The following is a 57,671-nucleotide window of genomic DNA, read 5'->3' on the forward strand; positions in this document are numbered from 1 at the left end:
GATTAACGTAAGAACATGCTAATAAAGCAGGGATAGGAGCGAACTCTTGATTAACACCTCTATCTGAAAGAATTATGATATTTGTTTTTCTCTCAAGTGCTTTTTCAACTTGTCTGATAATATCTTCTAAAGCATCTTCAAGACCATTGAGACCTTTTGCTTTAGGGTATAAAATCTCAATTGTTTCAGCTTTAAAGCTTTCAATTGAGATACTTCTTATTTTTTCTAAATCGGCATTAGAAATAACAGGGTTTTGAATTCTAAGTTTTCTACACTGTCTTTCTGTAATACTAAAAATATTCCTGTCTTTACCAAGATTTAAACTAATATCGGTTACGATTTCTTCACGAATACCATCCAATGGTGGATTGGTAACCTGTGCAAATAATTGTTTGAAATAGTTTGAGATTAGCTGAGGTCTGTCTGATAAAACGGCTAAAGGCGTATCAATTCCCATGGATCCCAAAGCCTCTTTACCTACAACAGCCATAGGGGTAATCACCTCTTGGATATCTTCGAATGTATAATTAAATAAACGTTGCCTGGTTTTTATATCAATGGTTTCAATAGAGCATGTTTCGTTATTGTAAGGCACATCTTTTAAATGTAATCTCGTTTTGTCTAACCATTCTTTATAAGGTCTCTCTAAAACAATTTTACTCTTAATTTCTTCATCTTCAATAATACGTCCTTTATTCATGTCTACCAAGAACATTTTTCCAGGCTCTAAACGACCGTGTCTTTCTACGTCTTCAGCATCAATTTCTACAACGCCAATTTCAGACGACATAATTAATTTACCACTTTTGGTAACTGTATACCTAGAGGGTCTTAGACCATTTCTGTCTAATAAAGCGCCTATGTAATCACCATCTGTAAAAGGCACAGATGCAGGGCCATCCCATGGTTCCATAAGGCAAGCATTGTACTCGTAAAATGCTTTTCTCTCTTCAGACATGGTTTTGTGTTTCTCCCATGCTTCAGGAATCATCATCATCATAATTTCTGGTAATGATCTTCCTGTATGTGTTAATAATTCAACGACCATATCCATAGAAGCAGAATCCGACTTACCTGGTAATATGATCGGGAATAATTTATCTATTTGAGGTCCGAAAACATCACTTTTCATGATCTCTTCACGAATACGCATTCTACTTACGTTACCACGAAGCGTGTTAATCTCACCATTTTGACACATAAAACGAAATGGTTGCGCTAATTCCCATGTTGGCATCGTGTTGGTAGAGAAACGTTGATGTACTAATGCTAAACGTGTTACTAAATCTTGCTGTTGCAAATCGGTATAATAAGGCCCTATATCTTCAGGCATTATTATTCCTTTATATATTAAGGTTGTAGTTGATAAACTTGGTACATAAAAATACGAGCTTTCAGAAATTTTTGATTTTCTAATGGTATGCTCCGTAATTTTACGTGCTGCGTATAATTTAGCTTTAAAATCGGCTTCGGTAATAGCTTCTGTTTTTCCAACAAAAAGCTGTTCAATATTAGGTTCTGACGCTAAAGCTATTTGACCTAACTGTGTAGAATCTACAGGAACTTCTCTCCATCCTAGGGTAGACAGCCCTTGTGCTTTTATTTCATTTTCAAATGTATCTTTACAGAATTGATATTGGTTTGATGTTTTCGGTAAAAATACCATACCCACAGCATATTCTCTTTGAGCAGGGATATTAAAATTGCAAACGCGTTTAAAATAATCATGAGGGATATCAATTAATAAACCAGCTCCATCACCGGTTTTTCCATCGGCACTTACACCACCACGGTGTTCTAGCTTTACGAGAATTTCTAAGGCGTCATGAATGATTTGATTTGTTTTATCTCCATTAAGATTACAAATAAAACCTGCGCCACAATTTTCGTGTTCAAATTCGGGTAAATACAGTCCTTGTTTCTTCAGCATAATCAACAAACTTTGGTTTAAAAATCGAGTTGAAGAGCTAAGATATGCACTAAGATTCGAATTACAATAGGGCCTATTTCATTATTCCGATTATAGAAACGAAGTTGAGATAAAAATAATTATATATCAATATTAAACGTGTTTTTTAATAAATATTCAATCTATAAATTTTTAGGAATAAATAAGGATATGTGAATTAATGATAATAAATAATCAGATTAATATAAATAATATCATAAAAAATTAGAAAATACTGACAATCATTCAAATAAACTGGTTGTTAAAAACTCAAAAAACTCCATTATAAACTTAATACCTATAAAAAAATAGGGTAAAAAATGAAATATTGATAAAATTAACTCAATTACCCCTATTTTTTATGGGGTGTATGTGTTTTTTATATAGTTTAGCGTCATTAATTAGAAAACAAACACTAAAAAGTCAATAACTTAAACGAAAACAATTATGAAAAAATTAATGACTCTTTCAATGCTTTTTATGGCAACAGTTTTATTAGCACAAGAAGAAGAGGTTTCTAAGAAGAAAGTATCTATAAGTGGTACAGTTGATGCTTATTATAAAACAAACTTAACATCTACCGATGCGGCTAACCCTGCATTTAATGGTGGTGATGGTGGTTCTCAAAATTTCGGAACATCATTTGCTAACGAAACAGGATTTGCTTTAGGTATGGCAAATATTATTGCTAGTTACGAAGGTGAAAAAACAGGAGTGGTTGCAGATGTGGTTTTTGGACCGAGAGGAAATGATGCCATTACAGGAAATAATATTAATCAGTTATATGCTTATTGGAATGTATCTGAAGGAACGACATTAACTTTAGGTCGATTCAATACATATTTAGGATATGAAGTTATTTCGCCAGCGGCAAACTTTAACTACAGTACGTCTTATTTATTCTCTAATGGGCCATTCTCTCATGTTGGTTTAAAAGCAGATTTTGCTCTATCTGATGATTTTAGCTTAATGTTAGCTATAATGAATGCTACAGATATTGATAGCAATACTACTGGCGATTATGCTTTAGGAGCTCAGTTAGGATATTCAGGTCAGTTTTTAAATTTCTATTATGATTCTGGAATTAAATTAGGATTTGAAATTGATTACACAGGTGGATTTGATTTATCTGATGATTTCTTCTTAGGAATTAATGGAGCTTATGCAGATAATGATGGGAATGGATTTTATGGAGCTGCTCTATATCCGCAACTTTCAACCTGTGATAATTTCTCAATTGGTTTAAGAGGGGAGTATTTTAACTGGATGTTTGATGGTCCTGTAGACGATACAAATGTATTCGCAGTGACTTTAACAGGAAGCTATACTCTAGAAAACTTGATTATAAAACCTGAATTACGTTTAGACAGTAATTCTGAAGAGGTTTATTTTGATTCAGATTTAGAGGCTACAAAAAGCTTAGCTGCTTTTACACTGGCTGCTATATATTCTTTCTAACTAAAACTAAATATATACAATCATGAAGAAAATTGAAGCAATTATTAGAAAATCAAAATATCGTGTTGTTAAAGAGGCATTGCACGATGTTGGCGTGAACTTTTTCTCTTACTGGGATGTTACTGGTTTAGGAAATGAAAAAGAAGGACATGTATATAGAGGCGTATCATATAGTACAAGTGATATTCAACGTAGACATATATCAATTGTCGTAAATGATGATTTTGAAGAAGTGACTATTCAAGCAATTCTTAATTCAGCTGGAACAGGTGAAGTAGGAGATGGAAAAATATTTGTATCAGATATTAATGAATGTTACAGAATACGAACAGGGGAAAAAGGTGGAGACACTTTAAAATAATTAATCATCATCTAAAAAATATATAACATGGAATTATTTACAGCTAACAATGTATGGATGATGGTCTGTACAGCACTGGTTTTCTTTATGCACACTGGTTTTGCATTTTTAGAAATCGGGTTAACAAGACAAAAGAACACTATCAATATTTTATTTAAAAACATTTTTATTATCACTGTTGGACTTTTATTATACTATATAATAGGGTTTAACTTAATGTATCCTGGTGAATTTAACGGATATATAGGATCTATAGTTCCTGGTATTTCGCCACCAGAAAACGGTATGACTCCAGAATATGCAGATGGCGGTTATACATGGTGGACAGACTTTTTATTCCAAGGGATGTTTGCTGCAACTGCTGCAACAATTGTTTCTGGAGCTGTCGCTGAACGTATGAAGATTGGACCTTTTATGATATTCACAGTCATATATGTAGGATTGGTTTACCCAATTGCCGGATCATGGAAATGGGGTGGTGGATTCTTAGATGAATTAGGATTTTATGATTTTGCTGGTTCTACCTTAGTGCACTCTGTAGGAGGTTGGGCTGCTTTAGTAGCCGTTTGGTTACTAGGTTCTAGAATAGGTAAGTTTAAAGACGGTAAGCCACAGGCGATTCCTGGACATAACATTCCTTTAGCAACTGCTGGTGTTTTAGTGCTTTGGTTAGGATGGTTTGGATTTAACGGTGGTTCTGTACTTTCTGCAGATCCAGAATTAACATCATTAACTTTAGTAACAACATGTTTAGCTGCTGCGGCAGGTGGTGTAGTAGCTGCTTTAGTGTCGTTTTTAAGATATAAGAATTTAGATTTAACAATGTTCTTAAATGGTATTTTAGGTGGTTTAGTAGGTATTACTGCTGGAGCAGATGTTATGACTCCGGAAAGTGCTATTATAATTGGTGCTATTGCTGGTGCTTTAATAGTATTTGCTGTAAGCTTTATTGACGCTATTAAATTAGATGATCCAGTTGGAGCTATAGCAGTTCACTTAATTTGTGGTATTTGGGGTACGCTTGCTGTAGGTATATTTTCAACCAACCCAGAGCATAGTTTCTTAATACAATTATTGGGTGTTGCATGCTATGCAGGATTTTGTTTGGTAACATCATTCATTATCATATTCACACTTAAGAAAACAGTTGGAATACGAGTTTCTGAAAAAGAAGAATTAGAAGGACTAGATGGCCATGAACATGGCATGAGTGCTTACTCAGATTTTAGAATGAATGAGCATTAATAAATTAGTTTAGTTAGTTTAGTCTAAAGTAAAGGGCATCTTAAATTTATTTAAGACGCCCTTTTTTATTAATAAAGTTACCCGAATAAAATAGTTTCATGTATTCAGTTTCAATAACCATGAAAGCATCTTTATATTTACGAACTTTACTCTTTTTTTGGAGATATTTTTAGCCCTAAATTTTATAACATGAAAAAACATTTAATTTTATTAGCCTTAATTAGTAGTTTTAGATAGACATAATAAGACGGTTGTAGCGCCAGATAAGAAATGGAAGGTGTTTATATGGAAAAGGCTGAACAAAAGAAGTTACGGAGAAGGTGTGTTCCGATTATATGATGAAGACTATAATAAAACATATATCTCTGCTACCAATGAGAAAGAAATTGTTGTTCCTGTAATAGAAGTGTGATGAGGAGGATATGATAATTGAATCAACAGAGAATGATTACATATCAGGAAATGGTCTTAGTTGTAAGCACGATGATGAGTTAATTAGCGAACATGGAAATCATCAAATTAAGTCTTGTAGTAAGAGTAAAATTATAAACCTGCCTGAAGGCTATGAATTACTAAGTTTATTAGGGGTTGAAAAAAATTTAAAGCCCGATTTTGTTTATGTTTCTCATAAAAAGAAAATTGGAGTATATAGTATTTTAAGTGAAAAGATAATTATAGAACCAATATATAATGACTTAGAAAAAATAGAGGACACAGACTATTTTTTAAGTACTAATGGGAAACACGTAGGTTTAGAATATCTTGGAAAAGATTATAATGGAACTATTGAACATCTGATGATTTCTAGTCCCAAATTTTCTAATATAGAAAAATTTAAAACGGCATATAGCATATTCTTAGTTAGCTTACCTAAAAACATAAGTGGTTATATGAAGTCAGGAAAAGATAAAGTTGTCTACTTGCCTAAAAAGATTAGGAGTAAATACAATTTAGATGAATAGGAATGCATGTTTGTTTATTGCATTGCTTCTATGTACTAAGGTTTTTAGCCAAACACCATATTATGATGGCGAAAAATAGGGCTTAGTAAGTAGAGACGGAGTTATTGTAACACAGCCAAGTTACGATAGTCTTCCTGTGTTGTTTTCGCTTAAAAACAATAGTGTCTTTAAGGTTGAAATAAATAACAAAGTACTACTTGTTGATAAAAATAATAATGTACTTCTTAATGAATATGATGATTATTCAAGGTTATATTTCCCAATACTTGGAGTTAAAAAAATGGTAAATATGGCGTATATAACCTCCTTAAAAAGGAACGCCTGGTAAAGCCGATATTTGATACCATAATATCAAATTATTCTCTTTCTGATGTTGTTTTTGAGGTTAGACTTGATGGAAAAAAGTCTATAATTAATGAAGAAGGTAAATTACTTATACCATGGGATAACTATAAAAAATAGAAATGGATACATTTAGTGAGGCGTCATATATAATAGCTCATTATTTAGGAGGTAAGTTTGTCGTGTTTGACATAGATTGAAACCCGAAAACTGATTCCTATAGGAGAGATATTAATATAGAATCTATCTCATTATTAGAAGATGATTTTGAGTATGTATTAAAAAATAGACGAGGATATAATATATTCAAGACGGAATTGTCGTCAGATGTAAGACCAGACCGTTTATTATTTACAAAAAATTATCAAGCACCATTAGAGCGTATGGTGTTAATTACAGTTTATAAAGATTCTGGTAAAGAAGGTTTATTCGATATGGCTTATGGGGAGACTATAGCAAAACCAGTATACGAGTCTATTTCTACTTTAGGAGGCTCAAGTAAAGTTATTGTTACAGATAATGGTTTGCAAGGTGTAATGTGGTTCGATTCTAAAGAGGATCCTGATTATGAAAAGAATCATATTATAACTAATGTAACTCCTATAGTTTTTTCTAACATTGAATTTGTAAATGAATATATGCTCCTATTTGAGTTATCGAATGGGTATAAATGTTTTCATTCTCATGATAATGATGAGGGTGAATATGAATTTTATCTACCCACAGCTATTAAAGAAAAATATGGTTTGTGATTTTTTTTTCATTAATGACTGACTGAATTATTCTTTTGTTTTAAAAACGGCTCATAATTAGTACAACTCAATTGGTAAATTATCTGGGTCAGTTAGAAAGGTGAATCTTTTTCTTGTGAATTCATCAATTCGAATTGATTCTGTTTCAATGTTTTTGTGCCGAGGAATTTTATCCACCCGTCAAGATCATTAACATCAAAAGCGATGTGTCTTAAGCCTGTAGCTTCAGGTTGGCTTAATCTGCTTTGAGGAGACGAAAATGAAAATAACTCAATTAAATATTCGCCATTTAAAGAAAGGTCAAGTTTGAAAGACTTGCGTTCTTCTCTGTAAATTTCATTATTAATATTAAACCCTAAAATCTCAGTATAAATTTTTTTGGATTTCTCATAGTCTGAACATATTATAGCAATATGGTGCAGTCGGTTAATTTTTTTCCATATAATGTTTTTTAAACCCCATCTACTTATATATTCGTCAGCTCTTTAAATTAGTTTTAAAATTTAAAATCTTTAATAGGGGAAGATATATCAACTAAAGTTCCATTAGGGTCTTTAAGTAATAATCGTCTTTGTCCGTAAAATGTGTCGGTAGGTTTGCTAATAATTTCAAATTTTTCCGATTCTGCTATTTGAAATATTTCGTCTGCATTATCAACTACGAACGTTACGTAAAATCCTTGCGGGTTATTTTGAAAGTCCTTCGGTACTATTTCGTTTGTTCGGTCAATTATTCCCAATTCCAGCTTTTTGTCATTTGAAATTAGATGGACAAACCAATCACTATCATAGTCTACGTTGAAGTCGAATAGTTTTATATAAAAATCGCTGCTTTCTTGTAAATTGTCCGAACAGATGTTCGTTATTATTCGATTTATTTTCTTCATTTCTGTAGCTTTATTCAAATATAGCGTGTTTTTATCCTATACTGAATGAAAATGAGGATATTTCAGTTGTAATGCTTGGCTTTAAAATAGCTGTCCTTGCTCGTCACAGCCTTAAATCCGTATATCTGTAAGAATCTGCAATTGATATTTCTAAGATTAGACTCAAAATCGTTTTGAGTCTAATAATTTGATAGTTATGCCCAGTGTTTTTGTATAATAAATGGTTACCTGGTCTATCAATAAGATTAGGCAACATTATCAAATCCCGAACAAAAATGTTCGGGATTTTTCTATTGTGAATAACTTAATTTAAGGTTGGTTTTTTTATTATCAATATTATTCTATTTTTATAACCATATATAAGGTTGTATAATATGGTTATAAAAGATTATTTTTCAGTCTCCGAAGCTGCTGAAATATTAGGTAAAAACTCAGAAACTCTCAGAAGGTGGGATAATGAAGACAAGTTAAAAGCTGTTAGGGAACCTATTAGTAATTATCGTGTATACAAAAAGGAACAACTAGAAGTTTTTCCCGAGTTTAAATTATACTTCAATAAACTTGATAAAGGAAATTTTGTTGAACCATTAAAAGAGTATCAAGTACTGGAACTTTTTGCTGGCGCAGGTGGATTAGCAATCGGATTAGAACAAGCTGGGATAAAATGCAAGGCTCTTAATGAAATCGACAAATGGGCATGTAAAACATTACGTACAAATCGCCCCAACTGGAATGTGATCGAAGATGACATCAAAAATATTAATTTTACAGGTTTTAAAAATAAAATTGACATTGTAACTGGCGGATTTCCTTGTCAAGCATTTAGCTACGCAGGTAAAAAATTAGGTTTACAAGATGCCCGAGGAACTTTATTTTATGAATTTGCTAGAACAGTAAAAGAAACTGAACCGAAAATATGTATTGGAGAAAATGTGCGTGGACTTATAAGTCACGATAATGGCAAAACCCTAGAAGGCATGATTTCAATTTTAGATGAAATCGGTTATAATGTAGTTTCTCCTGTTAAAGTTTTAAAGGCAATACATTATAATGTTCCTCAGAAACGTGAACGACTTATTTTGGTTGCTGTTAGAAAAGATATTGATATAGAATACAACTACCCTTTAGCATTTTCTGAAATATACACACTTAAAGATGCCCTTAAAAAAGGCTCATTATTCAATAGAAATGTTCCAAAATCCAAAGGAGCTAAATATCCAGAGCACAAAAAAAAGGTATTGGATCTAGTACCTCCAAAAGGTTATTGGAGAGATTTGCCATTGGATATCCAGAAAGAATATATGCAAAAAAGCTTTTACTTAGGTGGCGGAAAAACTGGAATGGCAAGACGCATTGGATGGGATGAACCTTGTTTAACACTAACCTGTAGCCCAGCACAAAAACAGACCGAAAGATGTCATCCAGATGAAACTAGACCATTTACAGTAAGAGAATATGCAAGAATTCAGACTTTCCCAGATGATTGGCATTTTGAAGGTTCTGTATCCCAACAATACAAACAAATAGGAAATGCAGTTCCTGTAAATCTAGCTAAAGAAATTGGATATTCTATAATTTCATTCTTGAACGAAGTACATAAAGAAGGGTTTAAAGCAAATGAACTAAAAACTCTAGCGGTTTAAGCTATCAAAACCATCATAATGACAAAAGTTTTCAAAAGTAATATCGTCTAATATATTTCTATTACACTTTTTTGCATTTTCCGAAATATCGCTTAAGATAGTGCTTTCTTTTTCTGATTTGCTTTTAATGGTTTTTAAGAAATCATCTATGGCTTTAGGTAAAATTTTATACAATTTAAAAAGCGCAGCTTCATCGCCTGTAAGCAACCCATAAAACTTATCACCAGAAATCATATAAACTCTACTATGGCTATATTCTTTACCATTAATTATTGCTTCCCACTTTTTCACAAAACTTTTCTTTGCTAAAATTTGTACCAAATAACATTTAGCTTGTTTGTTATCATCTGCAAACCTAGCTAATTTCTGAAAAGCACTCTCAGCAGAACTACTATTCATCGTATTATGCTTGTTCTTTATTTCGGCAAAAATGGAATCATCATTCGCCTTAATATCATAGCCACTTAATGTCCCATTATTGTATCCACTAATCCCTCCCAATACTTCTTCATGAAAAGTTCCAATGGCATTATTTACAGACTTATCAATTTGTCTAGCCATTTCTAATTTTATTAAATCTTTCTCAGAAATTTCATTGAATTTAGAATCAAATGTTAGTTTGAAAGTATCAACCTTATTCTTATAAAACTTTGCTTTTGTAAATTCTTTTTTTGCTTCTAAATATGATTGGTATAAATTTGAAATACAATGTAACAAATGTTCATCGAACACATAGCTCAAATATTTGTTTTTTGATTGATTCATTTTATTTGTATTTTAGAAATAATCATGTCCTACGAATATAAAAAAATAAAAGTTCCTAGATTCAATGAAGCGTCTGGGTTTTATACCTCAAAAAAACGCTCTAAAATGATGAGCAAAATTCGTGGTAAAAACACCAAACCAGAAATGCATTTTCGCAGAGCACTTTGGAAAAAAGGTATACGGTATAGGGTGGATAGCAAACAACTTCCTGGACGCCCAGATGTAAGTATAAAAAAATATAAGCTTGTTATTTTTATTGACGGCGAATATTGGCATGGCTATAATTGGGATGAACGGAAGGGGAAGTTAAAAACAAATCGTGATTTTTGGATACCCAAGATCGAGAGGAATATGCAACGTGACAGAGAAGTTAACCAACAATTAGAGAATATGGGTTATACCATATTTCGATTTTGGGCTCACGAAATAAAAACCAATCTAAAAACTTGTATTAACGATGTTATGGTATATTTAGATATTGAAAGGTTCAAAATTAATTAAAAAATAACGTTTTCATTTTGCTTATAAATAATTAGTCAACCTATTAGGCTCATCTAAAATTAACAGTCCAACCATTTTTTAAAATTACTAGTTCGTTCTCTGGACACTATAATTTGTTCTTCTTCACAAGGCTGTAACTTCAATAATAACCTGCTATTAAAATAGCTATGAATTTCGTTTACAGCATTAACAGAGACCATATACTTTCGGTTTATTCTAAAAAACTGAATAGGATCCAGAATATTTTCTAATTGATCTAAAGAATATTCAATAGGGAATTTTTTTCCATTAGTATTTCGCAAGTAAATCAATCCGTCATGGGATTTAAAATAAGCGATATCCTCTACATTAAAACTATTAAACTGATTTCCGATTTTCACCATAAAACGTCTCTTATACGCTTTAGAAAAAAGACTTTTTAACTGTTCATATTTTTTCTCATTCTCTTTTTCCGGAACTAATTTTGTTTTTCTAAATTTATTTAAAGCGGTTTCTAAATCCCTCTTATCAATTGGTTTTAACAAATAGTCTAATCCATTATATTTAAAACCTCTTATAGCATACTCGTTATAAGCGGTTGTAAAAATTATTGGTGGATGCTCTTTTAGTCCATCAATAATATCAAAGCCATAACCATCATTCAACTGTATATCTAAAAATATTAAATCTGGAAGGACATTATTTTTAAACCATGCAATGCCCTCTTCAACAGAACTTATAAGCTCTAAAATCTCAACATCGGGAGCTAGTTCTTTCACAAGATTCGCCAGTCGTTTTGATGCTATATTTTCGTCTTCTATAATTAAAGCCTTCATATTAAGAATCTAGAGGGATATTAAATTGTTTTATAGTTTTCTGTAATAAAGGAATTGCAATCTTATAAATATCATTTTCTTCTTCAATAGTTACAGGGTCATTTGTATAAAAAGCATAGCGTTTTTTAATATTACTAATTCCCAATTTAGTAGATGGCTCTTCTTTTCTTTTTCGCAATGTATTTTGCACAACTAAACTTTTGTTATTAACAGAAAAAATACTTATTTCTAAAGGCTTTTCCTTAGAAAAATAATTATGTTTTAAAGCATTCTCAACAAGCATTTGCAAAGACAATGTTGGTATTAAAAAATCTTTTGGATTAACAGAAATATGCGTTGTTATATATAAAGATTCTTTATGTCTTACATTCATCATAAAAATAAATGAATCTAAAAAGTTCATCTCCTTCTCTAAAGACACCAAATCTGCTTCTTTATTATCTAAAATATAACGGTAGCAAGATGCTAATCGAGTTACAAAGTCGGATGCCAAATCACGATCCTGATACATCAACGAGGTTAAAATATTTAAACTATTAAACAAAAAATGCGGACTAATTTGATTTTTTAATGAGTTATATTTGGACGTCATGACCTCTTGTTTTAACCGATGCATCGAATTTTCAATTTCTTTTGTTCGCTTTGTCATATAATAAAACAGATTACATACACTAAGTGAAAAAAGCAATAATACCGCTCTAAAAAAGTCTATACGAAATTGCAACCACGGGTTTTCTGAATCTATTTTGCATATGTAATTAAATTCAAAAATGGCTAAATAATATATTAATGCCGTAAGAGGTAAAACTATTACTAATGTTTCTATTAAAATTTTTAGACTATTAGAAAAGCCTATATTAGGTTTTAATATATTCTTTTTACTACTCCTTTTAATCAACCAATCGTTTACTTGCCAAGTTAACAGAAACAGTATAACAGCAGATATGTAATAAAAAATAGGTTCGTTAATCGGGTCTTCCCCATTAAGCCTATTTTCTTCATGGTTAACAGTAAGCTTAATCAATAAAAAAACAATATTGACAACAAGAAATCTATAGCCTATTTTTTTTATATGTGTAATCTTAATCATTTATACCACGTTCTAACAATCTCCAAATTCAAATATACAGCGTACTTCGTTAATAAAGAATCTGTTTTTGTATGAATTGTCAATTGAAGGCTTAAACTGTTTCATTTTTATTTAAGCTGAAAAAATACTTTAAAAAATATGCTTATCATAATTCAAACGAAAAATGACACGATTCAAACTATAATAAGGCAATTTAGAAATAATGGCTTTCCGTTATGTGTTTTCTGTTTCAAATTTGACAGAAATAAATTAAACACAAATGAAGACTATATTAAAATTATTCATTCTATGCTTAACATGCTCTCTAAAGGGACAAACAGGAACCATTAAAGGTTTAGTAATAGACAAACAATCTGAAATTCCGCTTCCGGGAGCTACAGTAGAATTATTAAATCAGGATAAATCCATAGGAGTTATTACTAATAAAAATGGCTATTTTACTTTAAAAAATGTACCTCTAGGCAGACAAGCTATACGTATTAGTTATGTGGGCTACGAACCTTTAACACTTCCTAATTTGGATGTAACTTCCGGTAAAGATGTTGCTGTAAATGCAAGCTTAGCAGAAGCATTTGGAGCATTAGATGCTGTAATTCTAACTACTGAAACGAATAAAGATAGGGCAGTTAATAAACTTGCATCAATTTCTGCTCGCCAATTTAGTATGGAAGAAGTTAATCGTTTTTCTGGAGGAAGAAGCGATGTTGGTCGATTAGCATCAAATTTTGCCGGTGTTTCTGCACCCGACGATAGTAGAAACGACATTGTGGTACGTGGTAATTCGCCATCGGGATTATTATGGCGATTAGAAGGTGTTCCTATACCTAGTCCTAATCATTTTTCCTCATTGGGTACTACGGGAAGCCCCGTTTCTGCATTAAATCCTAATATGCTTAAAAATTCCGATTTTATAACTTCTGCCTTCCCTGCAGAATATGGGAACGCTTTAGGAGGTGTTTTCGATTTAGGGTTTAGAAAGGGAAATACAGATGATTATGAATTTACGACTCAAGTAGGGGTTTTTACAGGGTTTGAAGCTATGGCAGAAGGACCACTAGGCAATAAGCAAGGTTCTTTTTTAGTTGCAGGAAGATATTCTTTAATCGGTCTGGTAGGCGGAGGTGGTACATCTGCAACACCAAACTACAGTGATATTTCCTATAATATTGATTTAGGAACTGGAACTTATGGTAATTTATCACTATTTGGAATTATTGGAAATTCAGACATTGATTTTTATGGTAATGACATTGAAAAAGACGACCTGTTTGCTGCTGAAGATGAAAACTCATTTGTTAAATCTAATTTTAACGTTTTTGGTTTTAATCACCGCATTACTATTGGTAAAAAAAGCTATTTAAAAACAGTAGCATCTGTATCTGGTTCTGGTAATAATTATACAGAAGATCGGTTTATAGAGAAAAATACACCTAATGAGCGCATTATTAAGTATACAGAATCTGACAATAAACAAAACCGTATTACAATTTCGTCCTTGTTCAATTCTAAACTCAATAGCAAGATAACATTGAGGACAGGGGTTCTTTTCGAAAATATTAAACTAAAATCTTACCTGCAAGACAGAGATGAACAACCCGATTTAAACAACGACGGTGATCCTGACTTATTTACATTTAGAAATACAGATGAAAGTTTAAATTTATTTCAACCTTATGTTCAAGGGCGTTTTAGATTGTCTGAAAAACTTACTTTAAACGCTGGACTGCATTCTCAATATAGCTCTTTAAATAGTCAATTTGTAATAGAGCCAAGAGCCGCATTAAACTATAAAATAGCGCCTAAGCATAGCTTAAGCTTAGGTTATGGCATACATCATCAAAATATACCATTACCAATTCTATTTTTAAACGAAGATATTAACGGCGAGTTAGTACAAACTAATAAAAATTTAAAATTTACAAGAAGTGATCATTATGTGCTGGGTTACGATGTGAAACTAGCAAAAAGCTGGAGAGCTAAAGCAGAAGTTTACTACCAAAATATTAACAAAGCAGCTGTAGAACCTTTTCCGTCAAGCTATTCTTCATTGACTGAAGGTGCCGATTTTGATTTTAATAACAGCGTCTTTTCTCTTAAAAATGAAGGAAAAGGCTATAATCAAGGTGTTGAGTTAACTGTCGAGAAGTTTTTTAGCAATGGGTTTTATGGATTATTAACATCGTCTTTTTTTGAAAGTAAGTACAAAGGTAGTGATGGTATAGAAAGAAACTCACCATTCAATAATGGCTATGTCACAAATCTATTGGCAGGTAAAGAAGTTACCGTTGGCAAAGCACAAAAAAATGTTTTATTTTTTGATACTCGATTTACAGTTTCAGGTGGACGTTATTACACCCCTGCAGATTTAGAAGCTTCTCGCCAAGCAGGTTTTGAAGTTCTTTTAGAAGACCAGGCTTTCTCCAAACAGCATGATAATTACATGCGTTGGGATTTCAAAGTTGGTTTTAAAATAAATAGCAAGAGAAAAAAGCTATCGCATCAATTCTTTGTAGATCTACAAAACTTAACCAATAGGAAAAATATTTTTGAACGCCGTTATAACCGTTTAACAAATAACATAGATCAGGTAGACCAAATAGGTTTTTTTCCTGATGTAGGTTATCGTTTCCAATTTTAATTAAGAGTGGTTAATAGCGTTTATTTTTATTCCAGGCAAGGACTTAGTTTCTTGTCTGGGTTTTTATTGTTACTCTATAAAGACACAAATCCGAATAAATAGAAGGGAAACGATTTTTTTCATTTTAATAAAACGAAAAAAATTAAAAAATCTTGCCTGGAAGAAAGACCTAACTATTCTGTAAGATTAGCTATTATTCATCAACCATATCCTTCTCAAAATACCACCATAAACTAGAATCAATAGACGTTTTCATTTTATTAATATCTACACCATCTTTTAAAAAAACAGTAATATTTTCGTCTGCTCGGTTTTGCCCAATACTTTCTCTAATTTCGATAAACTCTATTTCTTTAAAATGTTCTAAATGTCTTTTAATTTTGTTATCTAAAGATTTATCTGTTAAAAAAATCTTGATCGTTTGATGACTTGGGGAGTTTCTTATTTCAGATCTAAAAGGTAGCATAGCATATAGTTTTAAGTAAGACAATTTACAGATTGCAAATGCAACACCCTAAGTTAAGCATTTATTCTTATTTTTTATAATTATATTTAACAATGTACAATAAAAAAATAGCCATTCTAAACAATCTATTATCTCAAATAGAACAAAATATTCCTTTTAAAGATAAAAGTAATCCCATGGTATCTAAAGCTAATGTGGGTTGGCAATTAGACCATACATTGAAAGTAATAAACAGAGTTTATAAATACTTAGAGCTATCTAATCCGCATGATCACAAAAAAGATTTTAATGTCAAAAGAAGCATTTTATTTGCATTATGTTACATCCCAAGAGGGCGCGCAAAAGCGCCAAAAGTTGTCAAGCCTCCAAATGTTATCTTAACAGCTGATTTACATACACAGCTCAATGAGGCGAAGAAACATATAAACAACATAGCCTTTCTTGATAAAAATGTTCATTTTAAACATTTTATATTTGGAACTCTATCAAAAACCAAAACGCTACGTTTCTTAGAAATGCATACCAAACACCATTTAAAAATAGTTCATGATATTTTGAGCAAATAAAAACCCTTCCTGTTTACAGAAAGGGCTATACACCTTTAAACTAAGGTTATTTTATTCTAATAATTTAAGTTTTTTTAAATCGTGAAAAAAGAAATTCTTTTTATTGTTCATAGAAACAAATAATCCATTAGGGAATTTAGCTCCCAATTTAGCTGTTGTTACATCACAACCGTCTGTTTCTATAGTTCCTAAATTAATTTCTTTAATAAAAGCATTTGTTTTTAAATCGAAAACATTAAATGTATGTGCTTGCTGGTTTGATACGATTAAGTATCCTTTATCTTGGTACTTGGCAATAGCAATACCTTCAATATCTTCTTTAAAATACTCTTTACCAAAACAGTAAATTTCATCATCCCCTTTTAAGGGTTCGGCATAGTATTTACGAATACAATACATCTCATCAGAATAATATACAATACCTGTCTCATCATCAACTGCAATGGCTTCAATTTCTTTTACACCACTAAATTCACCAAACTTCCTAACTAATTCAGAATGCACTCCTAAACTATCTGAAATTAAATGATATTGATATAAATACTTATCCTTAGGCCCCGTTTTTCTACCTACAATAGCATATAACTTGTCTGTTTCTGGCGATTTATAAAGCGCTATACCCATTGGTAAATTCGCTTCAGGTCCTTTCTCATCTGTAAAAACAGGAAATCCTCCGTTATCGAGCGGTTTCATATCTGGGACAGAAAACAAACGTATTTGTTGTCGTTCTCTTTCTGTAAATGCAATAACATCAACTTTAGTAGAATCGTTAAGTTGAAAACCATATTCTAAATCGACATTATTTGGTCGCTTCAAATTTCTTATTGTTTTGTCTTCTATAATCTTACCATCTAAATCAAAGGCATAAATAGCGCCTTCTGTATTTTTATCGGTACCAAAAACAATACTCTTCGAAGCATTTTTTGGATTAACCCATATAGCAGGATCGTCTGTATCGTGTAAAGTTGTTTCGGTAACAACATCAGCTACAATTTCAGGTAATTTTGTAGTACATGATATCATTAAGACAACGAAACAAATAAAAATGATGTTTGCTTTAAGCTTTTTCATTATTGCTTTTTCTTGAATAAATCATATTTTAAACCAAATGTAATACGTCTTCCATAATACTCTACTTGCATGGTTCTGTTTTTAACACCTTGGAAATAACGTAATGGCTGATCGGTGATATTATTTAAATCGAAGTAGACACTAATGTTATCGTTAACTGCATACGAGGCATTAAAATCTAAAAAGAATTGCTGATCATAATATCTGTCTTCGAAAGCATTTCCGTTAACTTCATCGATATATGAATCCGAAAAGTTAGCAGACAAACGCAAGTTTAATTTTTTACCACCATAAGCTAAAGAACCGTTAAACATATTTGGTGCTGTACCAGGTAAATCTAAATCGATACGCTCATCACCATCTTCATTTCTTATACCATCTGCACTAGATGTTAAATACGTGTAATTTAAAAGCACACTGAAGTTTCTGGCAAAGCCTGGCAAAAAGTCTAACTGACGTTGAAAAGATACTTCTGCTCCCAATATAGTGGCATCGTCTCCATTTCGTGGTTGTAGAGCATCAAAACCAGTTGACGGATCTACAAATTGAAAATCATAAATAAAGTCTTTAATACTTTTATGAAAAATTCCACCTGAGATAATACCAACATTGCTAAAATAATATTCCCCCATTAAATCAAAATTCATCGATGTTGTAGCACTTAATTCCGGATTCCCCACACTTACTTCCTCATCTTCACTAACCACATTTCTAAAAGGTACTAAATCTACATAATTTGGCCTTGCCAATGTGTTTGTCCAGGCAAAACGCAATACAGTATTATCAGCTACATTATATTTTAAGTGAATCCCTGGTAAAATGTTAACATAAGAGTTATCATCTTCAATCTTTTCTGAACCTACAAAATCTCCATCTTGATTAAATTCAACTAAATATCCATTGGTTTCTATTTCTGTATTTTCAATACGAATACCTGCTAAAACCGATAATTTATCAGATAATTTTTGATTAATCATTGCATACCCAGCGTAAACATTCTCTTTAACTTCATAATTCTCCGCTAAAAACTCATCAACAACAGGCACTCTGTCAAATAAAGACGCATTTAACAAATCTAACTGTCCTAAAAAAGCAGGATCAACAAACATTCCTGCAGCATATTTATCTCCAGCTAAAAAGTCAGTATCAGTTTGATCTACTAATGGTAAAGCACTTAAATCATCAAAACTGCTATTAGTAGACTCAAACTCAAAGAAGTTATTATCTCTTTCTTTTTCTTTTATTCTTATACGTCCTCCAAATTTAATAAACCCACTACTTGTATTAAGAAGATCTATTGGCAATTTAAAGTTAGCAAAGAAGTTAAAATCTTTTTCCTCTGTAAATTGATTTTCTTCAGTAATTTCTTTTAAACTAAAATTGTTTAAAGCAACATCGCTACTATTAGCAGGCGTAATTAACGGAAACTTTTGATTAGCAAAATCCGTATTAAAAGGAATAGGGTCGCCTCCGCTGGTTTCTTCTAATTCATACTCAATATAACGTTCATTTAATCGCTCTTCTGAAGCACTAGCATAAGATGCCAACCAATCAAGTTCTAGTTTACCAAATAAATGATCTCCACCTAAGCTATAATTTTGCATGCGTTGATCTTCTAAACGGGTATTCTTATTTCTATTATTATCTATACCTCCTTTAGTTTGTCTTCTTATTTCACCTTGGTATCCAGTAATAGTTTCTGTACCACTAGCAAATATTGGCTCAATACTTCTGTAACGAAGTCTAAAACGATTTTCTCTATCGTCTCTCCAGTTATACATAGTTTTTAAATAGATCCTATTATTAGAATTAAAGGTATAATCTAAATTCGCAGAAAAACTTCTTCTGATACGTTGTACTAAATACGTTCTAATATCTGATTCTTCTACAAAAGGATTTACCTCAATATCTTCGCCAGAGAGCGGGCTTTCAGCCTCATTTACCCATTCAGCTTCTACATTGTCCGATCCAAAATCACTATCATTAATAGATGCAGCAAGCATCCATCCAAATTTATTGTCATTTGATCTGTCTCCAACTAAAAATGAGCCATTAATAATTCTTTTATCAGTAATAAAATTAACTCCAGATCCAACAGTAGCAGCAACTCTAAATCCGTTAGGCGATGTTCTAGTTACTAAATTCACAGAACCACCTAAAGCATCGGCATCCATATCTGGTGTCACCGCTTTATTAACTTCTATAAGCTGGATCATATCTGCTGGAATTAAATCCATTTGCACGTTTCTGTTATCTCCTTCTGCAGAAGGAATTCTACTTCCGTTTAACGTTACCGAATTTAATTGAGGCGCTAAACCTCTCACAATAATATTACGAGCTTCTCCTTGATCTACTTGCATAGTAATTCCAGGAATTCGCTTTATGGCATCTCCTATGTTAGCATCAGGAAACTTTCCTATCTGATCGGTTGAAACGACATTTGTAATATTCTGTTTATTTTTTTGAGCGTTTAGTGCTTTTGCCTGACCGCTGTTGTATCCCGTTATTAAAATACCGTCTAGCTCTTGAGTTACTGGAGATAATACAATAGCAACCTCTGCTGTTTCCCCTGTCTCTACAGTAACTTCTTTTTCTGTATCTGCATACCCTAAATAAGTAATTTTTATTGTTTGGGTTCCAATAGGAACATTAACAAATAAAAAGCTTCCATCAAAATCTGATATGGCTCCTTTATTTAACGATTCTATTAATACATTTCCAAAAGGAATAGACAAGCCATTTTCGTCAATAATTTTTCCTTGAATATTTCCGTTTTGAGAGAATCCAAAAAAGGAAAACGACATCGCAATCAATAATAATAGTAAGTAATTTTTTCTCATGATTTTTGTTAGTTGAATACCTGACGAAATAACAAAAATGATGAGAAAAGAATTTTAAGTGTTATTTATGTAATTGTTATTTATAGAAAGGAAAATCTCCTTGTTTTACCATTAATTAACATTAAAAACAACTTTTGGAAATACATAAATAAAAAGCAATAAAAAACCCTTTCTGGAAACAGAAAGGGTTTTAATATTTTTAAAGAAATTTATTTCTTAAGCCTCAAAAGGCTCAATAGAAACAAAAGATTTGTTATCTTTTTTCTTTGTAAACTTTACAACACCATCAACTCTGGCGTGTAATGTATGATCTTTTGAAGAATACACATTCTCACCTGGGTGATGTGTATTACCTCTTTGTCTAACGATAATGTTTCCAGCTAATGCAGCTTGACCACCAAATATCTTAACACCTAAGCGTTTCGATTCTGATTCTCTACCGTTTTTCGAACTTCCGACTCCTTTTTTATGTGCCATTTTATTTCGATTTTAGTTTTTAAAATTAACTTAAAGCAGCAATTAAATCGGCTTTCTTCATAGAAGAAATCCCTTCAACTCCTTTAGCTTTAGCCATCTCTTTTAATTCAGCAACAGTAAGTTTGCTTAAATCTTGAGTAGCTTCTGCTTTTTTAGCAGCTGGCTTTGCTTTTGGCGCAGCAGTTTCTGCTTTTGCTTTTGCCGGAGCAGCTTTTTTAGCTCCTTCGTTTTCAACTTTGGCAGCTTTTTTAGCTCCCGAAGCAGCAATACTTTCAATTACAATTTCTGTTAAAGATTGACGGTGACCATTTTTAACACGGTATCCTTTACGTCGTTTCTTCTTAAAAACTATAACTTTATCACCTTTAAGGTGCTTTAAGACTTTGGCTCCTACTTGAGCTCCGTCTATAGCCGGGGCGCCTACAGTTACTTTGTCACCATCTGCTACAAGAAGTACGTTATCGAAAGAAACTTTCTTACCCTCTTCTGTTTGCAAACGATTAACAAAAACTCTTTGGTCTTTTTCAACTTTAAATTGATGCCCTGCTATCTCTACAATTGCGTACATAGCGTAACGTTTTTATTAATTAATTTGTTCAAAAAATGAGTGCAAATATACTGCTAATTAATTAAACTACAAACGTTTTATTCATTTTGAACGATTATTTATTCTTGATTTTTTTAATTGAAAAATCTTCTTAGCAATAATTCACCAGAATTTAATAACTAAAATTTTTAAAGTAAAGGAGGATTTTTTGATTGTCAGACGTTTAACAGTTAAAAAATGCTATTATTATGAAAAGATTAAAAGAACAATTTAAAGTAAACACAAAAAGAATCAACGAATTTATTAAAGAATTACCTGCGGCGGCTTCTTATGTATTAAGGCATTAAAATGTGAACATTAAAAGGTTGTCGTTTGGACGCTTCTTTTAAAAAGACACGAATACTACAAATTTGCACGAATCTATTGTTTTATGGTTACTTAATATGTAACTGATCATTAACACGAATCCGAGCTTGTATAGGCTTTAAATCTGTAGACAAACAGATTAATTAGTGAAAATTAATGGTATTCGTGTCTAATTTTGTTTTTCGTTCACCTATCAATATTCATGTACGCACGGTAGCACTTAAAGGTGATTTTGAGGAATATTTCTGGTCTTTTTAAAAAACTGCATCACAGCAAGCACGGCTACTACAGTTGTTGCTAAACCCATAACAGCAACTACAAAAGTCACCATACCAATATCTACATTAAAACCACCTTTAATAGTTTGAAGCAATGCTGGTAAAAAGGCAACGTTAATTTCTGTAGCATAAAGCAAGAAAAAAGCAGTAAATACTAATGTCGCAGTAAAACCTGTAACAATACCTGTTTTAAAGCCTTCTCCATAAGAAAAAGCGTCTGGGTCTTCAAGCTTTTTTAAACGTACAGCTTCACAAATTCCAAAAGCAGTAATAATGGCATTAAAAAAACTAAATGCAGGATTAATGTGTTTATTGAATAATGCTAAAATTAAAAAATACGCAATTAATAAAGCACTTGTAACGAATCCAAATCGAATGGAAAGTGATATCTTTTTCATCTTTTTGCAGATTTACATGTACTTCAATTTCGTGAAAATTTATGTATTAAAATAATTTTAAAGCTATTTTCTTAATTAAACTCACTGTTTTTAAGAGAATTAGCTTCGTTTTGGATGCTTTTTATGAGATAAATACACCCCTAATAAGATAATAATACTGGCAACTCCCTGAATAAGACTAAACGCTTCCCCATCTAAATATCCCCACATTAAAGCCACAATTGGCATAACAAAGGTTACAGAAGAAGCAAATACCGGCGTTGACATATGTACTAGTTTATTAAATAATATTTTTGCCATAGCTGTGCCAAAAAACGACAGAATCGTAATGTAAACCATTGCCATTTTAAATTCTGGTTTTTCAAATGTTTTAGCTGAAAAGAAATCTGTAAACAATAAAATAATTATTGCCGGAATAATAATAACTGCAAAATTGCCAGCAGCGATGGTTAATGGTTTTACATGTTGCAAATGTTTCTTAATAATATTAACATTAGCTGCATACATTAAAGTAGATAAAATCACGAAAATAGCATACAGATAATTTTGATTGGGATTTAAATCTGCGCCTTTCAGAATTAAGATAGCTGTTCCTATAAATCCTACTATAACACCAAGCATCTGGCGTTTTGTTGATGTTATTTTAAAAACAGCAAAGCCTAATAAAATAGTATTTAAAGGGACTAACGAATTTAAAATAGAAACTACCGCACTATCAATTTCAGTTTCTGCAATAGCAAAGAAAAAAGCAGGTATTAAAGATCCTAAAACTCCCGTTATTATAATCCATTTCCAATCAGGTTTCCTAATAGTTTTAATGGTTTTAAACCCTATTAATAAAAGAAAAAAACCTGTAATAATGATTCTTAAAGCTCCTAATTGATAAGGCGTTAAACCTAATAATGATTTTTTTATTAAAATAAACGAGCTTCCCCAAATTATAGAAAGTACAAAAAGATAAATCCATTTCGATTTAATGTTGTTCATTTAGAGCTATTTTAGAAATCACAAAATTCTACTTTTTAATGCAATAAACAGCTTTATTTAGTAGTTTTGTAAACAAATTAATACTTATAAATAATGAGCGCATTAAAAAATATTATAGCAATTGTAATGGTAGTATCTATTACCATGAGTTGCAAAAATGAAACGAAGCCAGAAGTTAAAACCATAGAGGTTGCTACTGAGACTGCTACGAAAGAATTAGATCCTAATGCTACTTATGCTAAAGCAGAATTCACCATTGATGGTATGACATGTGCTATAGGCTGTGCAAGAACTATCGAGAAAAAAATTGCTAAAATGGAAGGTGTAAAATCTGCTATTGTAGATTTTGACAGAAAACTAGCCATGGTTGAATATAACAACGCTAAAGTAACACCTACTTCTCTTGAAGAAACGGTTACTAAGGTTGCAGATATTTACAAAGTTAGTGACATGAAAACTGTTGAAGGTTTTTCAACTAAGTAAAGCGTGTTATGCAAACAAAACGGGTGCTGAGAAAAAAGCATGTGCAGCAATTAGTATATTTTGTCATTCAGAGTACTTCGACTGCACTCAGTACAGGCTCTAGCGAAGAATCTATTAAAATCTTCAGTTTTGAGATCCTCTACCTTCGGCAGACAGGTTCGCTGCGCTCTGGATGACACTCTTTTATAGTCAATACCAAACTAGAGAACTTCTCCGCATTATTTTTCACATCGTGATGCAAGCTCCCCCTTTTGCAAGAAAATATTAGTTAGAGATATTATTGCTGCTTCAAAACAAATCGCGTATTTGCTTACCAATAATTGGAGAGACTAAATTTTCCGTGATATAAAACACAAAAGGGAATTACTTACATCTTAGAATAACAACCCAATGCATATTACTCACTACTCATATGTATGATATCGTCTGTAGTAATACACAATTTTATATTTTTTATAATCATATCTACAGGAATTAATCCACGGTTATTAAAATAAGTGCTTGGAAATAGTTTGAAAAACGCATCGAATTCCTTATCCCGTAAGGCATCTATTCCTATGTTATAAACTTGGTGGGCATATATAATTCCAAGAACCTTTAACCCCGTTTTGCAATGTTGTTTAATGGTATTTGAAAAGCCCGATTTATCAAATATTAATATTAGCAAGGCTAAAGTAATGTAGTGTGATAATAAAAAATTCTGTGGCGATTTTTGCGTTTCGGTTTCTGGCATGGTTAAAATTTTAATGTTAATGAAACTCAATTTTGAGAATTCGCCCCAAGCGAAGCACTCAAAATTGTAAGTTGAATTAATCCCGATTCTTATCGGGATCTCATTCATTATAAGTTCAAGTTGCCTAAAACATAAGATAAATGCCTCATTAACCTTTTTATGTAGGGAAATAAAAAGGCGTGGAACTCAACTTACCGATCTGAGGTACTGGTATACCCACACACAATAAGAGAATCCACGCCCCGGGTCGTGAACATCTTGCTTATTATCCTGTGTGTTAAAAATTACCAGTTTTCAGATCAGGATTCTAAACGAATGCTCCTAATATTTTCTAATAGAAGAATCGCAAAACTACATTTTCAAAATGTAATATTCTTACAAATGTAGTAAAATATTTGATCATTACCGAATTCGGTAATGATTTTATTAAGTATAAGATTCAAATTGCGATAAACATAGCAATTATGAATGAGTACAAGACAAAAAAAATTAAGAAATTGATTGCACAAAAGGTAAAAGAAGCAAAAGGAGATATGCCTTATAGCAAAATAGCTGAAAAGTGCAATACTACGCCCGCTAGAATTAGTGATGTAGCAAATAATAGAATTGATTGTCGATTAAGTACTTTTATTGACATCGCTACAGGTTTACGTATTCATCCAAAAGAGTTATTTAATATATTATTTGAGTTTGAAGAATACTATACTAATTTAGATGGAGGTGTTAAAAATAATATTAAAATGAAAAAATAAGTATTCCTCTAGAAATTGACGAGTTTAAGATAAAAACATTATATAGTGAAGACTTTACATGTTTTTATTCATATTATAAATATCATAGTTCAAAATCAACTTCTTTCAAGAGGCAACTCTATTATCTCCTCTAAATTTGTAAGTATTATTGTATATTTGGGTGTATATATAATGAATGTAACACCAGTGTAAATATTCACATTTTAGCTAACATTTGAAATGACAGAGGTTTTAAATAAAATATTAGAATATAATCCAGGAATAGTTACAACTATTGTAACGGCTTTGATGCTTCCGATTTTAATGCTTGTTATTACAAACTGGCAAACAAGAAGAATGAAGAGAATTGAACAAAAGTTTGATATTGAAAAAGAAAAATTGAGAAAACAAATTGAGTTAGGAATTGACCCTGAAAACTCTCAAAAACTTCAAGAGAACGTAGTCTATTCTTCATTAATTAAAATTCTATTTGAAATACAAAAATTACATATCGAATTATCTGGAAATTGCTCTGTCGACTATAGTTGTATAACTAAAGCGGTTGAAAAATTTCAAAGTAAGTTTTCGGAATACCAAGAAATTATATCAGAAAATCAAATGTATTTAAAACCCAAAGTTACTAATGAACTTTATGATTTCTATCAGAACTCAGGAAACTTACTTATCGAACTAAAAGAAATTGAGAATGACAAAAAATATGAATTAGCACAAGTTTCTGTTTATTTTCACGCACAAAGCTTAGCTTCAATAATTTTAAGAATACAAGAAAACCTTTCTCACATAAAGAAAGAACTGGATTATGAAATTAAACAAGAAGAAATGGGGAATTTCATAAATTGTTGTGGTCGTAAACCTGATGAAAAAAACATTGAAGAGTATAAAAAAATGAACCCTTTGAATAAAGGACTTATAACATTAATAAATGCTTCAATGGAAGCAGAAAAGGAAAACGTTAGCTAACACCATATTAATACTTAATCAAAGAATAGTGCCATTTTGTGTACGAGAATGTTTGCTACCATAATGAAAAAATAAAATATGAAATACTATTTGTCATCATATAAATTTGGTAATCAAATTGAAGAGTTAAAGCAGTTAATTCCTAAAAACAATAAAATTGGCCATATTAATAATTCAAGAGATTGGGTTGGTTCAGACCCTGAAAAAGCAAACAAAGATCAACAAGAAGAAATAACTCTATTAAATGAAACTGGGTTTAAAGCTGAACCACTAGATTTAAAAGGCTATTTCCATAAGACTGACGAACTAAACGAGAAACTAACTTCATTAGGAGGTATTTGGGTAAGTGGAGGAAATACATTTGTATTGAGAATGGCTATGAAATTAAGTGGATTTGATAAAATTTTCGAAGCATTGAAAAATAGAGATGACTTCCTTTATGGAGGTTATAGTGCTGGAATTTGTATTTTATCTGAGTCTTTAAAATCAATCGAATTTGTTGATGACCCAAATAATTTTCCATACAAAGGAATAAATACGCCAATCTATGGAGGATTAGGGGTTTTTAATTATTCATTTATGCCACATTATGATTCTGATCACTTTGAGTCGGAGGCAATAGGAAAAGAAATTCAAAGATGTATAGATAACAAATGGTTGTTTAAAGCTCTAAGAGATGGAGATGTAATAATTGTAAAAAAATGAATACGGGAGCCAACAAATTATATGACGTTTATACCCAGAAAAATCCGGTCATGCTACATATACAGACCCTTATAGGCAATAAATAGAAATCTAAAAATGATAAATCATGAATACTTACGCAGATAAAACGCAAAAGAATAAAAGCCAATCGGTTTCGAATAGCACCTCTAAGATGCAGAACAGTAGTAAGTCTTCTCTCCAATTTGTAGACAATCGCCCAGAAGCTGCTGCTCAACAAAAAATGCAAGAGATTGCTAGCGAATATTCTGCACAAAAAATGAGAAACAGTGTAGAACAATTTGATAATTCGAATATAGAAAGCAACACTCAAATAATTCAACCTAAATTATATATAGGGGGTAGCTCCACTCCAGAAACAAGAGAAACAGTCAAAGCAGATAAGCTTAATCAAGACCCTGAGATAATGAATGGGATATATTCCATGGTTGATTCACGTAATAAGATTGAGTTCGAAGATTGGGTTAGTGCAATATTACATATTCAGCGAAATCCTAAAAATTACGCAAAAACGGGTGAGGGGCTAGCTTATGGAAGAAGAACCATTACTCTTGACGATACTGAAGGTGGATATTTTGATAGCAAATTCAAGGAAGCAATGGCTTTTATTAGGGAAACAGAGGATCTTTCAGGTCAAGTTGCTAGGCTACTAATTTATACTAAAAATGCAATTGAATACTCGGATGAAGAAAGAGATACCACATATACCAAAACGACTCCTGCAGATACACCAGCAAGAGACACTAAATTCACTGGTGATTTAGGCAAAATATTATCTAAAAAGGCCACCATATGCCGAGAAAAATCCGCATTCGCACAAGTTTTGTTATCTGAATTAGGGATTGATTCAATTGCTATGTATGGTCAAGGCCCCACTGGAGCTCACGCTTGGCTGGAAATTCCTAGTGCTAAAAGTGAAGATCGGAAATTTGGAAGGGTAGATCCAACTTGGGGAAAAGCTGGAGCCTCACTTCGTCAAGCTCATAATAGTGAATTCACTACTAAAATGGAAACAGCAAAAGGCAAAGCGGCATTAACTGAACCTAGTTATCCAAAAGAAGGCTCCCAGATTGTGGAAGCAATTAAGCAAGCTGAACAAATTCTGAAAACGCAAAGCGGAGATTTGAAAGCTGCATTAACCGAATTCTTAAGGGATAAATAGACCAATAACAAACGACATTAAAACGGCCTTTTATTCAGGACGCTACAAACCATTTAAATAAAACTCATTGTTAATGATGAAAAAAGGTCTTTGTTTTATTTTATTGATATTACTAACCAGCTGTAGTGCATATAAATCAATGTTCATTTTTAGCAGGTTTACGATTAAACCTAATACCAATGCCGAAGCCTTTAAAATTATTGATACAACAAGTCTTTATAAAGAAGTAGAATCTGTTAACTTAACTTATAATACAAAACAGAACTTCAATGAACGTCAATATGTTAAATACATAAGGTTCAAGGAAAATGGAGAATTAGTTAAATTACTTACAGACAAATTAACTGATTGGAAAAGCAAAGAATCCGAACTGAAAAGAATGCAAAGATATAACTATAGTAAAAAGGGGTTCTTTATAGAATATCATTTCCATACTATTCAAGGAGGTTGGTCTATTTGGAAAGCAAAACTGATTAAACATACTAGTGATTCACTAATTTTTAAGCATAAGGATTACATAACAAAATACGCCAGAACAACAATGCCTAAGCAGCAATTAGAAAGTGCTAATAATAAGAAGGTTGCATTATAAAAGTTTAAACATCATGTACTTTTTTTCTAGACTTTTCTATTAAATACCAACACATAAAATAATGTGTCAGGTTAAAAAGTATAATGGCAAGAAACTCTAGTAAATTGGTTTTTTCCATAAATAAATTATACCCTTGTAAATAAGAGCTAATAAGGATAGAAATTGTTGAGAACAATAAAAATCGGTTCGCTTTAGTTTTGTTATTTGAATATAGCAAAGAAGCACTAAATATAAATATTGTAACAGAGAAAGCATAAAACAAAGTTTCATAAAAAAGATGCATTTCGTTCATCCCTTCAGAGTAAATTATTGTAGGTACAGCCGCAAGTATCACAATTAAAAAAGAAAATTTTAAAACCCTTTTTATATTAGCTATTTGATAATACTTGAGTAAAATAAGGAAGTAAATAAGAAAAGCGATGGCGTGTAGAATGATCCCTATAGCATTGTACTCCTTATATGGGTGATTAAAGTGATAAAGACCTACAAAGTTAAATACTAAAGAGAGCAAAAACCATTTATTTATTTTATTTGCATTTATAAGATGTATAATACAAATTAAAGGAAGGGGAATAAACAATGTTATCTGCCTATCTAAATATTTAGGCAGAATAGCCCCGAGAGCATCCAAGAAAATAATACCTATATAAAAAATGCTCACCAAGACTTTTTGGCTAACTAGCTCTCGTATTTCATTTTTAAGTATCTTCAATTAGATAATTATTTTTACAAAACTCCGAGGGGCGAGAATTCACACAGTCTTGTTCGAAAGATAATGTTTTTATATATGACTGAATAAAATATTTAAAATTTTAGATGAAATACGTCCTATTTCCACTGTATAGTTTCCATAAGATGCTTAATATCTTTTTGCAAATAATTGGCAGCGGGTAAAATAGAATCGTAATTAGGCCTTGCATAAAAATATAAGGATCCTGTTAAAAAGTGATTAACGCTATCGGTGACATAAAACTGAGCTGGAGATGCCACATTGCCCTTAACTTCGACAAAACTACCATATACTTTCTTTTTCTCATTAATAAATGGGTACTCAGGAATCTCATCGGCTTTCGTCATATGTTTTTCCGTAAACTTCCTGGCGTCCCGCAAAAATTTCACTAAGTTTTCTTCATTATTTTCAACTGCTTTGTAGGTCAAAAAAATGGTTCCTTTTAAGGTCGGGTACTCTAAGTTTAACCCATAGCTCTTAGTGGCAGCATCAACATTAACAGAACTGATTTTAGTCGCCAGTATATTTGTTTCAAAAGAAAAAGGCACATCTACTTTAGCTTCTACATACTTCGCTCTGGGATATTCTAATCTTAAATAGCCCTTTGGTTTTGGTACATAGTCTTCACCGCAAGATACTAACATAAAACCTCCTATTACTAAGGATATTTTTAACAAAAAATTGAAAGTCGGCTTTAAAATCATATAATATTCGGTTTGCAGTGGTAGCATTTAGTCTTTGATAAAAAAGGTTAAGTAATTGTAAATTTTACAAGTTTAATTCGTTTCTTATCTAAAGCTTCTATTATGAAAACGTAATTTTTAAAATTTATTTTGCTGTTTAATTTCGGAAAGCTCTTGGAAATTTCTAATACAAAACCAGCTATGGTTTCCGCTTCTCCTTTATTATCTTCAAAAATAGTGTCATCTTCAACCTTAATAATTTTATAAAAATCTTTTAAAGCCGTTTTCCCTTCAAAAACAAAATTATTATCATCCAGTTTAGAATACATCAAGTCTTCATCATCAAATTCATCACTTATATCTCCCACAATCTCTTCAATAATATCTTCTAAAGAAATCAAGCCTGAAGTGCCTCCATATTCATCTACAACAACAGCCAGATGGACTTTTTTCTCTTGGAATTCGGCCATTAAATCATCTAATTTTTTATTTTCTGGCACGAAAAAAGGGTCTCGTATTAAACTAGTCCAATCAAACTGTTTTCTATCTATATAAGGCAATAAATCCTTTACGTAAAGAATCCCTTTTATAGTGTCTACATTATCCTCATAAACAGGAATTCTAGAATAACCGTTAGAAATAATTTCGGGAATTATCTCTGCATACTTTTGTTCTATATTCAGTGCAAAAATATCTATTCGGGGTCGCATAACTTGTTTGGTATCTGTATTACCAAAAGATACAATACCTTGTAATATTTTATGCTCTTCTTTAGTGGTGTCTTCTTCACTTGTTAATTCTAGAGCTTGAGAAAGTTGGTCTACACTTAAATTAGATTTTTGTTTTCCTAGTCTGTTATGAATCGCCAAGGTTACACTTCGCATGGGCATACTTACTGGCGATAAAACAATATCTAAAACACGTAACGGATAAGCCATGAAGGAAGCAAACTTCAAATTATTTCTACTGGCATATATTTTAGGCAAAATTTCACCGAATAATAAAATTAAGAATGTAATTACTATAACCTCAACAGTAAACTTAATTAGTGGGTTCGTAATAGTATCAAACATAAAATCACCTAAAAAGGCAAACAAAATAACAATACCTATATTAATGAAGTTATTCGCAACTAATATAGTGGCTAACAATTTTTTGGGACGTTCTAATAATTTTGATATAATTTCAATGGGCTTGGATTTTTCTTCTAAACCATCATCGATGTCTTTTCTATTAAGGGAAAATAAAGCGACTTCTGCTCCAGAAATAAGCGCAGAACAAACTAAAAGTAAAAACAGTAATACAAAACCAGTAACAACTGAAAAATCAATTGCAATAAATAACGATTTAAAACTCGAGGGGTCAGGATCCAAGTACTATCTTTTTAGTTTAACTTAAATTAAAATGGAAGATCGTCATTTTCCTCTTCAATAGGCTCACTTTTTGATGTCTGATCTTCAACAGGTTTTTGAGCAATAGGTTTATTCGATGCTGCTGCATTATTTTCGCTCTCTTTTTTAGTTGAAAGAAACGTAAAATCGTTACACTGTATTTCGGTAGAGTATCTCTCATTGCCACTATCATCCTGCCATTTTCTCGTTTTCAACCTGCCTTCTATATAAACCTTATCGCCTTTACTTAAATATTTTTCGCATATCTCCGCGCCTTTGTTTCTAACAACAATATTATGCCATTCTGTGTTTGTAACACGTTCGTTAGTTTGTTTATTCGTATAGGTTTCGTTTGTTGCTAAAGGAAACCTGCCAACACAACCACCACCTTCAAAATAATGCATTTTAACTTCATCTCCTAGATGCCCTATTAGCATGACTTTATTTAATGTTCCAGACATAATTATTGTTTACTTTAAAACGCAAAATTACAATATTGCGCTGCATTTTTTTAAAATTAATAAAAAAATATGATTGTTGTATCTAAACTAATCAAAAATAAAGAATTACTAAAAATCATTATCAATAAACACTTCAATTTCATTGAAACAATATTTCAGTATTACGTTTAAAAGATTACTTTAAAAATTAAACGCTTCAATAAAATTCCCAATTAGAATTGGTACTGCATAATTATGTATTTGATTTGTTGGAATGCCTTCAACCAAAAGCTTATTTACATTTACAACCCAAAACTTAGTATATAAATGTTGATGAGATAATTTATGTACGACAACATCTTTATTATATAGTGATAATTCAAATGGCATACCTTTAATTAAATCATGCTCTTTAATCTGTTTCATTAAAGTATGGTCATCAATATTTTTATTGGTCTCTATTAAAGGGAATTGATATAAGTTTTGCCAAATACCTTTTCCTTCTCGTTTTTCCAACACAGTCTTCCCTTCTTCAGAAATAAACACTAGAAAATTGAAGTACTTTTTTTTCGCCTTTGCAGATTTTATTTTAACCGGTAAATTATTTATGGTCTTTTTGTTGAAAGCAATACATCCCTTATTATAAGGACAAATATTACAATCTGGATTTTGAGGCTTACATTGCATGGCTCCAAACTCCATAATTGCCTGATTAAAATCTGCTGGGTTCTTTTTATCAATTAATTCTTGTGCGAGTGCTTTAAATTCTTTTGCTCCTTTTGAAGAATTTATAGGCGTGTCTATTCCAAAATACCTCGATAAGACCCTATATACGTTACCATCTACAACTGCAGCAGCTTCATCAAAACAAATAGATGCTATAGCACTTGCCGTATAATCTCCTATGCCTTTTAGTTTTAATAATCCCTTATAATTATTAGGAAACTTTCCTTTTAATTCTTCTGCAATGTATTTGGCAGTTGCATGTAAATTTCTGGCTCGCGAGTAATATCCAAGTCCCTGCCATAGCTTAAGCACTTCTTCTTCATCTGCCTTAGCAAGGTCAAAAACTGAAGGGAATTTTTCAGTAAATGACGTATAATAAGGAAGTCCTTGTTTAATTTGTGTTTGCTGTAAGATAATTTCTGATAGCCATATATAATAGGGAGCTTTAGTTTGCCTCCAAGGAAGGGCTCTCTTATTATTTGAATACCAGCGAATTAAAATTTCTGAAAATATCATTTATACAATATATGCTGTGCACAAAAATAAACGTTTATAATCTTAAATTTTAATGAATTAGGTTTGAAATATTGAATATTAAATTCCTATATTTGCATCCCTCGAAATTGATAGTAACCTAAAAATAAAATATTAAAATGACGAAGGCTGATTTAGTAGCAAAAATTTCTGAAAAACTAGGAATTGAAAAAGGAGATGTTCAAGCAACTGTTGAAACATTTATGGAAGAAGTAAAAACTTCTTTAGAAAGTGGTGATAATGTATACTTAAGAGGTTTTGGAAGCTTCATTATTAAAACAAGAGCAGAAAAAACGGGTAGGAATATATCTAAGAACACAACTATAAAGATACCAGCTCACAACATCCCTGCATTTAAGCCAGCAAAAGTTTTTGTTGAAGGTGTTAAAACCAATGTAGACGTTAAATAAAATATTAAACTAAATAATTATTAATTTAAAAGACACTATGTATGCCAAGTGGTAAAAAACGTAAAAGACATAAGGTAGCAACGCATAAGCGTAAGAAACGCAGACGTGCTAACCGTCACAAAAAGAAAAAATAAATCAAAGAAGTAGTTAATCTAACTACTTCTTTTGGTTTTAAAAACAACAAGTTCTTTGAAATGAGTTCATTATAAATAACGAACGCTTTTAGCGTTTTATGAACTCCACGGATTCAAAAATCCTGTGAAATACCTTAATAAAAAGTTAGTCTTTAATTATTAAGATTAATTTAAGGTACAATATCCAACAATAAATAATGTTTTTTTATTGTTAGGTAGAAATAATGTATAATCCATCTGTACTTAATTGTATGGATAAAAATTAACTAAATGGATAAAGAATTGATCATTCGATCTAGTTCCGACAATGTTGATTTTGCCTTATTAAAAGATGGAAAACTTATCGAATTACAGAAGGATGAAGATAGTAATGACTTTTCTGTTGGTGATGTGTTTATAGCCAAAATAAGAAAAGCCGTTCCTGGTTTAAATGCTGCATTTGTTAATGTAGGTTACGAGAAAGATGCATTTTTGCATTATCACGATTTAGGACCAAAACTACCTTCACTTTTAAAATTCACAAAACGTGTAAGCACAGGTAAATTAAAAGATTTTTCTTTAAAAGACTTTCCATTTGAAAAAGATATTGAGAAAGACGGCAAAATTGTCGACGCCTTAAAATCTAATCAATCGCTATTAGTACAAATAGTTAAAGAACCTATATCTACAAAAGGCCCTAGAATAAGCTCAGAGCTTTCTATTGCTGGCAGATATATTGTTTTAGTTCCTTTTTCTAGTCGTATTTCTATTTCTCAAAAAATAGAAGACAGAGAAGAAAAAGACCGACTAAAACGCTTGGTAAAGAGTATAACTCCACCAGGTTTCGGTATTATTGTACGCACCGTAGCACAAGGCAGAAAAGTAGCAGAACTAGATAAAGATTTACAAAATTTGCTTAGTCGTTGGACGGCAATGTGTAAAAAGCTACACAAAGCACATCATCCAAGTAAAGTATTAGGAGAAATGAATAAGGCCTCGTCTATTTTACGAGACATATTTAATGACACCTTTACGAGTATTCATGTTGATGATGAAGAGCTTTACATTCAAATTAAAGATTATGTGCAAGAAATTGCACCAAAAAAAGAATCAATAGTTAAATTGTATCAGTCTAAAGTTCCAATTTTCGAAAAATTTGGAATTGAAAGGCAAATAAAAACTTCCTTTGGTAAAACCGTTTCTATGGCTAAAGGTGCTTATTTGGTGGTAGAACACACCGAAGCACTACATGTTATAGATGTAAATAGCGGCAACAGATCCAACAAAGCCAACAACCAGGAGGATACAGCATTAGAGGTAAATCTAATAGCAGCTACCGAAATGGCTCGTCAATTGCGTTTACGTGATATGGGCGGCATTATTGTAGTAGATTTTATCGATATGACCAATGCTGAAAACAGGCAAAAATTATTTAATCACCTTCGCGATGAAATGAAGGATGACAGAGCTAAACACAAAATATTGCCTCCTAGTAAATTCGGATTGATACAAATAACAAGACAACGAGTTCGCCCAGAAATGAACATTAAAACCAGAGAGGAAAATCCTAATGGTTTAAATGGCTCTGAGGTTGAAGCACCAATTGGACTGGTGCAAAAAGTAACACAAGATCTTGAACTACTATTAAAAAAAGACTATAAAAAGTTGACTTTAAACACACATCCTTTTATAGCAGCCTTTTTAACAAAAGGTTTTCCATCGATACGTTCAAAATGGTTTTTTGAACACAAAAAATGGGTTAAAGTTTTACCAAGAGATGCTTACACATATCTAGAATACCACTTTTTCGATAAAGATGGTAATCAAATTAAATAATTAAAAACCCCCATACTTTTTAAGAGTATGAGGGTTTTTGTTTTTATGACATTTTTTTATATTCCCTTACAAAATTAAATCTGTTGTAATCAATCTATTCTCGAAAAAACTATCATCTAAAACAATAAAAATTTTAGTGTTTTACAAGCCCCTATTAAGGTGCAGGGTTAGGCATTACTGAATGTGTTTCATTAATCTTATCCAATACCTCTTCACTCAAATTTACATGAATACTATCAATATTTTCTTTAAGTTGTTCTAAGTTAGTTGCTCCAATTATAGTACTGGTAACAAAAGGCTGTTGATTAACAAACGCCAATGACATTTGTGCTAAGGTTAAACCATGATCTTCTGCTATTTTTAAGTACCGCTTAGTCGCTTCGGCCGCTTTCTCCCCACTATACCTAGCAAATCTTGGAAACAATTTAAGTCTGGCATTATCTGCTGCATTTCCTTTAACATATTTACCTGAAAGCACACCAAATGCCATTGGAGAGTATGCTAGCAAGCCTACATTTTCCCTTAAAGCTACTTCTGCTAAATCAGTTTCAAATGTCCTAGTTAGCATAGAGTAGGCATTTTGAATGGTTACTACTCTAGGTAAATCGTGCTTTTTAGATTCTTCTAAATAACGCATGGTTCCCCATGAGTTTTCATTAGAAAGACCAATATTCCTTATTTTCCCTTCTTTTATAGAAGTATCCAAACTGTGAAGAATTTCATTAAAATTGTCTTTCCAATTGGTGTCATGCTCATAATTTCTAATTCCAAATCTATTTGTGTCTCGCTCTGGCCAATGTAGTTGGTACAAATCTATATAATCCGTTTGCAACCTTTTTAACTCTAAGTCTATAGCTTCTTTTATGGCATTTGGACTGAATCCTGTTGTACGAATATGTGCTGTATAATCTCCTGGTCCTGCAATTTTAGAAGCGATAATAACCTTATCTCTATGTCTGGTTTTCTTTAACCAAGTCCCAATTATGTTACTAGTTCTCCCACTCATTTCTGCAGTTGCTGGCACTGGATACAATTCTGCAGTATCTATAAAATTAATACCTTGGTCTATAGCATAATCCATTTGAGCATGTCCTTCGGCTTCTGTGTTTTGGTTTCCCCAGGTCATAGAACCTAAACATATTTTACTAACTTTTATATTGGTATTTGGTAGTGTTGTATATTTCATTTATAAGTTTTTTATTATTCCCATTAAGATGGGAATAACAGGTTAGATTGTTTTGACTAGTCGTTAAAGATAAAAAACCTTTCAGAATCTTATAATTCTGAAAGGTTTTTTAAGTGAATTCCTAATGAGTTAGTTTATCTTGAGCGAAGACGAAAGGCAAGAATGTAATATGATTAATTCTCGTTTAATAATTTAGATAGTTCGTCTAACTTTGGTGTTAAAACCACTTCAATACGTCTATTTTTTGCTTTTCCTTCAGCAGTCGTATTTGTAGCAATAGGTGCAAATTCACCACGACCAGCTGCAGTTAAATTTTCTGGATTTATAGACGTGTTTTCTTTTAAAATTTTCACAATAGCCGTAGCACGTTTGGTTGATAAATCCCAATTGCCACTTAATTGTCCACTTCCTTTGTAAGGCACATTATCTGTATGTCCTTCTATTAAAACTGCAATATCAGGATTGTCTCCAAGTACACTTCCTAATTGCTGCACAGCTCTTCGTCCTTCTACACCAACTGCCCAGCTACCAGAACCAAATAATAGTTTGTTCTCCATAGATACGTATACTTTTCCGTCGCGTTGCTCTACAGTTAAACCTTTACCTTCAAAATCTGTTAAAGCTTTTGAAATAGCATTCTTTAATTGTGTCATCGCGGCATCTTTTGAAGCAATAACACTCTCTAATTCTGCTACTCGGTTAGACCTGTCTTCTAATTCCTTTTTAAGTCTTGCTAAACGTGCATTTTCATCAGCCAATGCTTGTTCTTTTGCTTCTAATTGTGCTAATAATTCTCTATTTTTTTTAGAATTTCTAGCTATGGCACTAGAACTATTCTTTTCTAAGGCATCATAAGAATTTTTTAAATTATCATAATTAGATTTTGCAGCATTATAGTCTGATTGTAGCTTGTCACGTTGTTGAATAGCTTCATCATAGGCTTTTTGAATTTGTTTCAATTCATTTTTCGCTGCATTCTTGGCACTTAAAAGTGCATCATTCTCATTAGAAAGTTTTCGATTCTCTTCCTTTAAATCAGCATATTTGTTTTCTAAATCTTTATACACTTTTGGTGACACACAAGACACTAAAAATGTTAAGGTTAATACGACTAATAAGGTTTTTTTAATCATTCTGTTTGGGTTCATTTGTTATTTACTTATTTATAAAATATGTTTTAATTATCCATTTCTAATAAAATTGGACAATGGTCACTATGCACTGCTTCAGATAGTATAACGGCTCTTTTTATTTTTTCTTGTAATGGTTGGGCTACCATAGCATAATCTAATCGCCACCCTTTGTTATTAGCACGAGCATTAGCTCGGTAACTCCACCAACTATATTGCTGGGTTTCTGAATTTAAATACCTAAACGAGTCTATAAATCCACTATCTATAAAACTCCCAATCCACTCACGCTCTACGGGTAAAAACCCTGATACCCCTTTCATTTTAGGATTATGAATATCAATCGCTTCATGACAAATATTATAATCACCACAAATAACTAGATGAGGTCGTTCTTTTTTTAGATTATTTATATAATCTTGAAACAAATCCATGTACTCTAACTTATGATTTAAACGTGCATCGTTGGTTCCAGATGGCAAATATAAACTCATAACAGATACACCGTCAAAATCGGCACGTATATTTCTACCTTCAAAATCCATTGATTCTATACCCGTACCATATTCTATATGATTGGGTTCTGTTTTACTTAAAATTGCTACACCGCTATATCCTTTTTTTTGAGCACTAAACCAATAGTTATATTTATATCCAGCTTCCTCAAAAATATCTAAATCCAACTGTTCTTTTAATGCCTTTATTTCTTGTAAGCAAATAACATCTGGATTTGCACTTTTTAACCAATCTACAAAACCTTTATTTATTGCTGCTCGAATGCCGTTTACATTATATGATATAATTTTCATTTGTATATGGTTAAGGTTTTAATTGTTTGATGCCTAATCATTAATTATGCATATTTCATCTAGCTAAAATAAATAATACGTTACTTTTACGCTATCAAATAAAAATAAATTTTTATTTAGATTCCCCATTTACCATGAAAGACAAGCTTATAAGATATCTTTAAGTTTCCTTAAAGGGGTTATATTAGTTATTGCAACAGATTTAACGAATTATATTAACAAAATATTTTAAACTATTTGTAGTTTAAGTATATAATGAAATTTATTACATCAATTCTTATATTTTTAATTGGTTTTTGCGGATTTACTCAAGAGCCGACTTCAAACTATAAAACTATAAAGGTTGCAGTAAAAGACTCCATTCGTATAGATAGCGTAAGTATAAATTCCAACTCGTTTTCAATTAAAAGAAAAGATCATACGATTATTGATTCAACGTTCTATGCTGTCGATTTTGCGAAAGCAGTTCTTATTTTTAAAAAGCCTATTGAAACAGATTCCATTATTATAAACTATCTAAGGTTTCCCGATTTCTTAACTAGAACCTATCAACAATTGGATGAAAATATTATTGTTGAAAACAATGATAATCTTAAAAAACTATATAAATTATCGAAACCAAATACCTCTAAAAATTTCACTCCTTTTGATGGTTTAACAACTTCTGGTAGTATCTCGAGAGGTGTTACTATTGGGAACAATCAAAATTCGGTTTTAAACAGCGAATTAGATCTTCAAATAACAGGAAAACTAAATGATAAAGTATCTCTTAGAGCATCTATACAAGACGCTAATATTCCTTTACAAGAGAGCGGTTATTCGCAACGTTTAGATGAATTTGATCAAGTTTTTATTGAGCTATTTAGTGACCGTTGGAATATTAGAGCTGGTGATATTGATTTAATAAATACCGATTCTTATTTTGCAAGTTTTTCTAAACGTGTTCAAGGTTTATCTGTTAAAGCTCGATTAGGCGATGAAGATTCTCAAACAAATTTATTTGCTTCTGGCGCTATTGTTCGTGGGCAATTTACAAGAAGCCAGTTTACGGCACAAGAAGGGAATCAAGGCCCTTATAAATTACAAGGACAGAACGGAGAGTTATTTGTGCTTATTGTGTCTGGCAGTGAAACGGTCTATGTAAATGGTGTTGCTGTAAAACGCGGTGAAGATCAAGATTATATTATAGATTATAATGCGGGGGAAATTATATTTAATGCTACATATCCTATAACTTCTGAGATGAGAATTACTGTCGATTATCAATTTAGCGAACGTAATTATTCACGTTTTGTAGCTTATGGAGGCGGACGATATGAAAGTGACAAATTAAAAATAGGTGTTTCAGTATATTCTGAAAATGATGCAAAAAATCAACCACTCCAACAAAACTTATCTGAAGAACAGGTTCAAATATTATCTAATGCTGGCGATGATAGAAGTTTAATGGTAGCGCCTTCTGAAATTCAAGAAGCTCTGAATGAGAATCGAATCTTATATAAAAAAGAACTCATTGGAGGTGTTGAAGCTTTTGTTTTTTCTAATAATCCAGATGATGAATTATATCGCGTTACTTTCACGCAAGTGGGAGTTAACCAAGGTGACTATATTTTAAGTAATACTACGGCTATTAATAATATCTATGAATTTGTTGGTGTTTCTCAAGGAAATTATGCGCCTATTGTTCAATTGGTAGCTCCAACAAAGCTTCAAATTGCTGTAATAAACGGAAACTATAATCCATCAGAGAAAACCAGTATCGCTTTTGAGGTCGCAGGCAGTAAAAATGATTTAAACTTATTTTCAGGTTTAAATGATGATGATAATGATGGTTTTGCCGGAAAATTGAATATTGAACAGACACTTATAAAAGAAGATAGTCTTTGGAGTGTAAGCGCTTTTGTTAACACAGATTATATTCAAGAGGATTTTAAAACGATAGAACGCTTATATAATGCCGAATTTAATCGTGATTGGAATTTAGAATTACCTTCTGGAAATCAAACCGTAATAAACTTGGGTGATCAGGTTTTGCTAAACTCAGGCTTTCGGGTTTTTCACCCGGATAAAGGGACTATAAACTATCAATTTGAGCATTTAGGTTATTCCGAAAACTTTAATGGCAATAGACATGTTACTAATATAGATCTACGCCTCAATAGGTTTAATATAACATCACATTCTAGTTTTTTAAATGCTAATTCTAGTATTAATACCTCAACTTTTTTAAGGTCTTATAATCGTATTATTTATGATATGCAAAAAGGTTGGTTAGGAACCAAGATAGCCATTGAAGATAATGAGCAAAAAGATATTTCTACTCAAACACTAACACCTTTAAGTCAAAAGTTTAAATCCTATGAAGCCTTTATTGGAGTTGGAGATAGCACCAAAGTCTTTGCCAAAATAGGTTATAAACACCGGGTTAATGATAGTATAAGGAATAATGAATTACAAAAAGTAAATACTTCCAACACATTCTATTTAGATTCGCGATTGGTTAGAAATGAAAATACAAACTTGTCTTTATATGCTAATTATAGAACTTTGAAAAGTGAAGATAGTGATATTGAAGATGAACGTTCCATAAACTCCAGATTACAGTTTAATCAAAAGCTTTTTAAACAAATTGTGCAATGGAATACTATTTTTGAAACCAATTCTGGGACATTGCCTCAACAAGACTTTACTTATGTTGAAGTTGAAGCAGGGCAAGGAACTTATACATGGATTGATTATAATGAAAATGGTATTCAGGAACTTGAAGAGTTTGAAATTGCTCAATTTCAAGATCAAGGAAAATACATAAGGGTTCTTTTGCCCAATCGGGTTTTTATAAAAACACATCAAAATAGGCTAAGTCAAACCATCACATTCAATCCATCTCAATGGGCTGTCAGCAAAAGTAAATCCAAAAAATTCTGGTCTCATTTTTATAATCAAACCAGTTACTTAATTGATAGAAAAATAAGACGAGAAGGCAATGACTTTAACCTCAACCCTTTTAAAGATGAAAAAGAAAATCAATTAGGATTGCAATTGAATTTTAGAAATGTTTTGTTTTTTAATAGAGGAAAACAACGTTATACAACGTCTTATACCTATCTTGATAATGTAACCAGAAATATTTTATCCGTTGGTTTTATTGAAAACGGTTTAAAAAGTCATCAACTTAATTTTAACCATAAAATTGCTGAAAGTTGGTTAATAAATATGCTTTCATCTTTTAACAATAATGAAAGTATTAGCGAGAACTTTGCTAGCAAAAATTATAATTTTGAAGAGGAGTTACTTAACCCAAAACTATCCTATTTATTTAATGACAATTCAAGTTTTGATATATTTTATCAGTACGCTAGCAAAAATAATACGATAGGCAATCTAGAATCTTTAGAACAACAAAAATATGGTGTATCCTTTACTTTAGCCAACGGCTCAAAAAATGCTATAAATGGGGAGTTTAATTATTTCTCAAATATTTTTAATGGAAATCCGAATACTCCTGTTGCTTATCAAATGCTAGAGGGGTTACAGCCTGGTAAAAACTTTACATGGTCCTTATTAGCCCAAAAAAAATTAACTGCTTTCTTAGACCTTAATTTAAGTTATTTCGGAAGAAAAACAGAAACCAGCAAAACCATCCATACTGGGTCTATTCAATTAAAAGCCTATTTCTAGAATTTTAAGGTATCTATTTTTTTAAAAACTGAGACAATAACATTTACAGCTTCTACATAGAATTTCGGATGAATATTTTCGTAATCATCTGTAGGTTCGTGATAATCTTTATGATCCTCTACTCCAAAGTATAAAAAGGGAATGCCTTTTTTATAAAAATTCATATGATCTGATGAATAGGTCCAATTCTCTAAGGCATCACTATCATTATGACCTTCTATTAGTTTAATTTTCTTAGAGTGTTGACAATAGCTAACAGCGTATTTCAATTTTTTGTTATGCTCCGTTCCAACAACAAATAATTCGTTTTTTTCACTCCTACCAATCATATCCATGTTAATATTAACTTTGATATTTTTTAATGGAATAATTGAATTTTTTACAAAATATTTAGACCCTTGTAATCCTAATTCTTCGCCATCAAACGCAGCTAAAATAACAGAATGTTTAGGTGGATTATTTTTAAAATACTCACCAAAACTAAATAATGCACTCAAACCAGAGGCATTATCATCGGCTCCATTATAAATGGCTCCTTTTTTAATGCCTTCATGATCATAATGAGCACTAATAATTATGTATTCATGAGGGTTTTTAGTTCCTTTTATAAGCCCTAAAATATTTATTGCTTTATATTGTTTCCGCTTTTCTACAAACAAAAAGGGCTGCTCATAGTTTTTTCCTAATGGTAAAACATTTAACGAATAGAACTGATTAATTATATACTTTCTAGCCTTTAAGGCTCCTCTAGTCCCTGTTCTTCTTCCTTCAAAAGCATCAGATGACAATGATTTTAAATGTTTCAACATAGATTCTTCACAAAAGAAACTAGCTTCTTTTTCACATATTTGTGAATTTACATGTATGCATATAAAGTGATAAAGAAAACATAGGGCTATCAATTTTATTTTCATCTACTAGATTTAATTTCTTAAATCTAAACAAAAAAACCCAAGCATTAGCTTGGGTTCTTAAATTTTAAGATATGTATAACTAAAATATTATGATATATTAGCTTTCATTAACTCGCGATTCATTCTAGCAATATTATCCAAAGAAATACCTTTAGGGCATTCAATTTCACAAGCACCAGTATTTGTACAGTTACCAAAGCCTTCTAAATCCATTTGAGCAACCATATTTTTAACACGATCTGCTGCTTCTACTTGTCCTTGAGGTAATAGTGCATATTGCGATACTTTAGCTCCTACAAACAACATAGCTGATGAGTTTTTACAAGTTGCAACACAAGCACCACAACCAATACATGTAGCTGCATCCATGGCTTCATCTGCTGCATGTTTTGAAATAGGAAGTGAATTTGCATCCTGAGTATTTCCAGAAGTATTTACAGAAATATAACCTCCTGCTTGTTGAATGCGCTCGAAAGCCATTCTATCAACTACTAAATCTTTTATTACAGGAAAAGCTGCTGCTCTAAATGGCTCGATAGTAATTGTATCGCCATCATTAAACATACGCATGTGCAATTGGCAGGTTGTTATGCCCCTATCTGGACCATGAGCTTCTCCATTAATGTACATAGAACACATTCCGCAAATACCTTCTCGGCAATCATGATCGAATGCTACAGGGTCTTCACCAGAATTCACCAATTGTTCATTCAAAACATCCATCATTTCTAAAAAAGACATGTGTTCTGAAATATCAGTAACTTTATAATCGACCATTTGACCCTTTGCATTTGAGTCTTTTTGTCTCCAAATTTTAAGTGTTAGATTCATTTTCTTCTAGTTATTTGGTTATTGAGTTATTTGGCTATTGAACGATAGTTTTATGATACAATTTCTAATTAACTTAATAACTTTATTTTTCTTTTTGATTCTTTAAATATTTAATATATCCATTTAAAATCAAAAGAGTTTTATTATGTATTATTCTTAATTCATTTAAATTTTCTTCTGAAATATAGCCTTCATCAAAAGCTATAATTCCATGATCAAGAGTTTCAAACAAAGAGCCTCTTGCTATCCTACAAAACTGAATGTTCTCTTGAAAATGAAATCTTCCATAACCTTCAGAAATATTATTTCCAACAGAACGTGATGAACGTTTAATTTGATCAATTAGAGCAAACTTCTCAGAATTAGGGATCTTAGTAATTAATTGGTTCTTTACAAATAATCTTAAATTCCTTGCTTCTTTCCAAAAAGCCAATTCTTCAAAAGATTTAAAATTACTCATCCAAAATAACTAAATAATTAATAATTATTTATAAGATCTCTGCTTCAATTCAATGTCTTTAAATTCTAATTCTTCTTTATGTAAAACTGCATCGGCAGGTTCTCCTTTATATTCCCATGCAGAAACAAATGCAAAATCTTTATCATTACGTTTAGCTTCTCCTTTTTGAGGGCCGTCTAGTTCAACAGACTCTTCTCTAAAGTGACCTCCACAAGATTCTTCACGTACTAAAGCATCTTTTGCAAATAATTCGCCTAACTCCAAGAAATCGGCAACACGACCAGCTTTTTCAAGTTCAGGGTTCATTTCATTTGCACTTCCTGGTACATTAACTTCTTTCCAGAACTCTTCTCGAATGGCTTTAATTTCAGCCATAGCTTCTTTTAAACCTTTTTCATTACGTGCCATTCCTACTTTATCCCACATGACTTTTCCAAGTCGTTTGTGAAAATGATCTACAGATTTTGTTCCTTTATTATTGATGAAGAACTCGATACGTTCTTTTACTTCTTTTTCAGCTTCATCAAATTCCTTAGTATCGGTTGGTATTTTTCCTGTTCTAATATCATCTGATAAATAATCTCCAATGGTATATGGTAATACAAAATAACCATCAGCTAATCCTTGCATTAAGGCAGAAGCTCCAAGTCTATTTGCTCCGTGATCTGAGAAATTAGCTTCACCAATACAGTACAGACCTTCAACAGTGGTCATTAAATTATAATCAACCCAAACACCGCCCATTGTATAGTGGGTTGCTGGATAAATCATCATAGGTGTTTCGTATGGGTTCTCATCAACGATTTTCTCATACATTTGGAATAAGTTTCCGTATTTCTCTTCAACTATCGCTTGTCCTAATTCATATATCTTTTCAGCCGAAGGATTATTGATGTTTTGAACTTTAGCTTGTGTTTTACCATAACGTTCAATAGCTGATGCAAAATCTAAAAACACAGCCTCTCCTGTTGCATTGACTCCAAAACCAGCATCACAACGTTCTTTAGCGGCTCTTGACGCTACATCGCGAGGTACCAAGTTACCAAAGGCTGGATAGCGACGTTCTAAGAAATAATCTCTATCTTCTTCAGCAATTTCAGTTGGTTTTAATTTTCGTTCTTGTATTGCTTTAGCATCTTCCATGTTTGCGGGCACCCAAATTCTGCCATCGTTACGTAATGATTCAGACATCAACGTTAATTTAGATTGATAATCGCCTGAACGCGGAATACAAGTCGGGTGAATTTGTGTAAAACAAGGATTTGCAAAATACGCTCCTTTTTTATGAATTTTCCAAGCAGCAGTTGCATTACTTCCCATGGCATTTGTTGATAAGAAATATACATTTCCGTATCCACCTGATGCTATAACAACTGCATGTGCAGAATGCCTTTCTATCTCACCAGTAATTAAATTACGGGCAATGATACCTCTTGCTTTTCCGTCAACTTTTACAACGTCAAGCATTTCGTGGCGATTAAACATTTCAATTTTACCACGAGCAATTTGTCTATTCATTGCTGAATAAGCCCCCAATAATAATTGTTGTCCTGTTTGTCCTTTAGCGTAAAACGTTCTTGACACCAATACACCACCAAATGAACGGTTATCTAATAGCCCTCCATAATCACGTGCAAAAGGAACTCCTTGTGCGACACATTGATCAATAATATTTGCAGACACCTCAGCTAAACGATGCACGTTTGCTTCACGAGAACGATAATCACCACCTTTTACAGTATCATAAAATAACCTATATGTTGAATCACCATCTCCTTGATAATTTTTTGCTGCATTAATTCCTCCTTGCGCAGCAATAGAATGTGCACGTCTAGGAGAATCTTGATAAGCAAATGCTTTTACATTATATCCTAACTCAGCTAGAGTAGCAGCAGCTGAACCACCTGCTAAACCAGTTCCTACTACAATAACATCTATGTGGCGTTTATTAGCGGGATTTACTAAATCGATATGATTTTTATAATCTGTCCATTTATCTTTAATTGGACCTTTTGGTACTTTTGAATCTAAAGCCATACTAAACTTATTTAAGATTAATGGTTAAGGTGATGATAAAGTGCAATTATTATAAATCCTAGCGGAATAACAATTGAATATACTTTTCCAAATGTTTGTAATGCTTTTTTACGTCCGGCTGTAGCTCCTACCGATTGGAATGCTGATGTGAATCCGTGTAATAAGTGCAACGCTAAAAATATAAAAGCAACAACATAGGCACCTACTCTGGCCGGGCTTAAAAACTTGTGCTGTAATTCATGGAAATATCTAAAACTTCCATCATGCATTCCAGACATATCACCCTGAATGTATTTAACATTTATTTCTGGAAACCAGAAATCTATAAAATGAAGAACAATGAAAGCTAAGATTGCTACCCCACTATAAATCATATTCCTACTCATCCAAGTAGAGTTTGCTGCGCCATTGTTTTTGGCGTATGCAACGCCATTTGCTTTTTTGTTCTTAAGTTCTAATACAAAGCCCATTACAAAATGAAATACAACACCAAATATTAAAACTGGTTGTAATGCAAATTGAACTATAGGATTTGTTCCCATAAAATGAGATAGCTCGTTAAAAACATCTTCACTGAATAAAGATGTTATATTTACCGCTAAATGCATTATTAAGAAAAACATGAGGAAGAAAGCAGAAAGAGCCATTGCAATCTTTCTTCCAATCGAAGATTTAAAAAATCCACCCATTATTTTGAAGTTATTTTTGTTTTTACAAAGGTAAGTTAGGACGAAGTTTTAGACAACTAACATATGTCATGTTTTTACTATTTATAATGATTTTAAGTTAAATTTAGCTTAATTTATCACTAAAACTTCTTTTTGAGATCCAATTTGGATGTAGTATGTCCCTATCGGTAAATAATACTTATCATTCTTTGCCTTATTGATTTCTATACTATCATTCTCTTTGATAAGCGCTTTTCTGCCTTTTTTGGTTACGGTTAAATCATAACTTGCGTAGTTATAGCCTTTATCTGCATTAACTTTAACCTGATTAAGTAACACGCCTTCTTCAGAAAGCACTTTAATGTTTTTTTCTTCTGAAGCATTTGAATAGAATGCAACATCTACTTTAGGCTCAGAAGCTTTAAACCATTTACTCCAAGTGCTTCCCCAACTAGAAGAATGCTTTAGGGCTTTCACTTTAAAAAGTGTAACTGATGCTGAACGCATACTATCATTCATCTTTTGGAGTGGCGCAATATCTGTTTTGTAAATACTTCTTCCGTGAGTTCCAAGCAATAAGTGTTTTGCTTTAGGCTGTATAACCAAATCATGAACAGCCACACTAGGCAATCCGTTACTAAACGCTTCCCAGTTTTGACCTTGGTTAAATGAAATATAAGCACCATTGTCTGTTCCTAGATACAATATATTCTTATTTACAGGATCTTCTTTAATAACGTTAACAGGAGATGTTGGTATATTAGCACTAATGTTAGTCCATGTTTTCCCATAATCATTACTCATATAAACATATGTTGTAAAATCGTCCCAACGATACCCATTCAAAGTTGCATAAACACGTTCTTTTTTATGCTGTGAAGCCACAATGCGACTTACCCATAAATCCTTAGGTAATGATTTTGAAATAGTTTCCCAACTCCCTCCAGCATCTTTAGTAACTTGTATTAATCCATCGTCACTACCTGTATAAATGAGTCCAAATTGAAATGGAGATTCACTAATAGTTGACAAGGTTCCATAAGCAATATTACCTTTTTTTCCACCGTTGGTAAGATCATCACTAATGGCCTCCCAATCGGTTCCTTGATTCATTGAACGCATTAATTTATTTCCGCCTAGATATAAAATATCTTGATTGTGAGACGATAATAAAATAGGTGTCTGCCAATTAAAGCGGTATGGGTTTTCTCCCAATTCATGCTTGGGTTGTATATAAGTCCGCTCTCCAGTTTCTAAATTAAGCCTGTAATAATTTCCAAACTGGTAGCCTGTATACACAACATTGTTACCTCTATTATCAATTTGAACTTGCATACCATCACCTCCCATGATACTTTTCCAAGGATACTGCCCACTTTGATGCCAACTCTTATCTTCACGAGCATTATTTGCACCTACCCACACACCATTATCTTGTAAACCTCCATAAATATTATATGGATTAGCATTGTCTACATTTATATAGTAGTATTGACCAACAGAATTAACATTAAGCTTTTCCCATGTTTCACCATCATCATAACTCATATTTAGTCCACCATCATTACCATTTATTAGGTGACCAGCTTTTTTTGGGTTTACCCATAGTGCCTGATGATCTGCATGTACATTTTCCCTACTTATAGAGGTAAAGGTTTGTCCTCCATCTTTAGATTTTAAAATAGGAACTCCTAATACGTAAATTCCTTTTTCATTTTGAGGATCTACTCTTATTTCTCCAAAATAATAACCATAACTAAAATATAAATCATCTAAATAACCTTTATGTTTTTTTTTCCAACTTATACCACCATCTTCACTTTTATAAACCTCAGCTCCAATAACAGGCGTATCAAACAACATTGAATTAGCATTTTCAAGATATTTTGCAAGGTCGATTGGTTTTACATTACCACTTCTCACCATTTGCTTTACATTTTCAGCTTTGTATTTTTCTTGAAATCCATTCGTTTTTAAAAAACCATTGAGTTTTTTATCATCGAGCTTAAAAAAGGCTTCATTTGTCATGGTCTTAAAATCTTCCTTAGTTAAACCACGTTTTTCTTCATCGTTCTCTTCAGGGACTCTCCGAAATTGACTATCGTGTAAAGCATAAATTAGATTATCGTTAAAAACAGCCAGTCCAATTCTACCAACACCTTGTCCTGTTGGAAATCCACTTTTTTCAGTAGAAACTTTCACCCATGTATTTCCTGCATCTGTACTTCTGTAAATTGCAGAATTATGTCCACTACCATCAAAATTCCATGCTTTACGATCTTTAGTCCAAGACGTTGCAAACATTAAATTAAAGTTATCGGGACTACATTGGAGATCTATAATACCACTCTTATCGTCTACAAATAATTTTTGCGTCCACGTTTTTCCACCATCTACTGTTTTGTAAATTCCCCGTTCTTGATTTGGAGAATACAAGTGACCAGTAACCCCAACAATAACCTCGTCGGGATTGTTCGGATTGATTAAAATTCGACCTATATGATGTGAATCTTTAAGCCCCATATTTTGCCAAGTCTTACCGTTATCTATAGACTTTAAAACGCCAATACCAGCATAACTTGATCTAGATGAATTATTCTCTCCAGTACCTACCCATATGGTTCTATTCTTCCAATCAACAGCAATATCACCTACATTTTGAGTATTAGATGAATCTAATATTGGATTAAAAGTTGTGCCATTATTGTTAGTATGCCAAACACCTCCTGACGCATATCCTACATAGAATTCGGTTGGATCTTCTGGATTAACGGATAAATCGGTGACCCGTCCGCTCATAACCGTAGGCCCAATATTTTTAAAAGCCACATTTTTTACTAATGATGTTTGAGTAAGTTGCTCCTTTTTAATAAGAGCCTCTTCAACTACTTTTGAAGGTGTTGCCGCTTGTTGAGCAGAAATTTTTAAAAGAGAAATAAGAAAAAATAAATGGAGAATTTTAAATTTCATATGGCTAGTTTTAATTATTGAAAATAACTAAAACTAGCCATAATAATACTATTCTAATATGCTATAGTTTTGTTAAATTAATCTAGAATCATTTTTCTGGTAATCATCGCTCTTTCAGAATGAATATTTACAAAATAAATACCTTTGGACACTCCAGTTACATCAATACTTTTGGTTCTTGATGCATTAGAAATATCATATTCATTAATAAGCCTTCCACTTAAATCGTAAATCACGGCTTTCTCTAAATTAATAAATGAATTATTTTTTATATAAAATATACTTTGAGCCGGGTTAGGGTATAAACCAATGGCTTTGTTTAGTTCTTCATCTTCTATGCTAAGAGAACAAGCATGCGAAGACATACTTGACTTTCCTGAAAAACATGAAAAAGCAGGAACACTGGATTCGCTCCTACTTTGCACATTATTTGCAGCAGTAATATTATTAGGGCTTAAATCTCTTAACAATTCTCCTAAACCAAGATTAAAATGCATCACATCATTATTTGTATCTATTACGTGACCTAATTGATGTGCATGACCTAATTCATGAAGCGCTACACTTTCAAAATCAATTTCAAATCCCGGCCCTGGATTTACACCACCATAATACCAAGTTTCTCCATCATCAAAGACAATATCTATTTCTTCAGGAAATGCTTGTATACTTGCTAAAGTGGCCCCACCACATCCCAAAAACCGATATGAAGTTTGCCCAAGTGTTCCTGAATCTAGCTCATTACCATTATCAAATCTTACAATATTGGTTCCGTCTGAAGTATTGGCAACATCAATAGGGCTAACTGCACCTATGGTGAAATTAATACCTGTTTCACACCTCCAAGTTTCTAAAGCACTTAAAAATGCTGCTTTAGCACCAGACTCTTCAATATCTGCATCAAAACTTGTCTCCATTTGTAAAACGTATCCGCCACTTCCATCATTATCTACATGTCTAGTAGGAAATGCATATATGGTTCCAGAGCCTTGAGGTACTTCGAATGTCACATTAATTTCTGCATGGGTAACTGTTAAATCTGAAGAAGAAACTATAACGTTTGAAGAAGCATCAGTAATTCTAATATCACCCGTCCCTGCTTCTGAAGGCACTTCTACAGTAATAGACGTAGTACTCCAATTTAATATTTGTGTATCTAAAGCATCAACATATACTGGATTAAATGCAGGAGGCCCATCGTTACCACCAGAATCTGCATCTCTAAAACTAACTTTACCTTGAGTACTACCAAAATTACCAGTCGCTCCTCCAGCAATTGTAATAGTAATTGTAGATTTTGTACCAGCAGAAACACTTGTTGGAGAAAAGACGATACCAGTAGGGATTAGCAATCTTTTATTTAGACTTGACTTAGATATTCTTTTTTCAACATCAAAAGAATTTAGATTCTTATAATTAGATTTAGTAAGAGTAATAATCTCTTTATAAAATACATTAGAAATTCCTTTCTTTCCATTAAGAGTATTAGTTACCGTATCATCATATAAATTATACTTATAAAAACCTTGTAGCGAACTATATACTTTGAATGATTTATTTGCAACTTTATCTTTGTTAGATTTAGGTATATCACTATCATATAAAGTAAACACACCCAAATCTCCTTTACGTAATTTTAAACTAGGAGTTATTATTTGACATTCCATTCCAATTGTCCCTCCTTTTGTTATAACATCAACATGAGTTATTGGTTCTCCTTTAAAAACTTTATATATTTCAACTGTATTTGTAGTGTAAATATTCCCATCTAAACTCTTAAAGGCTTTTTTTGAAATTACTTCACCTTCAACAACCAAACTCGAGTTTTCGATTTGTTGTTGTAATGGAATCTCTCTAAGAAGCTGTTGAGCAAACAAAACAGACGAGTTAAAAAAATAAATGAGTGTAATAGCAATTAAATGAGATAGTACGCGTGTTTTCATCTGATGTTTTTTTGTAAGCATATTGAGAGTGTTGTTTGCTGATATACGTATTATCTTAGTTTTTAGATGTTAAACCCTAATACTCTAAGACAACTTTGTTCTGCGAAATTTTTTCAGAAACTATCAAATATAACAAATTATAATCTAAATGATTTATTTAGCTTTGCTACATCTAGAAAACTTAATATACATTTAATATGAAATACCATCCAATTAATAGCGAACTCTTTATAAAAAATCGTAAAAACTTCGCTTCAAATATGAAGCCTAAAAGTTTAGCTGTTTTTAATTCAAATGACATCTATCCAATAAGTGCAGATAGCACTATGCCATTTGAGCAACATCGAGATATATTTTACTTGAGCGGCGTAGATCAGGAAGAAAGTATGCTTGTACTATTTCCAGATTGTCCTAAAGAGAAACATCGTGAGATTTTGTTTTTAAAAGAAACGAATGAGCATATTGCTATTTGGGAAGGTGAAAAATTAACCAAAGAAAAAGCTTTTGAAACCAGCGGTATTAAAACTGTTTATTGGCTGCAAGACATGGAGAAAATCATGTTTGAAATCATGACGCAATGTGATACGGTTTATATTAATACAAATGAACACTACAGAGCAAATGTAGAAACTGAAACACGAGAAGATCGCTTTACAAAGTGGTTAAAAGAAAAATATCCTGCTCACGCTGTTGCAAAGAGCAATCCTATTTTACAAAGACTTCGTTCTGTAAAAGATAACATTGAAATAGATTTAATTCAGCAAGCTTGCGATATCACAGAAAAAGGATTTAGACGTATTTTAAATTTTGTAAAACCTGATGTTTGGGAATATGAAATTGAAGCAGAATTTATGCACGAATTCTTGAGAAATCGCTCTAAAAAATTTGCTTACACACCTATTGTTGCTTCTGGAAATAATGCGAATGTACTACATTACATAGAAAACAATCAACAATGTAAAGCAGGAGAACTAATACTAATGGATATTGGTGCTGAATATGCTAACTATTCAAGTGACATGACGCGTAGTGTACCTGTTTCTGGAAAATTTACTCCTAGACAAAAAGATGTTTACAATGCTGTAAATAGAGTGAAAAACGAAGCTACAAAAATGTTAACTCCAGGAACTATTTGGGCTGAGTATCATATAGAGGTCGGTAAAGTAATGACTAGTGAGTTATTAGGCTTAGGATTGTTAGACAAAACCGATGTGCAGAATGAAAACCCAGAATGGCCAGCTTATAAAAAATATTTAATGCATGGTACTAGCCATCACATGGGTTTAGACACACACGATTACGGTATATTAACAGAACCTATGCAAGCAAATATGGTATTTACCGTAGAGCCTGGAATCTATATTCCAGATGAAGGTTTTGGAATACGGTTGGAAGATGATGTGGTTATTCAAGAAAATGGAGACCCCTTTAATTTAATGAGAAATATTCCTATTGAAGCCGATGAAATAGAAGATATTATGAACTCATAAAAAGAAGAAAGGGTCGTTTTTAAAAACGACCCTTTTGCTAACAATACTAAATTTTTGCAATTTAAAGAGTGACTAATTCAAATAAATAATCGTTTAGTTTTTGTAGCGAATTAATTTTATCTTTTGTATCAACTAATAGAGAAATATTATTTTTACTTCCTCCATAAGAAATCATTCTAATTTTTACATCTTGTAATATTTGGAACAGCTTAAAAGTATCTTGATGATTAACAACCGAATGCCCTACCAAACAGATAATACTTTGATTTGTATCAAGTTCTATTGTTGCTATTTTTTCTAATTCCTGAATAATTTTATCTAAGTTTCTATCGTCATCAATCGTTAAAGACACAGCTACTTCAGATGTTGTGATCATATCTATAGAGGTCTTATATGTTTCGAAAATTTCGAATACCTTTTTTAAGAAACCATGCGCCTGCAACATCCTTGCAGATTTAATTTTTATAGCTATAATGTTATCCTTTGCTGCTATGGCTTTAATGCCATTTTCCGAAGTGATATTAGAAATTAAAGTTCCATGAGCATCAGGATTCATCGTATTCTTTAAACGTACAGGAATGTTATCCGCTCTAACGGGAGTAACAGTTTGTGGATGTAAAATCTTAGCTCCAAAATAAGCTAACTCTGCAGCTTCATCAAATGACAAATTAGAAATTGGTTTGGTGTTTTCAACATATCTAGGGTCATTGTTATGCATCCCATCTATATCTGTCCAAATTTGCACTTCCTTGGCTTTTATAGCCGCTCCAATTATAGTTGCGGTATAATCGCTTCCTCCTCGTTGTAAATTAGAAACTTCATCATTAGCATCTAAACAAATAAATCCTTGCGTGATATATATATCCGAATTCTCCACAGCATTTATAGCAGCCTTAAAATGTTGTTTTATATAACTTATATCTGGTTCTTTATCCTCATCAATGCGCATAAAGCTTAAAGCTGGTAATAAAACAGAATGTATACCTTCCTGCTGTAAATAGCAGTTAAACATATATGTTGAAAGTAATTCCCCTTGAGCTACTATATTATTTTCTAAACCTATAGAAAACTCCTTATAAGTACATGTCACTAAAAAATTAAAAATGCCAGAAACATATTCTTTAACGTCTTTATTTAATTCTTTATTAGTTAAAAGTTTATCTATAGTAATAGTATATGCTTCATGCAGCTTATTAATTTTATCTACGGCCTCGTTTGGTTTATTTTTTGAGATATTATTTGCAATTGCTACTAATTGATTTGTAGTACCAGACATAGCCGAAAGCACAACAATTTTCTTGTCTCCATCGCTAATAATATTCTTAACGTTATTTATGTTTTTAATGGAACCTACAGATGTTCCTCCAAATTTTAAGACTTTCATTTACCCTTAATTTGAGTGTAAATCTAAAACTCCTTAAACCAAATACTATATTTATTTAAAAAAAAGATTATTTTTGCACAAATTGTTAAATAATTAACATGAGAGCAATAGATATAAGCATATGAAAACCGTATCTAACTGTGTTGAAGATATTTTAATAACCCAGCCTTATTTAGAAGAAGCGTTATCTAGAAACATTATTAACTTTAGCGCCTTAGCTATTGAGTTAACAGAACCTATTAGCAAAATGCTAAAAAAAGATGTTAAACCAGGCGCTATTATGATGGCTTTAAGGCGATACAACCCACCTACAACATTAACCAATTCTGTAAAAATGAAACGGGTTATTCAAAATTTAGGTGATATAACAGTACGATCAAACTTGACAGATTTTACCATTAAAAATTCTGACACTATTATAGACAATCATGCTAAAATTCTGGATAGGATAAATCAAGAATCGAAATTATTCTATACGTTTACCAGAGGTATTCATGAAAGTAATATTATAATTTCCAGCAGCTTACAAGATTTCATTCTTAACCAATTAAACAACGAAACCTTTCTAGCAATACAAGACGGGTTAACCGCAATTAGTATAAACCTTCCTCAAGACAACTCTAAAATTGCGGGTCTGTATTATCATTTCTTTAAACGTTTAGCATGGGAAGGCATTGTGCTTTATGAAGTCATATCAACCACAAACGAATTTACAATTTTAGTTGAAGATGAATTTGTAGATAAGGCCTTTGCCGCTATTAAAAAAGTAAAATCCTAGTATTTCTTATTTGAATGAATTTACAATATAAAGGCATTAATGTTTTTTATACTGATCATGGAAAAGGTAATGCCGTTGTTTTACTACATGGGTTTTTAGAAAATACCACAATGTGGAATCCTTTTATTCCAGCATTATCAAAAAAAAATAGAATAATTTGTATCGATTTATTAGGCCATGGCAAAACGGAGTGTCTAGGATATATACATACTATGGAGCTAATGGCTGAAATAGTTCAAGTTGTTTTAAAACATTTAAAAATTCGTCGTTCTACTTTTATTGGACACTCTATGGGAGGATATGTAGCACTCGCTTTCGCTGAAAAAAATCCAGATGCATTAAAAGGGTTATGTCTAATGAATTCTACAGCAAGTGCAGATACTCCCGAAAAGAGAAAAAATAGAGATCGAGCAATAATAGCTGTAAAACAAAATCATAAAACATTTATTAGAATGGCTATCTCTAATTTATTCAGACCAAAAAATAGAGTCATTTTTTCAGAAGAAATAAAATATTTAAAAAAAGAAGCTCTAAAAACACCTTTACAAGGAATAATAGCATCCTTAGAAGGTATGAAAATTAGAGATGATAGAGAAGCACTCCTTCACTTTACACCTTTTAAAAAGATGTTGATTATTAGCAAGAAAGACCCCATTCTGGATTATAACGCATTGATTTCTCAAACTAAAAATACTCATGTAGAAGTGGTGGAATTTCCAGATGGACATATGAGTCACATTGAAAATGAGAGCGAATTTTTGCATACAATTATGCATTTCATCGAAAATATATAACGTTTTGTCGTTTTATTGGATTTTTTATTTTAGATTTATTGCACCCTAAATTTAACACCATGAATAAACCTACTACTAACCGACCTACTTTTATTCCTAAAATGTATTGCAATCTTTTTGGACATCATTATCAAGTAACTAAAAAAGTTACATATCATGTTAAGGAATATACATGTTCTCACTGCAAAAAACAATTAACAACAAATAGCAATGGACGTTTAATCGAACTTACTCCTAAGTTTAAAGAGATAAATGCCATCTTGGAACGTATACACGCTTCAAGAATGGAACGTTCAAAGAAGAAAACACTCGCTTCGTCGATTTATTGACAAATTGTTTTTTATGTGTGATTGTTTTTTAATATTTTAATAAGCTCTAACTAACTAATTAATCTAATAGTGCTAAATGAAAAACATTCATTGTAAGGTATTCGGACACGATTTCCGAGTATCAAGAAATGTTACTTACCATGTAAAAGAGTATAGTTGTAGAAACTGCAAAAAACAACTCACTACCAACGGAAGCGGTCACTTAACAGAGCTTACTCCTAAATTTAAAGAAATAAATGACGTTTTAGAACGTATTCATATCAAGCGACATAGGAGATCGGTAAATACGCCGTTCCATTTCTCAAACACAGATTGTGGCGACATAGGATCTATTCATATCAAGCAAGAAGTAAGTATAAGCAATGAACAACCTGTTACTATAAACCCTGCTAATTTATTAGTGTTTAAGCATTAAAATTTTTCCACCCTTGAGCTTTAATAGGTATTTTAGTATCTGCTCTAGTTACTAAATGCATACCTGCTTGCTCCTCTTTCATATAACCAATGACTGTGAAATTTGGATTTGCTTTAATTTTAGAATAATCGTCTTGAGAGATTGTAAATAACAATTCATAATCTTCTCCACCATTTAAAGCTACA

General features: G+C 32.0%; 53 protein-coding genes and 1 pseudogene (2 of these 54 running past the window's edge). 23 read left to right on the forward strand and 31 right to left on the reverse strand.

Going from position 1 to position 57,671, the window contains the following annotated elements; translation table 11 throughout:
• Positions 1–1,930: the 5' end (the start) of a glutamate synthase large subunit gene (gltB, locus tag Q4Q39_RS07190; RefSeq protein ID WP_303281725.1), read on the reverse strand. It extends 2,585 nt beyond the left edge of the window; the window shows 1,930 of its 4,515 coding nt (coding positions 1–1,930); it begins with the start codon at positions 1,928–1,930; its stop codon lies beyond the left edge, outside the window.
• Between the two features lie 465 nt (positions 1,931–2,395).
• On the opposite strand from gltB, the gene Q4Q39_RS07195 reads away from it, so the two are divergent.
• From Q4Q39_RS07195 to Q4Q39_RS07215, 5 genes are all read left to right on the forward strand, one after another.
• Positions 2,396–3,406 carry an outer membrane beta-barrel protein gene (locus tag Q4Q39_RS07195; protein WP_303281726.1) on the forward strand — a complete coding sequence of 337 codons (1,011 nt, stop codon included), beginning with the start codon at positions 2,396–2,398 and terminating at the stop codon, positions 3,404–3,406.
• A 22-nt stretch (positions 3,407–3,428) separates the two neighbouring features.
• Positions 3,429–3,767: a P-II family nitrogen regulator gene (locus Q4Q39_RS07200; protein WP_303281727.1), complete on the forward strand. Its 339-nt coding sequence runs from the start codon at positions 3,429–3,431 to the stop codon at positions 3,765–3,767.
• 27 nt (positions 3,768–3,794) lie between these two features.
• A complete protein-coding gene (locus Q4Q39_RS07205) occupies positions 3,795–5,012 on the forward strand; it encodes an ammonium transporter (protein ID WP_303281728.1) in 1,218 nt (405 codons plus the stop codon).
• A gap of 422 nt (positions 5,013–5,434) precedes the next feature.
• Positions 5,435–5,974: a hypothetical protein gene (locus Q4Q39_RS07210; RefSeq protein ID WP_303281729.1), complete on the forward strand. Its 540-nt coding sequence runs from the start codon at positions 5,435–5,437 to the stop codon at positions 5,972–5,974.
• A gap of 659 nt (positions 5,975–6,633) precedes the next feature.
• Positions 6,634–7,068 (forward strand): hypothetical protein, encoded by a 435-nt coding sequence (locus tag Q4Q39_RS07215; protein ID WP_303281730.1) that lies wholly within the window; start codon positions 6,634–6,636, stop codon positions 7,066–7,068.
• 57 nt (positions 7,069–7,125) lie between these two features.
• Here Q4Q39_RS07215 and gloA2 read toward each other — a convergent pair.
• Positions 7,126–7,511, reverse strand: a pseudogene (gene gloA2 / locus Q4Q39_RS07220) (SMU1112c/YaeR family gloxylase I-like metalloprotein).
• Positions 7,512–7,564: 53 nt separating this feature from the next.
• Positions 7,565–7,954, reverse strand: a complete 390-nt coding sequence (locus Q4Q39_RS07225) for a VOC family protein (RefSeq protein ID WP_303281731.1) — start codon at positions 7,952–7,954, stop codon at positions 7,565–7,567.
• 374 nt (positions 7,955–8,328) lie between these two features.
• On the opposite strand from Q4Q39_RS07225, the gene dcm reads away from it, so the two are divergent.
• Positions 8,329–9,597: a DNA (cytosine-5-)-methyltransferase gene (dcm, locus tag Q4Q39_RS07230; protein WP_303281732.1), complete on the forward strand. Its 1,269-nt coding sequence runs from the start codon at positions 8,329–8,331 to the stop codon at positions 9,595–9,597.
• Here the strand turns inward: dcm and Q4Q39_RS07235 are convergent.
• Entirely contained in the window at positions 9,586–10,362 is a 777-nt protein-coding gene (locus Q4Q39_RS07235) for an Eco47II family restriction endonuclease (RefSeq protein ID WP_303281733.1), read from the reverse strand. The two genes, dcm and Q4Q39_RS07235, sit on opposite strands and share 12 nt — an antisense overlap.
• 24 nt (positions 10,363–10,386) lie before the next feature.
• Here Q4Q39_RS07235 and Q4Q39_RS07240 point away from each other — a divergent pair, with 24 nt between their 5' ends.
• Positions 10,387–10,863 (forward strand): very short patch repair endonuclease, encoded by a 477-nt coding sequence (locus Q4Q39_RS07240; protein WP_303281734.1) that lies wholly within the window; start codon positions 10,387–10,389, stop codon positions 10,861–10,863.
• Positions 10,864–10,922: 59 nt separating this feature from the next.
• On the opposite strand, the gene Q4Q39_RS07245 is transcribed toward Q4Q39_RS07240, so the two are convergent.
• The gene (locus Q4Q39_RS07245) at positions 10,923–11,678 is read right to left on the reverse strand and encodes a LytR/AlgR family response regulator transcription factor (RefSeq protein WP_303281735.1); all 756 of its coding nucleotides are present in this window, start codon (positions 11,676–11,678) and stop codon (positions 10,923–10,925) included.
• Between the two features lies 1 nt (position 11,679).
• Positions 11,680–12,768 carry a sensor histidine kinase gene (locus Q4Q39_RS07250; RefSeq protein WP_303281736.1) on the reverse strand — a complete coding sequence of 363 codons (1,089 nt, stop codon included), beginning with the start codon at positions 12,766–12,768 and terminating at the stop codon, positions 11,680–11,682.
• A gap of 259 nt (positions 12,769–13,027) precedes the next feature.
• Between Q4Q39_RS07250 and Q4Q39_RS07255 the strand changes: the two genes are divergently transcribed.
• Positions 13,028–15,406 (forward strand): TonB-dependent receptor, encoded by a 2,379-nt coding sequence (locus Q4Q39_RS07255; protein ID WP_303281737.1) that lies wholly within the window; start codon positions 13,028–13,030, stop codon positions 15,404–15,406.
• A gap of 193 nt (positions 15,407–15,599) precedes the next feature.
• On the opposite strand, the gene Q4Q39_RS07260 is transcribed toward Q4Q39_RS07255, so the two are convergent.
• On the reverse strand, positions 15,600–15,872 hold the full coding sequence (locus Q4Q39_RS07260) for a hypothetical protein (protein ID WP_303281738.1): 273 nt from the start codon (positions 15,870–15,872) through the stop codon (positions 15,600–15,602).
• A gap of 92 nt (positions 15,873–15,964) precedes the next feature.
• Here Q4Q39_RS07260 and Q4Q39_RS07265 point away from each other — a divergent pair, with 92 nt between their 5' ends.
• Positions 15,965–16,438: a DUF1569 domain-containing protein gene (locus tag Q4Q39_RS07265; RefSeq protein WP_303281739.1), complete on the forward strand. Its 474-nt coding sequence runs from the start codon at positions 15,965–15,967 to the stop codon at positions 16,436–16,438.
• A 51-nt stretch (positions 16,439–16,489) separates the two neighbouring features.
• Here the strand turns inward: Q4Q39_RS07265 and Q4Q39_RS07270 are convergent, their stop codons facing one another.
• From Q4Q39_RS07270 to Q4Q39_RS07295, 6 genes are all read right to left on the reverse strand, one after another.
• Positions 16,490–17,509: a phytase gene (locus Q4Q39_RS07270; RefSeq protein ID WP_303281740.1), complete on the reverse strand. Its 1,020-nt coding sequence runs from the start codon at positions 17,507–17,509 to the stop codon at positions 16,490–16,492.
• Positions 17,509–20,349, reverse strand: coding sequence for a TonB-dependent receptor (locus Q4Q39_RS07275; RefSeq protein WP_303281741.1), 2,841 nt, complete (start codon positions 20,347–20,349; stop codon positions 17,509–17,511). The genes Q4Q39_RS07270 and Q4Q39_RS07275 overlap by 1 nt, the downstream gene beginning before the upstream one ends.
• Positions 20,350–20,565: 216 nt before the next feature.
• A complete protein-coding gene (rpmA, locus tag Q4Q39_RS07280; RefSeq protein WP_303281742.1) occupies positions 20,566–20,826 on the reverse strand; it encodes a 50S ribosomal protein L27 in 261 nt (86 codons plus the stop codon).
• Between the two features lie 25 nt (positions 20,827–20,851).
• Positions 20,852–21,394, reverse strand: a complete 543-nt coding sequence (rplU, locus tag Q4Q39_RS07285; protein WP_303281743.1) for a 50S ribosomal protein L21 — start codon at positions 21,392–21,394, stop codon at positions 20,852–20,854.
• Positions 21,395–21,959: 565 nt separating this feature from the next.
• Positions 21,960–22,415, reverse strand: coding sequence for a DUF4199 domain-containing protein (locus tag Q4Q39_RS07290; RefSeq protein WP_303281744.1), 456 nt, complete (start codon positions 22,413–22,415; stop codon positions 21,960–21,962).
• Between the two features lie 99 nt (positions 22,416–22,514).
• A complete protein-coding gene (locus Q4Q39_RS07295; protein ID WP_303281745.1) occupies positions 22,515–23,402 on the reverse strand; it encodes a DMT family transporter in 888 nt (295 codons plus the stop codon).
• A gap of 93 nt (positions 23,403–23,495) precedes the next feature.
• Between Q4Q39_RS07295 and Q4Q39_RS07300 the strand changes: the two genes are divergently transcribed.
• Positions 23,496–23,885 carry a heavy-metal-associated domain-containing protein gene (locus Q4Q39_RS07300; protein WP_303281746.1) on the forward strand — a complete coding sequence of 130 codons (390 nt, stop codon included), beginning with the start codon at positions 23,496–23,498 and terminating at the stop codon, positions 23,883–23,885.
• A gap of 397 nt (positions 23,886–24,282) precedes the next feature.
• On the opposite strand, the gene Q4Q39_RS07305 is transcribed toward Q4Q39_RS07300, so the two are convergent.
• A complete protein-coding gene (locus Q4Q39_RS07305; RefSeq protein ID WP_303281747.1) occupies positions 24,283–24,618 on the reverse strand; it encodes a hypothetical protein in 336 nt (111 codons plus the stop codon).
• A 464-nt stretch (positions 24,619–25,082) separates the two neighbouring features.
• On the opposite strand from Q4Q39_RS07305, the gene Q4Q39_RS07310 reads away from it, so the two are divergent.
• From Q4Q39_RS07310 to Q4Q39_RS07330, 5 genes are all read left to right on the forward strand, one after another.
• Positions 25,083–25,370 (forward strand): hypothetical protein, encoded by a 288-nt coding sequence (locus Q4Q39_RS07310; protein WP_303281748.1) that lies wholly within the window; start codon positions 25,083–25,085, stop codon positions 25,368–25,370.
• A gap of 219 nt (positions 25,371–25,589) precedes the next feature.
• Complete coding sequence (locus Q4Q39_RS07315; protein ID WP_303281749.1) at positions 25,590–26,330, forward strand: hypothetical protein; 741 nt, start codon at positions 25,590–25,592, stop codon at positions 26,328–26,330.
• Between the two features lie 78 nt (positions 26,331–26,408).
• The gene (locus Q4Q39_RS07320) at positions 26,409–27,035 is read left to right on the forward strand and encodes a Type 1 glutamine amidotransferase-like domain-containing protein (RefSeq protein ID WP_303281751.1); all 627 of its coding nucleotides are present in this window, start codon (positions 26,409–26,411) and stop codon (positions 27,033–27,035) included.
• 106 nt (positions 27,036–27,141) lie between these two features.
• Complete coding sequence (locus Q4Q39_RS07325) at positions 27,142–28,215, forward strand: hypothetical protein (RefSeq protein ID WP_303281752.1); 1,074 nt, start codon at positions 27,142–27,144, stop codon at positions 28,213–28,215.
• A gap of 73 nt (positions 28,216–28,288) precedes the next feature.
• Positions 28,289–28,807, forward strand: a complete 519-nt coding sequence (locus Q4Q39_RS07330) for a hypothetical protein (protein ID WP_303281753.1) — start codon at positions 28,289–28,291, stop codon at positions 28,805–28,807.
• Between the two features lie 4 nt (positions 28,808–28,811).
• Here Q4Q39_RS07330 and Q4Q39_RS07335 read toward each other — a convergent pair whose 3' ends face one another.
• From Q4Q39_RS07335 to mutY, 5 genes are all read right to left on the reverse strand, one after another.
• Complete coding sequence (locus tag Q4Q39_RS07335) at positions 28,812–29,519, reverse strand: hypothetical protein (protein ID WP_303281754.1); 708 nt, start codon at positions 29,517–29,519, stop codon at positions 28,812–28,814.
• A gap of 116 nt (positions 29,520–29,635) precedes the next feature.
• A complete protein-coding gene (gldD, locus tag Q4Q39_RS07340; protein ID WP_303281755.1) occupies positions 29,636–30,241 on the reverse strand; it encodes a gliding motility lipoprotein GldD in 606 nt (201 codons plus the stop codon).
• A 47-nt stretch (positions 30,242–30,288) separates the two neighbouring features.
• A complete protein-coding gene (locus Q4Q39_RS07345; protein ID WP_303281756.1) occupies positions 30,289–31,593 on the reverse strand; it encodes a gliding motility-associated protein GldE in 1,305 nt (434 codons plus the stop codon).
• A gap of 26 nt (positions 31,594–31,619) precedes the next feature.
• A complete protein-coding gene (locus Q4Q39_RS07350) occupies positions 31,620–32,072 on the reverse strand; it encodes a single-stranded DNA-binding protein (RefSeq protein WP_303281757.1) in 453 nt (150 codons plus the stop codon).
• A 180-nt stretch (positions 32,073–32,252) separates the two neighbouring features.
• The gene (gene mutY, locus Q4Q39_RS07355) at positions 32,253–33,293 is read right to left on the reverse strand and encodes an A/G-specific adenine glycosylase (protein WP_303281758.1); all 1,041 of its coding nucleotides are present in this window, start codon (positions 33,291–33,293) and stop codon (positions 32,253–32,255) included.
• A 137-nt stretch (positions 33,294–33,430) separates the two neighbouring features.
• Here mutY and Q4Q39_RS07360 point away from each other — a divergent pair, with 137 nt between their 5' ends.
• Both Q4Q39_RS07360 and Q4Q39_RS07365 read left to right on the forward strand, forming a co-directional pair.
• Positions 33,431–33,721 carry an HU family DNA-binding protein gene (locus Q4Q39_RS07360; RefSeq protein ID WP_019386001.1) on the forward strand — a complete coding sequence of 97 codons (291 nt, stop codon included), beginning with the start codon at positions 33,431–33,433 and terminating at the stop codon, positions 33,719–33,721.
• Between the two features lie 404 nt (positions 33,722–34,125).
• Positions 34,126–35,670: an Rne/Rng family ribonuclease gene (locus Q4Q39_RS07365; RefSeq protein ID WP_303281759.1), complete on the forward strand. Its 1,545-nt coding sequence runs from the start codon at positions 34,126–34,128 to the stop codon at positions 35,668–35,670.
• 154 nt (positions 35,671–35,824) lie between these two features.
• On the opposite strand, the gene Q4Q39_RS07370 is transcribed toward Q4Q39_RS07365, so the two are convergent.
• From Q4Q39_RS07370 to Q4Q39_RS07380, 3 genes are all read right to left on the reverse strand, one after another.
• Positions 35,825–36,856 (reverse strand): NADP(H)-dependent aldo-keto reductase, encoded by a 1,032-nt coding sequence (locus tag Q4Q39_RS07370; protein ID WP_303281760.1) that lies wholly within the window; start codon positions 36,854–36,856, stop codon positions 35,825–35,827.
• Between the two features lie 173 nt (positions 36,857–37,029).
• Entirely contained in the window at positions 37,030–37,989 is a 960-nt protein-coding gene (locus Q4Q39_RS07375) for an OmpA/MotB family protein (RefSeq protein ID WP_303281761.1), read from the reverse strand.
• A 44-nt stretch (positions 37,990–38,033) separates the two neighbouring features.
• On the reverse strand, positions 38,034–38,795 hold the full coding sequence (locus Q4Q39_RS07380) for an exodeoxyribonuclease III (protein WP_303281762.1): 762 nt from the start codon (positions 38,793–38,795) through the stop codon (positions 38,034–38,036).
• Positions 38,796–39,050: 255 nt separating this feature from the next.
• Between Q4Q39_RS07380 and Q4Q39_RS07385 the strand changes: the two genes are divergently transcribed.
• Positions 39,051–42,473 carry a DUF8818 domain-containing protein gene (locus tag Q4Q39_RS07385; RefSeq protein ID WP_303281763.1) on the forward strand — a complete coding sequence of 1,141 codons (3,423 nt, stop codon included), beginning with the start codon at positions 39,051–39,053 and terminating at the stop codon, positions 42,471–42,473.
• On the opposite strand, the gene Q4Q39_RS07390 is transcribed toward Q4Q39_RS07385, so the two are convergent.
• The 7 genes from Q4Q39_RS07390 to Q4Q39_RS07420 all read right to left on the reverse strand — a co-directional run bounded on the left by Q4Q39_RS07390 (position 42,470) and on the right by Q4Q39_RS07420 (position 52,296).
• Positions 42,470–43,387: a M28 family peptidase gene (locus tag Q4Q39_RS07390; protein WP_303281764.1), complete on the reverse strand. Its 918-nt coding sequence runs from the start codon at positions 43,385–43,387 to the stop codon at positions 42,470–42,472. The two genes, Q4Q39_RS07385 and Q4Q39_RS07390, sit on opposite strands and share 4 nt — an antisense overlap.
• Before the next feature lie 87 nt (positions 43,388–43,474).
• Entirely contained in the window at positions 43,475–44,218 is a 744-nt protein-coding gene (locus tag Q4Q39_RS07395) for a succinate dehydrogenase/fumarate reductase iron-sulfur subunit (protein ID WP_303281765.1), read from the reverse strand.
• Positions 44,219–44,300: 82 nt separating this feature from the next.
• Positions 44,301–44,678, reverse strand: a complete 378-nt coding sequence (locus Q4Q39_RS07400; RefSeq protein ID WP_303281766.1) for a four helix bundle protein — start codon at positions 44,676–44,678, stop codon at positions 44,301–44,303.
• Between the two features lie 24 nt (positions 44,679–44,702).
• Positions 44,703–46,715, reverse strand: a complete 2,013-nt coding sequence (locus Q4Q39_RS07405) for a fumarate reductase/succinate dehydrogenase flavoprotein subunit (RefSeq protein ID WP_303281767.1) — start codon at positions 46,713–46,715, stop codon at positions 44,703–44,705.
• Positions 46,716–46,732: 17 nt separating this feature from the next.
• On the reverse strand, positions 46,733–47,404 hold the full coding sequence (locus Q4Q39_RS07410) for a succinate dehydrogenase cytochrome b subunit (RefSeq protein WP_303281768.1): 672 nt from the start codon (positions 47,402–47,404) through the stop codon (positions 46,733–46,735).
• Positions 47,405–47,512: 108 nt separating this feature from the next.
• Positions 47,513–50,353 (reverse strand): VPS10 domain-containing protein, encoded by a 2,841-nt coding sequence (locus Q4Q39_RS07415; protein ID WP_303281769.1) that lies wholly within the window; start codon positions 50,351–50,353, stop codon positions 47,513–47,515.
• 77 nt (positions 50,354–50,430) lie between these two features.
• Positions 50,431–52,296: a T9SS type A sorting domain-containing protein gene (locus Q4Q39_RS07420; RefSeq protein ID WP_303281770.1), complete on the reverse strand. Its 1,866-nt coding sequence runs from the start codon at positions 52,294–52,296 to the stop codon at positions 50,431–50,433.
• 197 nt (positions 52,297–52,493) lie between these two features.
• Between Q4Q39_RS07420 and Q4Q39_RS07425 the strand changes: the two genes are divergently transcribed.
• On the forward strand, positions 52,494–53,786 hold the full coding sequence (locus Q4Q39_RS07425; RefSeq protein WP_303281771.1) for an aminopeptidase P family protein: 1,293 nt from the start codon (positions 52,494–52,496) through the stop codon (positions 53,784–53,786).
• A 61-nt stretch (positions 53,787–53,847) separates the two neighbouring features.
• Here the strand turns inward: Q4Q39_RS07425 and Q4Q39_RS07430 are convergent, their stop codons facing one another.
• Complete coding sequence (locus Q4Q39_RS07430; protein WP_303281772.1) at positions 53,848–55,170, reverse strand: aspartate kinase; 1,323 nt, start codon at positions 55,168–55,170, stop codon at positions 53,848–53,850.
• Between the two features lie 121 nt (positions 55,171–55,291).
• On the opposite strand from Q4Q39_RS07430, the gene Q4Q39_RS07435 reads away from it, so the two are divergent.
• From Q4Q39_RS07435 to Q4Q39_RS20610, 4 genes are all read left to right on the forward strand, one after another.
• Positions 55,292–55,948, forward strand: a complete 657-nt coding sequence (locus Q4Q39_RS07435) for a hypothetical protein (RefSeq protein ID WP_303281773.1) — start codon at positions 55,292–55,294, stop codon at positions 55,946–55,948.
• 14 nt (positions 55,949–55,962) lie between these two features.
• The gene (locus Q4Q39_RS07440) at positions 55,963–56,742 is read left to right on the forward strand and encodes an alpha/beta fold hydrolase (protein WP_303281774.1); all 780 of its coding nucleotides are present in this window, start codon (positions 55,963–55,965) and stop codon (positions 56,740–56,742) included.
• A 59-nt stretch (positions 56,743–56,801) separates the two neighbouring features.
• Complete coding sequence (locus Q4Q39_RS07445) at positions 56,802–57,071, forward strand: DUF1660 family phage protein (protein WP_303281775.1); 270 nt, start codon at positions 56,802–56,804, stop codon at positions 57,069–57,071.
• 76 nt (positions 57,072–57,147) lie between these two features.
• Positions 57,148–57,486, forward strand: coding sequence for a DUF1660 family phage protein (locus Q4Q39_RS20610; RefSeq protein WP_345075346.1), 339 nt, complete (start codon positions 57,148–57,150; stop codon positions 57,484–57,486).
• Here the strand turns inward: Q4Q39_RS20610 and thiL are convergent.
• Positions 57,476–57,671: the end of a thiamine-phosphate kinase gene (gene thiL / locus Q4Q39_RS07455; protein ID WP_303281776.1), read on the reverse strand. 851 nt of this gene lie beyond the right edge of the window; 196 of the gene's 1,047 nt are visible here — the last part of the coding sequence; its start codon lies off the right edge, out of view; it ends in the stop codon at positions 57,476–57,478. The two genes, Q4Q39_RS20610 and thiL, sit on opposite strands and share 11 nt — an antisense overlap.

The sequence above is a fragment of the Flavivirga amylovorans genome (assembly GCF_030540875.1).
GTDB lineage: Bacteria > Bacteroidota > Bacteroidia > Flavobacteriales > Flavobacteriaceae > Flavivirga > Flavivirga amylovorans.

Bases quoted from the DNA above. Each gene is read 5' to 3' on its own strand.
- Q4Q39_RS07420 (WP_303281770.1), bottom strand. From the start codon at position 52,296: ATGAAAACACGCGTACTATCTCATTTAATTGCTATTACACTCATTTAT.
- Q4Q39_RS07315 (WP_303281749.1), top strand. From the start codon at position 25,590: ATGACAGAGGTTTTAAATAAAATATTAGAATATAATCCAGGAATAGTT.
- Q4Q39_RS07295 (WP_303281745.1), bottom strand. From the start codon at position 23,402: ATGAACAACATTAAATCGAAATGGATTTATCTTTTTGTACTTTCTATA.
- Q4Q39_RS07385 (WP_303281763.1), top strand. From the start codon at position 39,051: ATGAAATTTATTACATCAATTCTTATATTTTTAATTGGTTTTTGCGGA.
- Q4Q39_RS07320 (WP_303281751.1), top strand. From the start codon at position 26,409: ATGAAATACTATTTGTCATCATATAAATTTGGTAATCAAATTGAAGAG.
- Q4Q39_RS07235 (WP_303281733.1), bottom strand. From the start codon at position 10,362: ATGAATCAATCAAAAAACAAATATTTGAGCTATGTGTTCGATGAACAT.
- gldD (WP_303281755.1), bottom strand. From the start codon at position 30,241: ATGATTTTAAAGCCGACTTTCAATTTTTTGTTAAAAATATCCTTAGTA.
- rplU (WP_303281743.1), bottom strand. From the start codon at position 21,394: ATGTACGCAATTGTAGAGATAGCAGGGCATCAATTTAAAGTTGAAAAA.
- dcm (WP_303281732.1), top strand. From the start codon at position 8,329: ATGGTTATAAAAGATTATTTTTCAGTCTCCGAAGCTGCTGAAATATTA.
- Q4Q39_RS07270 (WP_303281740.1), bottom strand. From the start codon at position 17,509: ATGAAAAAGCTTAAAGCAAACATCATTTTTATTTGTTTCGTTGTCTTA.
- Q4Q39_RS07325 (WP_303281752.1), top strand. From the start codon at position 27,142: ATGAATACTTACGCAGATAAAACGCAAAAGAATAAAAGCCAATCGGTT.
- Q4Q39_RS07410 (WP_303281768.1), bottom strand. From the start codon at position 47,404: ATGGGTGGATTTTTTAAATCTTCGATTGGAAGAAAGATTGCAATGGCT.
- Q4Q39_RS20610 (WP_345075346.1), top strand. From the start codon at position 57,148: ATGAAAAACATTCATTGTAAGGTATTCGGACACGATTTCCGAGTATCA.
- Q4Q39_RS07265 (WP_303281739.1), top strand. From the start codon at position 15,965: ATGTACAATAAAAAAATAGCCATTCTAAACAATCTATTATCTCAAATA.
- Q4Q39_RS07375 (WP_303281761.1), bottom strand. From the start codon at position 37,989: ATGATTAAAAAAACCTTATTAGTCGTATTAACCTTAACATTTTTAGTG.
- Q4Q39_RS07390 (WP_303281764.1), bottom strand. From the start codon at position 43,387: ATGAAAATAAAATTGATAGCCCTATGTTTTCTTTATCACTTTATATGC.
- Q4Q39_RS07415 (WP_303281769.1), bottom strand. From the start codon at position 50,353: ATGAAATTTAAAATTCTCCATTTATTTTTTCTTATTTCTCTTTTAAAA.
- Q4Q39_RS07290 (WP_303281744.1), bottom strand. From the start codon at position 22,415: ATGAAAAAGATATCACTTTCCATTCGATTTGGATTCGTTACAAGTGCT.
- Q4Q39_RS07445 (WP_303281775.1), top strand. From the start codon at position 56,802: ATGAATAAACCTACTACTAACCGACCTACTTTTATTCCTAAAATGTAT.
- Q4Q39_RS07435 (WP_303281773.1), top strand. From the start codon at position 55,292: ATGAAAACCGTATCTAACTGTGTTGAAGATATTTTAATAACCCAGCCT.
- Q4Q39_RS07430 (WP_303281772.1), bottom strand. From the start codon at position 55,170: ATGAAAGTCTTAAAATTTGGAGGAACATCTGTAGGTTCCATTAAAAAC.
- Q4Q39_RS07255 (WP_303281737.1), top strand. From the start codon at position 13,028: ATGAAGACTATATTAAAATTATTCATTCTATGCTTAACATGCTCTCTA.
- Q4Q39_RS07275 (WP_303281741.1), bottom strand. From the start codon at position 20,349: ATGAGAAAAAATTACTTACTATTATTATTGATTGCGATGTCGTTTTCC.
- Q4Q39_RS07305 (WP_303281747.1), bottom strand. From the start codon at position 24,618: ATGCCAGAAACCGAAACGCAAAAATCGCCACAGAATTTTTTATTATCA.
- Q4Q39_RS07360 (WP_019386001.1), top strand. From the start codon at position 33,431: ATGACGAAGGCTGATTTAGTAGCAAAAATTTCTGAAAAACTAGGAATT.
- rpmA (WP_303281742.1), bottom strand. From the start codon at position 20,826: ATGGCACATAAAAAAGGAGTCGGAAGTTCGAAAAACGGTAGAGAATCA.
- Q4Q39_RS07195 (WP_303281726.1), top strand. From the start codon at position 2,396: ATGAAAAAATTAATGACTCTTTCAATGCTTTTTATGGCAACAGTTTTA.
- Q4Q39_RS07370 (WP_303281760.1), bottom strand. From the start codon at position 36,856: ATGAAATATACAACACTACCAAATACCAATATAAAAGTTAGTAAAATA.
- Q4Q39_RS07365 (WP_303281759.1), top strand. From the start codon at position 34,126: ATGGATAAAGAATTGATCATTCGATCTAGTTCCGACAATGTTGATTTT.
- Q4Q39_RS07210 (WP_303281729.1), top strand. From the start codon at position 5,435: ATGATAATTGAATCAACAGAGAATGATTACATATCAGGAAATGGTCTT.
- mutY (WP_303281758.1), bottom strand. From the start codon at position 33,293: ATGATATTTTCAGAAATTTTAATTCGCTGGTATTCAAATAATAAGAGA.
- Q4Q39_RS07200 (WP_303281727.1), top strand. From the start codon at position 3,429: ATGAAGAAAATTGAAGCAATTATTAGAAAATCAAAATATCGTGTTGTT.
- Q4Q39_RS07330 (WP_303281753.1), top strand. From the start codon at position 28,289: ATGATGAAAAAAGGTCTTTGTTTTATTTTATTGATATTACTAACCAGC.
- Q4Q39_RS07310 (WP_303281748.1), top strand. From the start codon at position 25,083: ATGAATGAGTACAAGACAAAAAAAATTAAGAAATTGATTGCACAAAAG.
- Q4Q39_RS07400 (WP_303281766.1), bottom strand. From the start codon at position 44,678: ATGAGTAATTTTAAATCTTTTGAAGAATTGGCTTTTTGGAAAGAAGCA.
- Q4Q39_RS07380 (WP_303281762.1), bottom strand. From the start codon at position 38,795: ATGAAAATTATATCATATAATGTAAACGGCATTCGAGCAGCAATAAAT.
- Q4Q39_RS07225 (WP_303281731.1), bottom strand. From the start codon at position 7,954: ATGAAGAAAATAAATCGAATAATAACGAACATCTGTTCGGACAATTTA.
- Q4Q39_RS07260 (WP_303281738.1), bottom strand. From the start codon at position 15,872: ATGCTACCTTTTAGATCTGAAATAAGAAACTCCCCAAGTCATCAAACG.
- Q4Q39_RS07250 (WP_303281736.1), bottom strand. From the start codon at position 12,768: ATGATTAAGATTACACATATAAAAAAAATAGGCTATAGATTTCTTGTT.
- Q4Q39_RS07205 (WP_303281728.1), top strand. From the start codon at position 3,795: ATGGAATTATTTACAGCTAACAATGTATGGATGATGGTCTGTACAGCA.
- Q4Q39_RS07395 (WP_303281765.1), bottom strand. From the start codon at position 44,218: ATGAATCTAACACTTAAAATTTGGAGACAAAAAGACTCAAATGCAAAG.
- Q4Q39_RS07245 (WP_303281735.1), bottom strand. From the start codon at position 11,678: ATGAAGGCTTTAATTATAGAAGACGAAAATATAGCATCAAAACGACTG.
- Q4Q39_RS07440 (WP_303281774.1), top strand. From the start codon at position 55,963: ATGAATTTACAATATAAAGGCATTAATGTTTTTTATACTGATCATGGA.
- Q4Q39_RS07240 (WP_303281734.1), top strand. From the start codon at position 10,387: ATGTCCTACGAATATAAAAAAATAAAAGTTCCTAGATTCAATGAAGCG.
- Q4Q39_RS07300 (WP_303281746.1), top strand. From the start codon at position 23,496: ATGAGCGCATTAAAAAATATTATAGCAATTGTAATGGTAGTATCTATT.
- Q4Q39_RS07405 (WP_303281767.1), bottom strand. From the start codon at position 46,715: ATGGCTTTAGATTCAAAAGTACCAAAAGGTCCAATTAAAGATAAATGG.
- Q4Q39_RS07425 (WP_303281771.1), top strand. From the start codon at position 52,494: ATGAAATACCATCCAATTAATAGCGAACTCTTTATAAAAAATCGTAAA.
- Q4Q39_RS07350 (WP_303281757.1), bottom strand. From the start codon at position 32,072: ATGTCTGGAACATTAAATAAAGTCATGCTAATAGGGCATCTAGGAGAT.